Annotated in this window: 46 protein-coding genes, 1 tRNA gene and 1 pseudogene (1 of these 48 running past the window's edge); 27 read left to right on the top strand and 21 right to left on the bottom strand. The window is 62.9% G+C overall.

What is annotated here, in order from left to right:
- The 7 genes from ABID58_RS00240 to ABID58_RS00210 all read left to right on the top strand — a co-directional run.
- A protein-coding gene (locus ABID58_RS00240; protein WP_148755123.1) for a DUF1579 family protein crosses the window boundary here: on the top strand, positions 1-89 show its end. The gene continues 391 nt to the left of window position 1, outside the view; the window shows 89 of its 480 coding nt (coding positions 392-480); its start codon lies off the left edge, out of view; it ends in the stop codon at positions 87-89.
- A gap of 34 nt (positions 90-123) precedes the next feature.
- A complete protein-coding gene (gene sucD / locus ABID58_RS00235; RefSeq protein ID WP_148755124.1) occupies positions 124-1,008 on the top strand; it encodes a succinate--CoA ligase subunit alpha in 885 nt (294 codons plus the stop codon).
- 137 nt (positions 1,009-1,145) lie between these two features.
- Positions 1,146-4,115: a 2-oxoglutarate dehydrogenase E1 component gene (locus ABID58_RS00230; RefSeq protein ID WP_354031119.1), complete on the top strand. Its 2,970-nt coding sequence runs from the start codon at positions 1,146-1,148 to the stop codon at positions 4,113-4,115.
- A 199-nt stretch (positions 4,116-4,314) separates the two neighbouring features.
- Positions 4,315-5,553, top strand: coding sequence for a 2-oxoglutarate dehydrogenase complex dihydrolipoyllysine-residue succinyltransferase (odhB, locus tag ABID58_RS00225; protein WP_354031118.1), 1,239 nt, complete (start codon positions 4,315-4,317; stop codon positions 5,551-5,553).
- A gap of 55 nt (positions 5,554-5,608) precedes the next feature.
- Positions 5,609-6,370 carry an SDR family oxidoreductase gene (locus ABID58_RS00220; protein ID WP_148755127.1) on the top strand — a complete coding sequence of 254 codons (762 nt, stop codon included), beginning with the start codon at positions 5,609-5,611 and terminating at the stop codon, positions 6,368-6,370.
- A gap of 57 nt (positions 6,371-6,427) precedes the next feature.
- Positions 6,428-7,828, top strand: a complete 1,401-nt coding sequence (lpdA, locus tag ABID58_RS00215) for a dihydrolipoyl dehydrogenase (RefSeq protein ID WP_148755128.1) — start codon at positions 6,428-6,430, stop codon at positions 7,826-7,828.
- Positions 7,829-7,862: 34 nt separating this feature from the next.
- Complete coding sequence (locus tag ABID58_RS00210) at positions 7,863-8,393, top strand: hypothetical protein (protein ID WP_354031117.1); 531 nt, start codon at positions 7,863-7,865, stop codon at positions 8,391-8,393.
- 164 nt (positions 8,394-8,557) lie between these two features.
- Here the strand turns inward: ABID58_RS00210 and ABID58_RS00205 are convergent, their stop codons facing one another.
- Both ABID58_RS00205 and ABID58_RS00200 read right to left on the bottom strand, forming a co-directional pair.
- On the bottom strand, positions 8,558-9,151 hold the full coding sequence (locus tag ABID58_RS00205) for a DUF4337 domain-containing protein (RefSeq protein WP_148755130.1): 594 nt from the start codon (positions 9,149-9,151) through the stop codon (positions 8,558-8,560).
- 103 nt (positions 9,152-9,254) lie between these two features.
- Complete coding sequence (locus ABID58_RS00200) at positions 9,255-10,220, bottom strand: tyrosine recombinase XerC (protein WP_148755131.1); 966 nt, start codon at positions 10,218-10,220, stop codon at positions 9,255-9,257.
- Positions 10,221-10,343: 123 nt separating this feature from the next.
- Here ABID58_RS00200 and ABID58_RS00195 point away from each other — a divergent pair, with 123 nt between their 5' ends.
- Positions 10,344-12,554 (top strand): primosomal protein N', encoded by a 2,211-nt coding sequence (locus tag ABID58_RS00195; protein WP_354031116.1) that lies wholly within the window; start codon positions 10,344-10,346, stop codon positions 12,552-12,554.
- Positions 12,555-12,843: 289 nt separating this feature from the next.
- On the opposite strand, the gene ABID58_RS00190 is transcribed toward ABID58_RS00195, so the two are convergent.
- Positions 12,844-13,353: a septal ring lytic transglycosylase RlpA family protein gene (locus ABID58_RS00190; protein WP_148755133.1), complete on the bottom strand. Its 510-nt coding sequence runs from the start codon at positions 13,351-13,353 to the stop codon at positions 12,844-12,846.
- 658 nt (positions 13,354-14,011) lie between these two features.
- On the opposite strand from ABID58_RS00190, the gene ABID58_RS00185 reads away from it, so the two are divergent.
- The 6 genes from ABID58_RS00185 to ABID58_RS00160 all read left to right on the top strand — a co-directional run bounded on the left by ABID58_RS00185 (position 14,012) and on the right by ABID58_RS00160 (position 20,969).
- Positions 14,012-14,572, top strand: a complete 561-nt coding sequence (locus ABID58_RS00185) for a F0F1 ATP synthase subunit delta (RefSeq protein ID WP_354031115.1) — start codon at positions 14,012-14,014, stop codon at positions 14,570-14,572.
- Positions 14,572-16,101 carry a F0F1 ATP synthase subunit alpha gene (atpA, locus tag ABID58_RS00180; RefSeq protein ID WP_148755135.1) on the top strand — a complete coding sequence of 510 codons (1,530 nt, stop codon included), beginning with the start codon at positions 14,572-14,574 and terminating at the stop codon, positions 16,099-16,101. The genes ABID58_RS00185 and atpA overlap by 1 nt, the downstream gene beginning before the upstream one ends.
- Positions 16,102-16,277: 176 nt before the next feature.
- Complete coding sequence (locus ABID58_RS00175) at positions 16,278-17,153, top strand: F0F1 ATP synthase subunit gamma (protein ID WP_148755136.1); 876 nt, start codon at positions 16,278-16,280, stop codon at positions 17,151-17,153.
- Between the two features lie 52 nt (positions 17,154-17,205).
- Positions 17,206-18,648 carry a F0F1 ATP synthase subunit beta gene (atpD, locus tag ABID58_RS00170; protein WP_148755137.1) on the top strand — a complete coding sequence of 481 codons (1,443 nt, stop codon included), beginning with the start codon at positions 17,206-17,208 and terminating at the stop codon, positions 18,646-18,648.
- Positions 18,649-18,744: 96 nt separating this feature from the next.
- The gene (locus tag ABID58_RS00165) at positions 18,745-19,152 is read left to right on the top strand and encodes a F0F1 ATP synthase subunit epsilon (protein ID WP_354031114.1); all 408 of its coding nucleotides are present in this window, start codon (positions 18,745-18,747) and stop codon (positions 19,150-19,152) included.
- Between the two features lie 149 nt (positions 19,153-19,301).
- The gene (locus ABID58_RS00160) at positions 19,302-20,969 is read left to right on the top strand and encodes an adenylate/guanylate cyclase domain-containing protein (RefSeq protein WP_354031113.1); all 1,668 of its coding nucleotides are present in this window, start codon (positions 19,302-19,304) and stop codon (positions 20,967-20,969) included.
- Between the two features lie 13 nt (positions 20,970-20,982).
- Here ABID58_RS00160 and ABID58_RS00155 read toward each other — a convergent pair whose 3' ends face one another.
- The 10 genes from ABID58_RS00155 to proB form a co-directional block, all read right to left on the bottom strand.
- A complete protein-coding gene (locus ABID58_RS00155; protein WP_148755140.1) occupies positions 20,983-21,483 on the bottom strand; it encodes an RNA pyrophosphohydrolase in 501 nt (166 codons plus the stop codon).
- A gap of 63 nt (positions 21,484-21,546) precedes the next feature.
- Entirely contained in the window at positions 21,547-22,053 is a 507-nt protein-coding gene (locus ABID58_RS00150; RefSeq protein WP_354031653.1) for an RNA pyrophosphohydrolase, read from the bottom strand.
- A 64-nt stretch (positions 22,054-22,117) separates the two neighbouring features.
- A complete protein-coding gene (locus ABID58_RS00145; RefSeq protein WP_354031112.1) occupies positions 22,118-23,338 on the bottom strand; it encodes a divergent polysaccharide deacetylase family protein in 1,221 nt (406 codons plus the stop codon).
- A gap of 144 nt (positions 23,339-23,482) precedes the next feature.
- Positions 23,483-24,841, bottom strand: coding sequence for a S41 family peptidase (locus ABID58_RS00140; RefSeq protein ID WP_354031111.1), 1,359 nt, complete (start codon positions 24,839-24,841; stop codon positions 23,483-23,485).
- Entirely contained in the window at positions 24,838-26,193 is a 1,356-nt protein-coding gene (locus tag ABID58_RS00135; protein ID WP_354031110.1) for a murein hydrolase activator EnvC family protein, read from the bottom strand. The genes ABID58_RS00140 and ABID58_RS00135 overlap by 4 nt, the downstream gene beginning before the upstream one ends.
- A gap of 31 nt (positions 26,194-26,224) precedes the next feature.
- Positions 26,225-26,707, bottom strand: a complete 483-nt coding sequence (gene rlmH / locus ABID58_RS00130) for a 23S rRNA (pseudouridine(1915)-N(3))-methyltransferase RlmH (protein ID WP_354031109.1) — start codon at positions 26,705-26,707, stop codon at positions 26,225-26,227.
- Positions 26,708-26,811: 104 nt separating this feature from the next.
- The gene (gene rsfS, locus ABID58_RS00125) at positions 26,812-27,168 is read right to left on the bottom strand and encodes a ribosome silencing factor (protein ID WP_148755145.1); all 357 of its coding nucleotides are present in this window, start codon (positions 27,166-27,168) and stop codon (positions 26,812-26,814) included.
- A 213-nt stretch (positions 27,169-27,381) separates the two neighbouring features.
- Positions 27,382-28,026: a nicotinate-nucleotide adenylyltransferase gene (locus ABID58_RS00120; protein WP_148755146.1), complete on the bottom strand. Its 645-nt coding sequence runs from the start codon at positions 28,024-28,026 to the stop codon at positions 27,382-27,384.
- 23 nt (positions 28,027-28,049) lie between these two features.
- On the bottom strand, positions 28,050-29,345 hold the full coding sequence (locus tag ABID58_RS00115) for a glutamate-5-semialdehyde dehydrogenase (RefSeq protein ID WP_354031108.1): 1,296 nt from the start codon (positions 29,343-29,345) through the stop codon (positions 28,050-28,052).
- A 216-nt stretch (positions 29,346-29,561) separates the two neighbouring features.
- Positions 29,562-30,683, bottom strand: coding sequence for a glutamate 5-kinase (gene proB / locus ABID58_RS00110; protein WP_354031107.1), 1,122 nt, complete (start codon positions 30,681-30,683; stop codon positions 29,562-29,564).
- 199 nt (positions 30,684-30,882) lie between these two features.
- Between proB and ABID58_RS00105 the strand changes: the two genes are divergently transcribed.
- Positions 30,883-31,848: a Bug family tripartite tricarboxylate transporter substrate binding protein gene (locus tag ABID58_RS00105; protein WP_354031106.1), complete on the top strand. Its 966-nt coding sequence runs from the start codon at positions 30,883-30,885 to the stop codon at positions 31,846-31,848.
- Between the two features lie 136 nt (positions 31,849-31,984).
- On the opposite strand, the gene ABID58_RS00100 is transcribed toward ABID58_RS00105, so the two are convergent.
- Together ABID58_RS00100 and obgE are read right to left on the bottom strand one after the other, a co-directional pair.
- Positions 31,985-33,619: an alkaline phosphatase family protein gene (locus ABID58_RS00100; RefSeq protein ID WP_354031105.1), complete on the bottom strand. Its 1,635-nt coding sequence runs from the start codon at positions 33,617-33,619 to the stop codon at positions 31,985-31,987.
- A gap of 71 nt (positions 33,620-33,690) precedes the next feature.
- Positions 33,691-34,731 (bottom strand): GTPase ObgE, encoded by a 1,041-nt coding sequence (gene obgE / locus ABID58_RS00095; protein ID WP_148755150.1) that lies wholly within the window; start codon positions 34,729-34,731, stop codon positions 33,691-33,693.
- A gap of 244 nt (positions 34,732-34,975) precedes the next feature.
- Between obgE and ABID58_RS00090 the strand changes: the two genes are divergently transcribed.
- The gene (locus tag ABID58_RS00090) at positions 34,976-35,890 is read left to right on the top strand and encodes a DMT family transporter (RefSeq protein ID WP_354031104.1); all 915 of its coding nucleotides are present in this window, start codon (positions 34,976-34,978) and stop codon (positions 35,888-35,890) included.
- 177 nt (positions 35,891-36,067) lie between these two features.
- Here ABID58_RS00090 and ABID58_RS00085 read toward each other — a convergent pair whose 3' ends face one another.
- The 3 genes from ABID58_RS00085 to rplU form a co-directional block, all read right to left on the bottom strand.
- On the bottom strand, positions 36,068-36,661 hold the full coding sequence (locus ABID58_RS00085; protein ID WP_354031103.1) for a GNAT family N-acetyltransferase: 594 nt from the start codon (positions 36,659-36,661) through the stop codon (positions 36,068-36,070).
- Between the two features lie 159 nt (positions 36,662-36,820).
- On the bottom strand, positions 36,821-37,090 hold the full coding sequence (gene rpmA, locus ABID58_RS00080; protein ID WP_128962840.1) for a 50S ribosomal protein L27: 270 nt from the start codon (positions 37,088-37,090) through the stop codon (positions 36,821-36,823).
- 98 nt (positions 37,091-37,188) lie between these two features.
- The gene (gene rplU, locus ABID58_RS00075; protein WP_148755153.1) at positions 37,189-37,578 is read right to left on the bottom strand and encodes a 50S ribosomal protein L21; all 390 of its coding nucleotides are present in this window, start codon (positions 37,576-37,578) and stop codon (positions 37,189-37,191) included.
- A gap of 331 nt (positions 37,579-37,909) precedes the next feature.
- On the opposite strand from rplU, the gene ABID58_RS00070 reads away from it, so the two are divergent.
- Complete coding sequence (locus ABID58_RS00070; RefSeq protein WP_354031102.1) at positions 37,910-39,070, top strand: ROK family protein; 1,161 nt, start codon at positions 37,910-37,912, stop codon at positions 39,068-39,070.
- Positions 39,071-39,500: 430 nt separating this feature from the next.
- Here the strand turns inward: ABID58_RS00070 and ABID58_RS00065 are convergent, their stop codons facing one another.
- Positions 39,501-40,364: an alpha/beta fold hydrolase gene (locus ABID58_RS00065; RefSeq protein ID WP_354031101.1), complete on the bottom strand. Its 864-nt coding sequence runs from the start codon at positions 40,362-40,364 to the stop codon at positions 39,501-39,503.
- Between the two features lie 200 nt (positions 40,365-40,564).
- Between ABID58_RS00065 and ABID58_RS00060 the strand changes: the two genes are divergently transcribed.
- The 9 genes and pseudogenes from ABID58_RS00060 to rplC form a co-directional block, all read left to right on the top strand.
- Positions 40,565-40,654 (top strand) — tRNA-Ser (locus ABID58_RS00060).
- A 200-nt stretch (positions 40,655-40,854) separates the two neighbouring features.
- Positions 40,855-42,309 (top strand): tyrosine-type recombinase/integrase, encoded by a 1,455-nt coding sequence (locus tag ABID58_RS00055; RefSeq protein ID WP_354031100.1) that lies wholly within the window; start codon positions 40,855-40,857, stop codon positions 42,307-42,309.
- A 183-nt stretch (positions 42,310-42,492) separates the two neighbouring features.
- The gene (locus ABID58_RS00050; RefSeq protein WP_354031099.1) at positions 42,493-45,312 is read left to right on the top strand and encodes a S8 family serine peptidase; all 2,820 of its coding nucleotides are present in this window, start codon (positions 42,493-42,495) and stop codon (positions 45,310-45,312) included.
- A gap of 3 nt (positions 45,313-45,315) precedes the next feature.
- The gene (locus ABID58_RS00045; protein ID WP_354031098.1) at positions 45,316-47,337 is read left to right on the top strand and encodes a trypsin-like serine peptidase; all 2,022 of its coding nucleotides are present in this window, start codon (positions 45,316-45,318) and stop codon (positions 47,335-47,337) included.
- Positions 47,334-50,549, top strand: coding sequence for an ATP-binding protein (locus ABID58_RS00040; protein ID WP_354031097.1), 3,216 nt, complete (start codon positions 47,334-47,336; stop codon positions 50,547-50,549). Before ABID58_RS00045 ends, ABID58_RS00040 begins: the two co-directional genes overlap by 4 nt.
- Positions 50,546-51,496 carry a DNA/RNA non-specific endonuclease gene (locus tag ABID58_RS00035; protein WP_354031096.1) on the top strand — a complete coding sequence of 317 codons (951 nt, stop codon included), beginning with the start codon at positions 50,546-50,548 and terminating at the stop codon, positions 51,494-51,496. The genes ABID58_RS00040 and ABID58_RS00035 overlap by 4 nt, the downstream gene beginning before the upstream one ends.
- Positions 51,497-52,768, top strand: a complete 1,272-nt coding sequence (locus ABID58_RS00030; RefSeq protein WP_354031095.1) for a hypothetical protein — start codon at positions 51,497-51,499, stop codon at positions 52,766-52,768.
- A complete protein-coding gene (locus ABID58_RS00025) occupies positions 52,765-53,934 on the top strand; it encodes a hypothetical protein (RefSeq protein ID WP_354031094.1) in 1,170 nt (389 codons plus the stop codon). The genes ABID58_RS00030 and ABID58_RS00025 overlap by 4 nt, the downstream gene beginning before the upstream one ends.
- A pseudogene (gene rplC, locus ABID58_RS00020) lies at positions 53,927-54,640 on the top strand (50S ribosomal protein L3); the annotation flags it as partial. The gene ABID58_RS00025 and the pseudogene rplC, both read left to right, overlap by 8 nt.
- Before the next feature lie 906 nt (positions 54,641-55,546).
- Here the strand turns inward: rplC and ABID58_RS00015 are convergent.
- Together ABID58_RS00015 and ABID58_RS00010 are read right to left on the bottom strand one after the other, a co-directional pair.
- Positions 55,547-56,137, bottom strand: coding sequence for a hypothetical protein (locus tag ABID58_RS00015; RefSeq protein WP_354031093.1), 591 nt, complete (start codon positions 56,135-56,137; stop codon positions 55,547-55,549).
- Between the two features lie 15 nt (positions 56,138-56,152).
- Positions 56,153-57,187 (bottom strand): hypothetical protein, encoded by a 1,035-nt coding sequence (locus ABID58_RS00010; protein WP_354031092.1) that lies wholly within the window; start codon positions 57,185-57,187, stop codon positions 56,153-56,155.
- On the opposite strand from ABID58_RS00010, the gene tnpA reads away from it, so the two are divergent.
- A complete protein-coding gene (gene tnpA, locus ABID58_RS00005) occupies positions 57,171-57,593 on the top strand; it encodes an IS66-like element accessory protein TnpA (protein WP_354031091.1) in 423 nt (140 codons plus the stop codon). The two genes, ABID58_RS00010 and tnpA, sit on opposite strands and share 17 nt — an antisense overlap.
- Positions 57,594-57,671: the final 78 nt, after the last annotated feature.

Raw genomic sequence — 57,671 nt, 5'->3', positions numbered from 1 at the left:
ACAATTCCTACTCGTTGAAGATCCAGTTCTCGCCGGACGCGGAAGGCTGGGCTGACGTGCTCACCGGCGTCTACCGCCGCATCCACTGACCTCTCACTCGTTAGTTTCGCGAAAGCAGACCTCATGTCCATCCTGATCGACAAGAACACCAAGGTCATCTGCCAGGGCTTTACCGGCAAGAACGGTACCTTCCACTCGGAGGCCGCGATTGCCTATGGCACCAAGATGGTCGGCGGCACCTCTCCGGGCAAAGGCGGCGCGACCCATCTGGGCCTGCCGGTGTTCGACACCGTGCGCGAGGCGCGCGAGAAGACCGGCGCGGATGCATCGGTGATCTACGTGCCGCCGCCGGGTGCCGCGGACGCGATCTGCGAAGCCATCGACGCCGAGATCCCGCTGATCGTCTGCATCACCGAGGGCATCCCGGTCATTGACATGGTCCGGGTGAAGCGCTCGCTGGCCGGCTCCAAGTCGCGCCTGATCGGGCCGAACTGCCCGGGCGTCATGACCGCCGGCGAATGCAAGATCGGCATCATGCCGGCCAACATCTTCAAGACCGGCTCGGTCGGCATCGTCTCCCGCTCGGGTACGCTGACCTATGAAGCCGTGTTCCAGACCTCCCAGGAAGGCCTCGGCCAGACCACTGCGGTCGGCATTGGCGGCGACCCGGTCAAGGGCACCGAGTTCATCGACGTCCTGGAAATGCTGCTGGCCGACCCCAAGACCGAATCGATCATCATGATCGGCGAGATCGGCGGCTCCGCCGAGGAAGACGCCGCCCAGTTCCTCAAGGACGAGGCCAAGCGCGGCCGCAAGAAGCCGATGGTCGGTTTCATCGCCGGCGTGACCGCACCTCCCGGCCGCCGCATGGGCCATGCCGGCGCGATCATCTCCGGTGGCAAGGGCGATGCCGGCTCCAAGACCGACGCGATGAAATCCGCAGGGATTACAGTGTCGCCGTCTCCCGCGCGTCTTGGCCACACGCTTGCCGAAAAGTTGAAAGGCTAATTCACTCCTTCGTGCTTTTCCGGGCGAAGTTTCGCAGCAAATAGGATAAATGGTGCCTGTCGCGCTGAGCCCCTGCCGGGGAGCTCAGCGTGAGCGCCGTTTGTTATGCGCGAACCGAAATCGCCAGGAACTCAAGTATGTCTCGCCAAGACGCGAACGCAGCCTTTGCCCTCTCATCCTTTTTGCAGGGCACCAACGCCACCTACATCGACGAAATCTACGCCCGCTACGAGAAGGACCCGTCCTCGGTCGACGCCGAGTGGCAGGAGTTCTTCAAGAGCCTCAACGACCAGCCCGCTGTCGTCCGCAAGAACGCCGAAGGCCCGTCCTGGGAACGCGCCAACTGGCCGCTGACCCCGAAGGACGACCTGACCTCCGCGCTCGACGGCAACTGGGCCGAGGTCGAGAAGGCGATCGGCACCAAGATCGCCGCCAAGGCGCAAGCCAAGGGGGCTGACAAGGGCGCGGATGTCTCTTCCGCAGATGTGCTCCAGGCCACGCGCGACTCCGTCCGTGCGTTGATGCTGATCCGCTCCTACCGCATGCGCGGCCACTTCCACGCCAAGCTCGATCCGCTTGGCATCGAAGCTCCGCGCAACCGCGAAGAGCTCGATCCCCGCACCTACGGCTTCAGCGAGGCCGATTTCGACCGCAAGATCTTCCTCGATCACGTGCTCGGTCTCGAATACGCCAACTTGCGTGAGATCACCGCGATCTGCGAGCGCACCTATTGCCAGACGCTCGGCGTCGAGTTCATGCACATCAGCAATGCCGCGCAGAAGGCCTGGATCCAGGAGCGCATCGAGGGACCGGACAAGGAAATCTCCTTCACCCGCGAAGGCCGTCGCGCCATCCTGATGAAGCTGGTCGAAGCCGAAGGCTTCGAGAAATTCTGCGATACCAAGTTCACCGGCACCAAGCGCTTCGGCCTCGACGGCGCTGAATCGCTGATCCCCGCGCTCGAGCAGATCATCAAGCGCGGCGGCAATCTCGGCGTGAAGGAAGTCGTGGTCGGCATGCCGCATCGCGGCCGCCTCAACGTGCTGACGCAGGTGATGGGCAAGGCCCATCGCGCGCTGTTCCATGAATTCAAGGGCGGCTCGGCCAATCCCGACGCGGTCGAAGGCTCGGGCGACGTCAAGTACCACCTCGGCGCGTCCTCGGACCGCGAGTTCGACGGCAACCGCATCCATCTGTCGCTGACCGCCAACCCTTCGCATCTCGAGATCGTCGATCCCGTCGTGCTCGGAAAAGTTCGCGCCAAGCAGGACCAGCACGGCGATCCGCCGGACCAGCGCATCTCGGTGATGCCGCTGCTCATGCATGGCGACGCCGCGTTCGCCGGCCAGGGCGTGGTCGCGGAATGTTTTGGTCTGTCGGACCTGAAGGGCTACCGCACCGGCGGTTCCGTGCACTTCATCGTCAACAACCAGATCGGCTTCACCACCTATCCGCGCTATTCGCGCTCCTCGCCTTACCCGTCGGACGTGGCGAAGATGATCGACGCGCCGATCTTCCACGTGAACGGCGACGATCCGGAAGCCGTAGTGTTCGCGGCCAAGGTCGCGACCGAGTTCCGGCAGAAATTCCACAAGCCCGTCGTCATCGACATGTTCTGCTACCGCAGGCATGGCCACAACGAAGGCGACGAGCCGGCGTTTACCCAGCCGGTGATGTACAAGAAGATCGCGGCTCATCCGACGACGCTGGAGCTCTACGCCCGCCGCCTGATCGGCGAAGGCGTGATGACCGAGGGCGAGGTCGACAAGGCCAAGGCCGACTGGCGCGCGCGGCTCGATGCCGAGTTCGAGGCCGGCACCTCCTACAAGCCGAACAAGGCCGACTGGCTCGACGGCAAGTGGGCCGGGTTCAAGATCGCGGACCAGGAAGAGGATGCGCGGCGCGGCGTCACCGGCGTCGACGTCACCGCGCTGAAGGATATCGGCCGCAAGATCACCAAGGTGCCGGACGGTTTCCGCGTTCACCGCACCATCCAGCGGTTTCTCGAGAACCGCTCGAAGGCGATCGACACCGGCGCCGGCATCGACTGGGCAACCGGCGAGGCGTTGGCGTTCTGCACGCTGCTCAACGAGAATCACCACGTGCGCCTGTCAGGCCAGGATTCGGAGCGCGGCACTTTCTCGCAGCGCCACTCGGTCCTGATCGACCAGGAGGACGAGAGCCGTTACACGCCGTACAACCATCTCGGCCACGAGCAGGGCCATTACGAGGTCATCAACTCGCTGCTGTCGGAAGAAGCCGTGCTCGGCTTCGAATACGGTTATTCACTGGCCGAGCCGAACACGCTGACCCTGTGGGAAGCCCAGTTCGGCGATTTCGCCAACGGTGCGCAGGTCGTGTTCGACCAGTTCATCTCCTCGGGTGAACGCAAATGGCTGCGCATGTCCGGTCTCGTCTGCCTGTTGCCGCACGGCTATGAGGGCCAGGGGCCGGAGCACTCCTCGGCGCGTCTGGAGCGTTATCTGCAGATGTGCGCGGAAGACAACATGCAGGTAGTCTATCCGACCACGCCCGCGAACTACTTCCACGTGCTGCGCCGCCAGCTTCATCGCGAGATCCGCAAGCCGCTGATCGTGATGACGCCAAAGTCGCTGCTGCGCCACAAGCGCGCGGTGTCGCGTCTGGAGGAGCTCGCGAAGGGAACGACGTTCCACCGCATCCTTTATGATGACGCCCAGATGCAGCCGAGCGAGGCCAACAAGCTCGTTCCGGACGACAAGATCCGCCGGATCGTGCTGTGCTCGGGCAAGGTCTATTACGACCTCTACGAGGAGCGCGAGAAGCGCGGCATCGACGACATCTACCTGATGCGCGTCGAGCAGCTCTATCCGGTGCCGCTGAAGGCGCTGGTGGCGGAGCTGTCCCGCTTCAAGAAGGCCGAAGTGATCTGGTGCCAGGAAGAGCCGCGCAATATGGGCGCGTGGCACTTCATCGAGCCCTATCTGGAATGGGTGCTGAACCAGGTGAACGGCGTGAGCCGGCGTCCGCGGTATGTCGGCCGCGCCGCTTCCGCCGCGACCGCCACTGGTCTGATGTCCAAGCATCAGGCGCAGTTGAAGGCGTTCCTGGACGAAGCATTGAGCTAAGAAGTTTTCAAGACGTCGTCATGCCCCGCCCAGTGCGCAATCGCGCACAAGGGCGGGGCATCCAGTATTCCGCGGCGCTCGTTTTAATCACGAAAGTCTCGGCGTACTGGATTGCCCGCCCCCGTGCGCAAGCGCGCACAAGGCGGGCAATGACGTATGAAATTCACGACCGCATTGGCGATCCCTTAAGGAAAAGACCATGACTGAAATTCGTGTGCCGACGCTCGGCGAATCCGTCACCGAGGCCACCATCGGCCGCTGGTTCAAGAAGGCCGGCGATCCCGTCGCCGTCGACGAGCCCTTGGTGGAGCTCGAGACCGACAAGGTCACCATCGAGGTCCCGGCGCCCTCCGCCGGCACGCTGAGCGAGATCATCGCCGCTGACGGTACGACCGTTGCGGTCGGCGCGCTGCTCGGCCAGATCACCGAAGGTGCCGCCGGTGCAAAGCCGGCTGCTGCTCCCGCCAAGGCCGCCGCCGCTGCTCCGGCGCCTGCTGCTGCGGCTCCCGCTCCGGCTGCGAAGGCGCCGCCGGCCGATGCGCCGCTCGCCCCGTCCGTGCGAAAACTCTCCGCCGAGACCGGCGTCGATGCTTCGACCGTTCCGGGCTCGGGCAAGGATGGCCGCGTCACCAAGGGCGACATGCTCGCCGCGATCGAGCGTGCGGCGTCTGCGCCGACCCCGGTCAACCAGCCCGCCGCCGCCGTGCAGGTGCGCAGCGCCTCGCCGGCCGACGACGCCGCCCGCGAAGAGCGCGTCAAGATGACCCGCCTGCGCCAGACCATCGCGCGCCGCCTCAAGGACGTGCAGAACACCGCGGCCATGCTGACGACCTTCAACGAGGTCGACATGACCAACGTCATGGCGCTGCGGGCCCACTACAAGGATGCGTTCGAGAAGAAGCACGGCTCGAAGCTCGGCTTCATGGGCTTCTTCACCAAGGCCGTCGTGCAGGCGCTGAAGGACATCCCGGCCGTCAACGCCGAGATCGACGGCACCGACCTGATCTACAAGAACTACTACCACATCGGCGTCGCCGTCGGCACCGACAAGGGTCTGGTCGTGCCGGTCGTGCGCGATTGCGACAACAAGTCGATTGCCGACATCGAGAAGGGCATCGCCGATTTCGGTCGCCGCGCCCGTGACGGCCAGCTCAAGATCGACGAGATGCAGGGCGGCACCTTCACCATCACCAATGGCGGCATCTACGGCTCGCTGATGTCGACCCCGATCCTGAACGCGCCGCAGTCCGGCATTCTCGGCATGCACAAGATCCAGGATCGCCCGATGGTCGTCGGCGGCAAGGTCGAGGTCCGCCCGATGATGTATCTGGCGCTGTCCTACGATCACCGCGTCATCGACGGCAAGGAAGCCGTGACCTTCCTGGTTCGCGTCAAGGAGAGCCTGGAAGATCCGGCGCGCCTGGTGCTGGACCTCTGATCCCCGATGCTCTGCCAGCGCCGTCGCCGCTTTGCGCGACGGCGTGTGTCGAACCATGGAGGCGCGCGTGACCGATAAAATCGTTGTCATCACCGGCGGCAGCCGCGGCATCGGGCGGGCGACCGCGCTTGCGGCAGCCGCGCGCGGCTACCGCGTCGTGGTCGGCTATGCCAGCAACAGGAAGGCCGCCGACGAGGTCGTCGCCGCGATCATGGCCGGCAACGGCAAGGCCATCGCGGTGAAATGCGATGTCGGCGAGGAAAGCGATATCGTCGACCTGTTCAAGCAAGCCGACCAGTTCGGCACGCTTGCCGCACTTGTCAACAATGGCGGCATCGTCGGCAAGAGCGGCGTGCGCGTCGACGAGATGTCGGCCGAGCGCATCCAGCGCGTCATGGCGGTCAACGTTACCGGCTCCATCCTCTGTGCGCGCGAAGCGGTGAAGCGGATGTCGACCAGGCATGGCGGCAAGGGCGGCGTCATCGTCAATCTGTCATCGGTTGCTGCCAAGCTCGGCGCGCCGAACACTTACGTGGATTACGCCGCATCCAAGGGTGCGATCGATTCCTTCACCATCGGTCTCGGCTATGAGGTCGCCAGCGAAGGCATCCGCGTCGCCGGTATTCGCCCCGGCCTGATCGACACCGAAATCCACGCCTCCGGCGGCGAGCCGGACCGGCACCACCGCCTGGCCCATCTGGTGCCGATGAAGCGCGTCGGCACCGCCGATGAAATCGCCAATGCCATCGTCTGGCTGATGTCGGACGATGCCTCCTACGTCACCTCAGCCATTCTCGATGTGTCCGGCGGACGCTAACGCGCCGCGCGGACGTTGACACATCCTCATCACGCTAAACTTACGGGACTTTCTCTCATGGCTACCTACGATCTCGTCGTCATCGGCACCGGACCGGGCGGTTATGTCTGCGCGGTGCGCGCCAGCCAGCTCGGCATGAAGGTCGCCGTGGTCGAAAAGGACGCAACGCTCGGCGGCACCTGCCTCAATGTCGGCTGCATGCCGTCGAAGGCGCTGCTGCACGCCTCCGAGATGTTCGAGGAAGCCGGGCACTCCTTTGCCAAGATGGGCGTGTCCGTCTCCACGCCGAAGCTCGAGCTGCCGGCGATGATGAACTTCAAGCAGCAGGGCATCGACGGCAACGTCAAGGGCGTCGAGTTCTTGATGAAGAAGAACAAGGTCGACGTGCTCAAGGGCACCGGCAAGATTTTGGGCACCGGCAAGGTCGAAGTCTCCGCCGACGGCAAGTCGCAGGTGATCGAGACCAGGAACATCGTGATTGCCACCGGTTCGGACATCGCGCGCCTCAAGGGCATCGAGATCGACGAGAAGCGCATCGTGTCGTCGACCGGCGCGTTGTCGCTGGACAAGGTCCCGGGCAAGCTTCTCATCGTCGGCGCCGGTGTGATCGGGCTCGAGCTCGGCTCGGTCTGGAAGCGGCTCGGTGCCGAGGTCGTTGTCGTTGAATTTCTGGACCGCATCCTGCCCGGCATGGACGGCGAGATCGCCAAGCAATTCCAGCGCATCCTCGAGAAGCAGGGCTTTGCGTTCAAGCTCGGTGCCAAGGTCACCGCGGTCGATACCTCAGGCAAGACGCTGAAGGCGACCATCGAGCCGGCGGCCGGCGGCGCCGCCGAGACGCTCGAAGCCGACGTCGTGCTCGTCTGCATCGGCCGCGTGCCCTACACCGACGGGCTCGGCCTGAAGGAAGCCGGCGTCGCGCTCGATCCCCGTGGCCGCGTGCAGATCGATCCGCATTTCGCCACCAGCCTGAAGGGGGTCTATGCCATCGGCGACGTCGTCGCCGGCCCGATGCTCGCGCACAAGGCCGAGGATGAAGGCGTGGCGGTTGCGGAGATCATTGCGGGCCAGGCCGGTCACGTGAACTACGACGTTATTCCAGGCGTCGTGTATACCACCCCGGAAGTGTCCTGCGTCGGCAAGACCGAGGAAGAGCTGAAGCAGGCCGGCGTGGCTTATACGGTCGGGAAGTTTCCCTTTACCGCCAACGGCCGCTCCAAGGTCAATCAGACCACTGACGGTTTTGTGAAGATCCTCGCGGATGCGAAGACCGATCGCGTGCTCGGCGTGCACATCATCGGCATCGAGGCCGGCGAAATGATCCATGAAGCCTGCGTTCTCATGGAGTTCGGCGGCAGTGCGGAGGATCTCGCGCGTACCTGCCATGCGCATCCGACCCGCTCGGAAGCCATCAAGGAAGCCGCGCTTGCAGTCGGCAAGCGGGCCATCCATATGTAGGTTCGGTTCCAGAGCCGAATCGGGCGGGAAACACATGCTGCGCCGCCTTCTTCAACCGGTCTGGATCCTGCTGGCGATCATCTTTTTGATCGAAGCCTGGCTGTGGGACCATTGCGAGCCGATCGTTGCGCGGGTTGTCGCGCTGATCCCGCTCGCCCGGTTCAAGGACTGGCTTTCGGAGCGCGTCGACGCGCTCTCCCCGGCGATGACGTTGATCGTCTTCGTCGTCCCGATCATCCCGCTGTTTCCGCTCAAGCTGGTCGGCCTGTGGCTGCTCACGCATGAATACTGGACCAGCGCGCTCTTCACGATCCTGTTCGCCAAGATGCTCGGCGTCGGCGTCACCGCCTTCGTGTTCGACGTCACGCGCGACAAGCTTCTGGAGATGCACTGGTTCGAGCGGCTCTACGAGCTGGTGCTGAAGCTGCGCGCCAAGGCCGCCGAGATCGTCGATCCGGTCAAGCGGCGCATCAAGGAGCTCGTCAGAGGCAACGGCGAAGGCTGGTCCTCGCGCACGCTCCGCCTGATCCAGCGCTTCCGCAAGAGCGTGCACGAAGCGCGGTAGCCGTTCGCCACACACTCACTGTCGTTGCCCGCCTTGTGCGCACTTGCGCACTGGGGCGGGCGATCCAGTATTCCAGAGACAGCGAGATTAGAACCGAGGAGCTGCGGCGTACTGGATGCTCCGGCCAAGCCGGGGCATGACAGCGGTGTGCGTGGCAGCGCCCCTCACCCGTGCAGATGCAACAAATGCGGCGACCATGCGCCGAGCACGGTCATGCCAAGTCCGGCGAGCGTCAGCAGGCCGGCGATCCAGGCGAGCGGCAGCATGCCGGTGATGATGGTGGCCGACGCCAGCACGATGCCGATCTGGAATGCGGCCGACGCCAGCTCGAAGTGATGGTACTTCGCGGTCGCCTCGTCGCGCACGTGCTCGGCTTCCTTGGCCTTCTCGGCGAGCTGCTCGGTGCCTTCGCCGGTCTCGGGCTCGGAGCGGTAGCGCGCCGCGGTCTTCTGCCAATCGTCGATCTGCTTCTGCACCGCGGCCTTCATGGCGTCGTCGGTGGCGGCGCCCAGTGTCAGCTTGCCCTGGTCGGCGGCGGTCTGGACGACGGTGCGGCGGATGCTCTTGGCCTGGAAGAACGCCCAGAGGTTGGAGGCCTCGACGTTCTTGCTGATCGACTCGGTCTGGGCGCCTTTGCCGAGCGTCTCGGAGATCGCCAGGAACAGCGCCAGCACCGCGATCAACAGGGCGATCTTCTTGTTCTCGCCGGATGCGTGCTCGGCATGCTCGGCGTGCTCCATGCTTTCGTGTGCGCTCATAAATCCCTCCTGCCTCGGTTCCGCAACGATTGACCGAACCGCGCGGCCTGCGCAAGAGGCATGCTCGCCAACAGAGCCTGCTATGACAGCTTCATGTCAGGTGTCAGCGCCTTGGATGCGCGCTCGCATAGACTTCCAGCAGCCGCTCGGAATCGATGCCGGTGTAGATCTGCGTGGTCGAGAGCGAGGAATGGCCGAGCAATTCCTGGATCGCGCGCAGATCGCCGCCGCGCGAGAGCAGATGCGTGGCGAATGAGTGCCGCAGCGCGTGCGGCGTAGCGCTGTCGGGTAGTCCAAGCGCGCCGCGCAGCCGCTCCATCGCGAGCTGGATGATCCGCGGGCTCAGCGGACCGCCGCGGGCGCCGACGAAGATCGGCCCGTCCTGTGGCAGCGCATACGGGCACATCGCAACATATTCCTGCACCAGCGCGAGCACGTTTTGCAGCACCGGCACCATGCGGGTCTTGTTGCCCTTGCCTGTAACGATCAGCACGTCGCCTTCGCCTGCCTTCGGCACCTCGCGGCGCTTCAGGCCCAGCGCTTCGGAGATGCGCAGGCCCGAGCCATACAGCAGTGCCATCACGGCCGCGTCGCGCACCAGAATCCAGGTCTCGCGATCCTCGCCGGCGCGCTCGTCGGCGTCAGCCAGGCGCTTTGCCGACGCCATCGGCAGCGGCTTCGGCAAGGTCTTGGCGACCTTCGGCGCGCGGATCGCGGAGAGTGCTCCGACCTTGCCCTTGCCTTCGCGCTCCAGGAAGCGGCCGAAGGAGCGCAGGCCCGCGAGCGCGCGCATCAGGGAACGGCCGGCAATATCGTCGGCGCGCCGCATCGCCATGAAGGCGCGGATATCGGTGGCTTCCAGCGACGCAAACCGCGCCAGCGTCACGCGTTCACCCCAATGGCTGCACAGGAAATCCAGGCATTGCCGCAAGTCGCGGCCATAGGCCTCCAGCGTCTTCGGCGACAGCCGCCGTTCGGCGCCGAGATGCGCCAGCCAGCGTGCCATCTCCTGCGCGATGTCAGGATCGGCGCTGGCGAGCTCGATTGGAGGGGCGGCCGCTTTGCTCATGCGCTCTGGACGTAATGATTCCGCACAGTATATCGCATCACACCCGTTTACTGTTCGCTAAGGCGACGCCACGGCGCTAGCCTCAACTCCCCCAGGTTCCGATTCTCCGTCCAAAAATCATTCATGGATCATTCGTCGCGCAGCCAGACCGCCCCCGCCACCGCGACCCGCATGGTCGACGTGCTGGTGCCGGTCGCGCTCGACCAGACCTATTCCTACAAGGTGCCGCGCGGCATGGAGCTGAAGGCCGGCGATCTCGTCGGCGTGCCGCTCGGGCCTCGCGAGGTGCTCGCCGTGGTCTGGGCGGAAAACGCCAATCCCGATCCGCGCCTCCACAACCGCCTCAAGGAGGTCAACGAGAAGCTCGATCTTCCCCCGCTCAAGGGTGATCTGCGCGCGGTCGTCGACTGGGTCGCCAATTACACGCTGAGCCCGCGTGGCATGGTGCTGCGCATGTGCCTGCGGATGGGCGAGCATCTCGGGCCCGAGCGCGTGCGTGCCGGCGTGCGTCTGGCCGGCGATCCCCCGCGGCGGCTGACGCCGGCACGTCAGCGCGTGATCGAGGTGCTGTCGGACCGGCTGCTGCACGCCAAATCCGAGGCCGCGAAGGAAGCCGGCGTGTCGGCCGGCGTGATCGACGGCCTCGTCGACGAGGGCACGCTCACGGTCGAGCCGATGCCGCCCCCGCCTCCGCCGCCAGCGCCCGATCCGGATTTCGGCCGGCCGGATTTTTCGCCGCTGCAGCGGGCCGGCGTGGATGCGATGCGCGCGCTCGCGGCCAACGGCACCTTCCACGTCGCACTGCTCGACGGCGTCACCGGCTCGGGCAAGACCGAGGTCTACTTCGAAGCCGTTGCGGAATCGATCCGCCGCGGCAAGCAGACGCTGATCCTGATGCCGGAGATCGCGCTCACCGGCCAGTTTCTCGATCGTTTCGCGCAACGTTTTGGCGTGCGCCCGATCGAGTGGCACTCCGAGCTCACGCCGCGCACCCGCGCGCGCAATTGGGCCGCGATTTCGGAAGGGACCGCGCCGGTCGTGGTCGGCGCGCGCTCGGCGCTGTTTCTGCCTTACGCCAATCTCGGCCTCATCGTCGTCGATGAAGAGCACGACCAGGCCTACAAGCAGGACGAGGGCGTGCATTATCACGCCCGCGACATGGCGGTGGTGCGCGCACATATCGCCAAGATCCCGATCGTGCTGGCCTCTGCCACGCCGTCGGTCGAGTCCGAGGTCAATGCGCGCAAGAACCGCTATCAACGCATCGCGCTGCCGTCGCGCTTCGGCGGCCAGCACATGCCGCATATCGAGGCGATCGACATGCGCCGCGAGCCGCCCGCGCGCGGCCGCTTCATCTCGCCGCGGCTGGCCGGGGAGATCAGAACCGCGATCGAGAAGCGCGAGCAGGCGCTGCTGTTCCTCAATCGCCGCGGTTATGCGCCGCTAACGCTCTGCCGCGCCTGCGGCCATCGCTTCGCCTGCACCATCTGCGATGCCTGGCTGGTCGATCACCGCTTTCGCCAGCGTCTCGTTTGTCATCACTGCGGCTTCTCGATGCCGCGTCCGCAGACCTGCCCGCATTGCGCGGCGGAGGAATCGCTGGTCGCGGTCGGGCCCGGCGTCGAGCGCCTGCAGGAGGAGGCGGCCGCGCTGTTTCCGGAGGCGCGCACGATGGTGCTGTCGAGCGATCTCATCACCTCGATCGAGACGATGCGTTCGGAGCTTGCCGAGATCGCGGAGGGCCGCGTCGACATCATCATCGGCACGCAGCTCGTCGCCAAGGGCCACAATTTTCCGCGGCTCAACCTGGTCGGCGTGGTCGATGCGGATCTCGGCCTTTCCAATGGCGATCCGCGTGCGGCGGAGCGGACCTGGCAATTGCTCAACCAGGTGATCGGCCGTGCCGGGCGTGAGCAGGGCCGCGGCGTCGGCTATCTCCAGACCCATCAGCCGGATCACCCCGTGATGAAGGCGCTGATCGCCTGCGACCGCGAGGCCTTCTACGACAGCGAGATCGATCTGCGCGAGAAGACGCTCTATCCGCCGTTCGGCCGGCTCGCGAGCCTGATCATCTCGGCCGGCGACCGTCCGAGCGCAGAAGGCCTGGGCCGCAAGCTCGTTGCGCTCGCGCCGCGCGACGAGCGCGTGGTGGTGCTGGGCCCGGCCGAAGCCCCGCTTGCCGTGATCAAGGGCCGCTACCGCTTCCGCATCCTGGTGAAATCGGCGCGCGGTTTTGATCTCTCCGACTATCTGCGGAACTGGCTCGCGGTGTGCCCGAAGCCGAAGGGCAATCAAAAACTCGAGGTCGACGTCGATCCGCAGAGCTTTTTGTAAGAGATCGCTCTCTCCTCTCGTGCCCCGGACGCGGCGCAGCGTCTCTTCGACGGTGCGCTGCAGAGCCGGGGGCCATGTCGCAAGGGAACTCGCGGCTTCTGGGTCCCGGCTCTGCGCCGCAACGCCAAGCGGCGTTGCAGCTTGTCCGGGACACGTGCGTCATGACAGCAAACAAAAAGCCCGCGGTCCCCCAAGACCACGGGCTTGTCTCACGCGCGCATCAAACTGCTCATGTCCATGCGGACGATGATGAAAACTGCGCGTGCGAGGTGAGGCGCTCAGCGCGCCGTTAGGAGACGACTTCCGCGGTGACGCGGCCGACGCCGGCACCGGTGAGGCCGATGGCGCGGGCAGCGCCGGTGGAGAGGTCGAGCACGCGGCCGCGCACGAACGGGCCACGGTCATTGATGGTGACGATGACGCTCGAGCCGCCATGGGTGACGCGCAGCTTGGTGCCGAACGGCAGCGAACGGTGCGCTGCGGTCATGGCGTTCTGGTTGAAGCGCTGGCCCGAGGCGGTGCGGCTGCCGGACTCGTTGCCGTAAAAGGACGCCATGCCCGAGAAGCTGCGGCCCGTGCCCGACGACGGCGTCATCGACGCACTGGCGTTGCGCCAATCGGAGGTCGCGTTGGTATCGTCCTGGGCGTGGTGGCGGTGTTGATGGTGAGAGTAGCTGTGGTGATGCCTGGATTTGGCGGAAGCTTCGGTGGCAGTTCCCCCGACGAGGAGAGTTGCGGCGGCGAAAGCGATCGCCGTAGGCGGCCGGGTCAGAGCGCCCAGCGTCTTCAAAGACAGCATTTAGTGGTCCCTACGCTAGTATTGCCACATATGTGGCCAGTGGAGCCCCCATCAGTTTGTGAGCGGGTTGGCGTTTCGATTCCTAATGAGGCATGAATTGGGCAGTAGTTCTGTTATGTGTCGTGATGAAATATCTTGTGACCCGCGCGGATATTCCCGGGGATGTTCCGTAATCTTTCGCTTTAACAATTTGTTAACCCAAGTATTACTTCAGAATACTGTAGATGGAAGTCGTCGGCTTCAACATTTAGAATTCGATAAGTATTCGACGGACGAGCGCGGCGCGGATCTGGTCACGCCTCAGCGAGCCGTGTTCATGGCCGCTATGCGCTGAGGGCAGGAACGAATGGGCCACTTGCCGACGTAACGGTCGTGGCAATTCCGTGGCATGGCAGGTTCACGGCAGGTTGCTGGCGGCCGGCGATCGATGACCGCAGCGTGCGACGAACTGGCGGGAAACTGCCGGGCCTTTAAGTTGCCGTCATGTTGCACGTGCGCGCCTGCTATGTTAGCAAAGCCGCGATTTTAACGGACCCGGCACGTCCCGTGTCGGCCGAGAATCAAAGTCCCGCTTGAATTCCAAGGGCTTGGATCGCTAGGCGCCGCTTCGTGGCGACGGTTTTTCCCTTGCGAATTTGACAGCTAAAAGAGCGCGTCTGTGGCTGCAGAAGATACGTCCGTTTCAGGTGTGTCGGGCCGTTATGCAACGGCCTTGTTTGAACTGGCCCGCGACCAGAAGGTGGTCGACGAGGTCAAGGCCGATCTCGAGCGGTTCGAGGGTCTGCTGAATGAAAGCGCCGATCTCAAGCGCCTCGTCCGCAGCCCTGTGTTCGCGGCCGATGCCCAGTCCAGGGCCCTTTCGGCCGTCCTGGACAAGGTAGGCATCGCCGGCATCTCCGCCAATTTCCTGAAAGTGCTGACCGCCAACCGCCGCCTGTTCGTGGTGGCTGACGTCATTCGCGCCTATCGCGCCCTTCTCGCCAAGTTCAAGGGCGAGGCGACCGCGGATGTCACCGTGGCGGAGGCGCTCTCGGACAAGAATCTCGACGCCCTCAAGGTCGCCCTGAAGTCGGTGACCGGCAAGGACGTCGCGCTCAACGTGAAGATCGATCCCTCGATCATCGGTGGCCTCGTCGTGAAGCTTGGCAGCCGCATGATCGATAGCTCGCTTCGCACCAAACTCAATTCGATCAAGCACGCGATGAAAGAGGCAGGCTGATGGACATCCGCGCCGCGGAAATTTCCGCGATCCTCAAGGACCAGATCAAGAATTTCGGCCAGGAAGCTGAAGTCTCCGAAGTCGGACAGGTGCTGTCCGTCGGCGACGGTATCGCTCGCGTCTACGGTCTGGACAACGTCCAGGCCGGTGAAATGGTCGAGTTCGAGAACGGCACCCGCGGCATGGCGCTGAACCTCGAGACCGACAATGTCGGCGTCGTTATTTTCGGTGCCGACCGCGAGATCAAGGAAGGCCAGACCGTCAAGCGTACCCGCGCCATCGTGGACGCGCCGGTCGGCAAGGGCCTGCTCGGCCGCGTTGTCGACGGCCTCGGCAATCCGATCGACGGCAAGGGCCCGATCCAGGCCGACAAGCGCATGCGCGTCGACGTCAAGGCGCCGGGCATCATTCCCCGCAAGTCGGTGAACGAGCCGATGGCGACCGGCCTCAAGGCGATCGATGCCCTGATCCCGATCGGCCGCGGCCAGCGCGAGCTGATCATCGGTGACCGTCAGACCGGCAAGACCGCGATCGCGCTCGACACCATCCTGAACCAGAAGCCGCTCAACGCGCAGCCCGACGAGAACATCAAGCTGTACTGCGTCTACGTCGCGATCGGTCAGAAGCGTTCCACCGTTGCCCAGTTCGTGAAGGTGCTGGAAGAGCAGGGCGCGCTCGAATACTCGATCATCGTCGCCGCCACCGCGTCGGATCCGGCGCCGATGCAGTACATCGCGCCATTCACCGGCTGCACCATGGGCGAGTACTTCCGCGACAACGGCATGCACGCCGTCATCATCTATGACGATCTGTCCAAGCAGGCCGTCGCTTACCGCCAGATGTCGCTGCTGCTGCGCCGCCCGCCGGGCCGCGAAGCTTATCCCGGCGACGTGTTCTATCTGCACTCCCGCCTGCTCGAGCGCGCGGCGAAGCTGAACAAGGACCAGGGCTCCGGCTCGCTGACGGCATTGCCGGTCATCGAAACCCAGGCCAACGACGTGTCGGCCTACATTCCGACCAACGTCATCTCGATCACCGACGGTCAGATCTTCCTGGAAACCGACCTGTTCTTCCAGGGCATCCGTCCCGCGGTGAACGTCGGTCTGTCGGTGTCGCGCGTCGGTTCTTCGGCGCAGACCAAGGCCACCAAGAAGGTCGCCGGCAAGATCAAGGGCGAGCTCGCGCAGTACCGCGAAATGGCGGCGTTCGCGCAGTTCGGCTCCGACCTCGATGCCTCGACCCAGCGCCTGCTCAATCGTGGCTCGCGCCTGACCGAACTCCTGAAGCAGCCGCAGTTCTCGCCGCTGAAGATGGAGGAGCAGGTCTGCGTGATCTGGGCCGGCACCAACGGCTATCTCGATCCGCTTCCGGTCAACAAGGTGCGCGCGTTCGAGGACGGTCTGCTGTCGCTGCTGCGCGGCAAGAACACCGAGATCCTCAATTCGATCCGCGACACCCGCGACCTCACCGACGACACCGCTGCCAAGCTGAAGTCGGTGGTCGAGGGCTACGCGAAGTCTTTCGCATAAGAACACCGTCACGGCCGGGCTAAAGCGCGAAGCGCGTCTTCGCAATTGATGTCCCGGCCATCCACGCCTAGCCGTGTGGAAGATGAGACGTGGATGCCCGGGACGAGCCCGGGCATGATGACTGGGATAGGCTCGTGGCTTGGCTGTAAGGGCCGAACCGCCGGGGTGAACGAAGAATGGCGTCACTTAAAGACATGCGCGTCCGCATCGCCTCCACCAAGGCGACGCAAAAGATCACCAAGGCCATGCAGATGGTCGCGGCGTCCAGGTTGCGCCGCGCCCAGCAAGCGGCCGAGGCGGCGAGGCCCTATGCCGACAAGATGAGCGCCGTGATCTCCAACATCGCCGGCGCCGCTGCAGGCTCGCCCGGTGCGCCGGCGCTGCTCGCCGGCACCGGCCGTGACCAGGTTCACCTGCTGCTGGTCTGCACCGGCGAGCGCGGCCTGTCCGGCGCCTTCAACTCCTCGATCGTGCGCCTCGCCCGCGAGCGCGCCCAGGCGCTGATTGCCCAGGGCAAGGAAGTCAAATTCTTCTGCGTCGGCCGCAAGGGCTACGAGCAGCTCCGCCGCCTCTACGACAAGCAGATCGTCGAGCACCTCGACCTGCGCGGCGTTCGTCAGCTCGGCTTCATCAACGCCGAGGACATCGCCAGGAAGGTGCTGGCCCGTTTCGACGCCGGCGAGTTCGACGTCTGCACGCTGTTCTACGCGCAGTTCAAGTCGGTGATTGCCCAGATCCCGACCGCGCAGCAGATCATTCCGCTGGTGGTCGAGGAAAAAGCGGCGAACGCGCCGACCACATCCTATGAATACGAGCCGGAGGAGGACGAGCTCCTCTCCGGCCTGTTGCCGCGCAACATCGCGGTGCAGATCTTCCGCGCGCTCCTGGAAAACAACGCCTCGTTCTACGGCGCGCAGATGAGCTCGATGGACAACGCCACCCGCAACGCGGGTGAAATGATTCGCAAGCAAACCCAGATCTACAACCGAACCCGTCAAGCCCAGATCACCAAGGAGCTGATCGAGATCATCTCCGGCGCCGAGGCGGTCTGACGCACGAACCAAACGACGGTCGTTCAAGTACAGAATTTCGAAGGAGAGCTTCATGGCTACAGCAGCTAACCAGGTCGGTCGCGTCACCCAGGTCATGGGCGCCGTCGTCGACGTTCAGTTCGAAGGCCACCTGCCGGCCATTCTCAATTCGCTGGAAACCAAGAACGGCAACATCCGCCTCGTGCTGGAAGTTGCTCAGCATCTCGGTGAGTCCACCGTGCGTACGATCGCGATGGACGTGACCGAAGGTCTGGTGCGCGGCCAGGCAGTGACCGACACCGGCCAGCCGATCGCGGTTCCGGTGGGCGACGGCACCCTCGGCCGCATCATGAACGTCATCGGCGAGCCGATCGACGAAGCCGGTCCGATCAAGTTCGAGGGCAAGCGCGCCATCCATCAGGAAGCGCCGAGCTACACCGACCAGTCGACCGAAGCTGAAATTCTCGTCACCGGCATCAAGGTCGTCGACTTGCTCGCGCCCTACGCCAAGGGCGGCAAGATCGGCCTGTTCGGCGGCGCCGGCGTCGGCAAGACCGTGCTGATTCAGGAGCTGATCAACAACGTCGCGAAGGCGCACGGCGGTTATTCCGTGTTCGCCGGCGTCGGCGAGCGTACCCGCGAGGGCAACGACCTCTATCACGAATTCATCGAGTCCAAGGTCAACGCCGATCCGCACAATCCGGATCCAAGCGTGAAATCGAAGTGCGCGCTGGTGTTCGGCCAGATGAACGAGCCGCCCGGCGCCCGCGCCCGCGTCGGCCTCACCGGTCTGACCGTCGCCGAGCACTTCCGCGACCAGGGCCAGGACGTGCTGTTCTTCGTCGACAACATCTTCCGCTTCACGCAGGCCGGCTCGGAAGTGTCGGCGCTGCTCGGCCGCATCCCGTCGGCGGTGGGTTATCAGCCGACGCTCGCCACCGACATGGGCGCGCTGCAGGAGCGCATCACCACCACGCAGAAGGGCTCGATCACCTCGGTGCAGGCCATTTACGTTCCGGCCGACGACTTGACCGATCCGGCGCCCGCGACCTCGTTCGCGCATTTGGACGCCACCACGGTGTTGAACCGCGCGATCTCGGAAAAGGGCATTTATCCGGCGGTGGATCCGCTCGACTCGACCTCGCGCATGCTCTCGCCGCTCGTCGTCGGGCAGGAGCACTACGACACCGCGCGTCAGGTCCAGCAAGTGCTGCAGCGCTACAAGTCGCTCCAGGACATCATCGCCATTCTCGGCATGGACGAGCTTTCGGAAGAGGACAAGCTGACGGTGGCCCGCGCCCGCAAGATCGAGCGCTTCCTGTCGCAGCCATTCCACGTCGCCGAAATCTTCACCGGCTCGCCAGGCAAGTTCGTCGACCTCGCGGACACCATCAAGGGCTTCCGCGGCCTCTGCGAAGGCAAATATGACCACCTGCCGGAAGCCGCCTTCTACATGGTCGGCACCATCGAAGAGGCGATCGAGAAGGGTAAGAAGCTGGCGGCCGAGGCCGCCTAAGCTGGCGAATAGCGAATAGGGAGTGGCGAGTAGAATCTATTCGCCATTCGCTACTCGCCACTCGCCTGGTCGCTACTCACCATTCGCAGGTAACCCATGGCCACCTTCCACTTCGATCTCGTCTCTCCGGAAAAGCTCGCATTCTCGGGCGAGGTCGATCAGGTCGACATTCCCGGCGCCGAGGGTGATTTCGGCGTGCTGGCGGGTCATGCGCCGGTCGTGGCTGCGATCCGCCCCGGCATCCTCACCATCACCACCGGCGGCCGGCACGAGAAGATCATCGTGCTCGGCGGCCTCGCCGAAGTCTCCGAGAAGGGCCTGACCGTGCTCGCCGACGTCGCGACGTCGCTGGCCGAGCTCGACCGCGCCAAGTTCGCCGAGACCATCTCGGACATGGAAGAGGGCCTCAAGGAGCACGAAGGCACCGAGCTCGATCAGGCCATCGAGCGGCTCGATCACTACAAGAGCATCCAGCAGCAGCTCAGCTCCACGGCTATGCACTAAGCCCCGGCGCACTGCGTCGGGGCTCAAGCCTAGAATTCCTGAAAAAGTTCAGCGCTCGTCACAGCCGTGGCGGGCGCTGAAACTTTGTTGCACCGCGCCGCCGATAGCGGCATTCTGCCGCCGCGGATGAGGTTCCAGGGCTGGTGCAGATGAAGCGCAAGATCGCGGCGATTTTCGCGGCCGATATTGCCGGCTACTCAAGGCTGGTTGCGGAAGACGAGGAGGAGACGCTGCGGCGCCTGGCCTCCTACCGCGAAGTCATCGACGATTTTATCGCAAAGGCAAACGGCCGCATCTTCAACACCGCCGGCGATGCCGTGCTCGCGGAGTTTCCGAGCGCGGTCGATGCGGTGCGCTGCGCGATCGACATTCAGGAAAGCTTGCGAACCCGCAACATGGCCTATCCGCCGAGCCGGCAGATGTCGTTCCGCATCGGCATCACCATCGGCGACGTGGTCGAGCGCGACGGCGATCTTCTCGGCGATGGCGTCAACATCGCAGCCCGGCTCGAGGGGCTGGCGGAGGTCGGCGGCATCTGCGTCTCCCGTGCCGTGCATGAGCAGGTCGCCAACAAGCTGTCGGTGCAGTTCGCCGATATCGGCGCCCAGGAAGTGAAGAACATCCCGACGCCCGTGCACGCCTATATGATCGCGATGCGGCGCGAGGACGGGACCTATGCGACGCCGCAGCTGAAGAAGGTCGCCAAGGCGCAGCCCGCGCCGAACTGGATGTGGCCGCTGGTGGTTGGCGTGGTCTCCGTCGTCGCCATCGGCGTCGGCGGCTTCCTCTATTTCACCAAGCTCGAGACCACCCAGCTGTCATCGACTGCGGCTGCGCCTTCGCCGAGCCCGGCCGCTGCGCTATCCCCAAGCCCGACGCCCACGATGGCGACGAAGGCGCCGATGCCCTCGCCTATGCCGACGTCAACACCGACACAAACGGCTGCTCTGACGCCGCCGCCGGCACCGACGCCCTCGCCGCCGGCCGCATCGGGCGGCAAGATCGTCGTGGACGCGGTGCCGTACATCGGCGAGCGCCAGCGCGCCTATCTCAGCAACGAATATTCCGCGGCCGGCGATTACAAGGCCTTCGCCCTGAACATCGGCGGCTTCAACGGCTCCGCGCTCAACCAGCCGAACGAGGAGACCGCGCGCAATGCGGCGCTCGACCAGTGCCAGAAGCGCGCGGACGCGGCGCAATCGCCGCGGCGCTGCGAGCTCTATGCGGTCGGCAACAAGGTCGTCTACAGCCATGGCAGCCCGCCGATGCCGCCGCAGCCCTGGGTGCGGCACGACACCATGACCGAGCGCCCGTTCGTCTCGAAAGACTTTCCGATGCTGCGTGATCAGGCCAGGACCCGGGTCGAGAACATCTACGCTCCGGCGGCAAAATCGCGCTCGGTCGCGCTCGGCCCGGCCGGGCAATATTTCATGGTGCTGGGAGCGGCATCGGTCGACGAGACGACGCGGCGTTCGCTGGAGTCCTGCGGCGCGATTGCGGGCTCGGCCTGCATGATCGTGGCGGTCGACGACAATTTCGTTGTGCCGATCCCGACTTTGCTCAAGCCCAACGGCTTCTTCCACGCCCCGACCAATCCCTCGATCGTGGCCGATGCGCGCGACGAGGTCGTGCGCAAGCTTGGCGATGGCATGGGCTGGAACGCGGTCGCCGTCGGCACCGCCGGCCGTCCCGGCCTCGGCCTGAAGGCCGCCGACGAGCAGACCGCCGTCAACGGCGCGCTGGCCGACTGCGTCAAGCACGACAGCGACTGCCACGTCATCGCGATCGGCCCGTTTACGGTCGGGCCGACCAACTAGTGCGAACGCGATTTCAGCTTGCGAAGGGCGAGAACTGCTGCGCTACCGCGCGGTAGACCTCGCGGCGGAACGGCACCACGACGTCGGCGACGCGGTCGAGCCGCTCCCAGCGCCATGCGTCGAACTCCGCGGGCTGGCCGTTGCGTGGCGTCAGCGGATCGATCTCGTCATCCTTGCCGGTGAAGCGCAGCGCGAACCACTTCTGGCGCTGACCGCGAAATTTTGCCAGCCGATGCGTCTGCGGTCCGTCGTAGGGCGGGAATTCGTAGGTGAGCCAGTCGGTCTCGCCGAGATAGTCGGCGCTGACGACGCTGGTCTCCTCCCAGAGCTCGCGCATGGCGGCATCGCGCAAGACCTCGCCCTCGTCGACGCCGCCTTGCGGCATCTGCCAGTCGAGCCCCGGCAAAATGATCTCGGGGCCGTCGCCCTTGAAGCGGTGCCCGATCAGCACACGGCCGTCGGCGTGGAACAGCGCGATCCCGACATTGGGACGGTAGGGTTTTTCGTTCGTCACGCGTGGATCTCTCGTTGTCAGCCCAGCCGGTGCCTTAGCACCAAAGCCGGATGACAATTCGATTTAGTCATCCGCCAGTGCGGAAAATTCCTTCACCACGCGCTCGTAGACCGGGCGCTTGAACGGGATGATCAGCCCGGTCAGGTTCTTCATCGGCTCCCAGCGCCAGCTGACGAATTCGGCCTTGTGGCCGCCGCCGCCGGGCTTCTCGACGTTGATCTCGCTGTCCTTGCCGGTGAAGCGCACCGCAAACCATTTCTGGCGCTGACCGCGGTAGCGTCCCTTCCAGGCGCGCCCTGCCACCGTGCGCGGGATGTCGTAAATCAGCCAGTCCGGAACCTCGCCGAGCCGCTCGATCGAGTGCACGCTGGTCTCTTCATAGAGCTCGCGTTTCGCGGCATCCCAGGTGTCCTCGCCGGGATCGACGCCGCCCTGCGGCATCTGCCAGACATGGCCGTCGTCGACCTGCTCGAGACCGCCGGCACGACGACCGATGAACACCAGGCCCTTCGCATTGATCAGCATCACCCCGACGCAGGTTCGGTAGGGCAGATCCTCATAACGCGCCATGCCGCCAAACCCCTCGCGTACTGCCGGCAGGGCCATCGGGCCCGTGCCGTACCAATTGTTTGATTTAGCTGGATTTTGATTTCAGCATCGCGGTTGTCAATGGCACCAAAAGGATACCTCGGTCGCTCAATGTCTTGATCCAGGCGCCGACCCGCTCGATCGAGACGGGCAGCGCCGAGGCGGTGCCGACGGCAACGCCGCGTTCCCGTGCGGTCGCTTCCAGCTTGTTCAGGGCGCGGTCGATCTCGGTCGGGGTCGGCACCGCGTCGAGCGCGATGTCGCCCTTGCCGAACGGCACGGCGAGGCTTCCTGCGGCCTGCGGCGCGATGCTGCGGGGCGAGGAACCGTCGTCGAAGAAGCCGAGCCCGCGTTTGGAGGCCTCGCGGATGATCGGCTGCATCGCCGCATCGGTCGCCACGAAGCGGGCGCCCATGAAATTGGTGATGCCGGCATAGCCCTGCATCCGGCTGAGGTGCCAGTACAGGCGGTCGGTGTTCTGGTCGGCGGTCAGCGAGGTCAAGAGCGTTTGCGGCCCCGGATCGTTGTCCGGGAAGTCATAGGGCTCCATCGGGATCTGGAGGAAGATCTCGTGGCGCTGGGCGCGGGCGCGCTCGGCGAGCTTGCCGGGGTCGGCGCCGTAGGGCGTGAAGGCCAGCGTCACGGCGCCCGGCAGCTTCATGATCGCATCGGTGGTCTTGGCGGCGCCGACGCCGAGGCCGCCGATCACGATCGCCACCACCGGCATTTTCGCGGCCTTGGCGCGGTCGGCCTCGGCGGCGTAGACATTGAACGGCTTGAGATCGCCTGAGACCGCGGGGATCATGCCGTAGCGGGATTTCTCCAGCAGTTTGGGGTCGATCCCGGCCATGACGGCCGGCACTGCTGCGGCTGCCTCGCCCTTGTCGGCGGCGTCGCCGGCGCCGATCACCACGTCGTGGCGCGCGCCGGTGGAGCCGTCGATCATGGTGACGGTCTTCTGCTCGCCGGAGGCAGCCTCTTTCGGCGCCTCCTTAGTCGCGTGCTTGCTCTCTTGAGCGTGCTCCTCGCCGTGGCCGGCGGCGGGCTTCTCGTCTGTGGCTTTGGGATCGCGAATCGCGAGCCGCGTCATCGGTTCGCCGCCGAGCGGGTCCTTGTTGAAGATGGCGAAGCCGGCAAAGGCGACCAGGAACAGGCCGAGCATCATGGCCAGCGCCTGCAGGACCGTGAACGGCAGCCGCAGCCGCCGTTTTCGGCGCGGCTTGTCCTGTCCGAGCGGGGCGCTCAGATCATCGGCCGTTTCAGTCATGCGAGATCCCGAATCACTCCACCGACGATACCACGCCGAGGTCAAGCGGCGGCAGGCCGGGATAGGCCGGGGACGTCAGGAGTTCCACGCAAAAAGGGCGGCTCCTAAGAGCCGCCCTTTTCCGTAGATTGCTGAGCTTGCGACTTAGTTCGCCGCTTTGGGCTTATCGGCTGCCGCCTTGTCGGTGGTGCCGGGCGTCGGCGCCGCGGAGGCGCTGTTCTTGATGCCGTGGAGCAGATCGTCGGCGAGCTTGAGCGCCTTGTCGTCCTTGGCATCCGGCGGGACGTAGGACTGCGAGCCGGTCTTCTCGTCGCCGTCGTTCTTGAGATGGCCGCGCAGCGAAGCCTCGCCCTTGGTGTCGGTGCGCGACTTCAGCTCGTCCGGCACGTCCTGGAGCACTTCGATGTCGGGCACGATGCCCTTGGCCTGGATCGACTTGCCCGACGGCGTGTAGTAGCGCGCGGTGGTGAGGCGCAGCGCGCCGTTGCCCGAGCCGAGCGGGATGATGGTCTGCACCGAGCCCTTGCCGAACGAGCGCGTGCCGACGATGGTCGCACGCTTGTGGTCCTGCAGCGCGCCGGCGACGATCTCGGACGCCGAGGCTGAGCCGCCGTTGACGAGCACGATGACCGGCTTGCCCTTGGTGAGGTCGCCCGCGTGCGCGGTGCGGCGCTGGGTCTCCTCGGCGTTGCGGCCGCGGGTCGACACGATCTCGCCCTTCTCCAGGAACGAGTCGGAGACGGTGACGGCCTCCTCGAGCAGGCCGCCCGGATTGTTGCGGAGGTCGATGACGTAGCCCTTGAGCTTGTCGCCGATCTGGGTCGAGAGGTTGGCGACCTCCCTCTTCAGGCCTTCGGTGGTCTGCTCGTTGAAGGTGGTGATGCGGATATAGGCGATGTCGTCAGCCTCGACGCGCGCGCGCACCGAACGGACGCGGATGTTGTCGCGCACCAGCGTGACGTCGATCGGATTGTCCTGGCCCTTGCGGATGATCTTGAGCTTGATCTTGGTGTTGACGGGGCCGCGCATCTTCTCGACCGCCTGGTTCAGGGTCAGGCCCTGCACCGCTTCATCGTCGAGATTGGTGATGATGTCGTTGGCCATGACACCGGCGCGCGAGGCGGGCGTGTCGTCGATCGGCGAGACCACCTTGATAAGGCCGTCCTCCATGGTGACCTCGATGCCGAGGCCGCCGAACTCGCCGCGGGTCTGCACCTGCATGTCGCGGAAGCTCTTGGCGTCCATGTAGCTCGAATGCGGATCGAGGCCGGTGAGCATGCCGCTGATCGCTGATTCGATCAGCTTGGTGTCGTCGGGCTTCTCGACATAGTCGGAGCGCACGCGCTCGAAGACGTCGCCGAACAGATTGAGCTGGCGATAGGTGTCGGCGGTCGCGGCTCGCGCGCTGGAGCCCATGAACACCGCGCGCGGCTGGGTCACGAACAGCGTCAGCGCCGCACCGGTCGCAGCGCTGAGGAGGATAACTGAAGTCTTGCGCATCATCCGCGAACCTTCTCGCCTTCATTTGCGGCCCACCATGGGCCTGGATCGATTGGAGTGCCGTCTTTGCGGAACTCGACATACAGCACAGGTTGACTCGCGTTCGTGGCGAGAATGGAGGCGACTTGAGATGTCGACCCCATGGTCGCGACCGGCTCCCCCGTGAGCACAAATTGTCCGATGTTGACCGAAATGCGCTCCATCCCGGCGATCAGGACATGATACCCGCCCCCGGCATTGAGGATCAAGAGTTGTCCATAGCTGCGGAACGGGCCAGCATACACCACCCAGCCGTCGCACGGCGTCGTGACCTGCGAACCGGGCTTGGTTGCCAGCGAAATGCCCTTCTGGAGCCCACCGAGCCCGTCGGAACCGCCAAAGTCCCTGATCTTGTTACCGTTAACCGGCAACGGCAGGAGTCCCTTGGCTGAGGCGAACAGGATGGCCGGGCTGGTCCGGGAGCGGTCCTTGAACGCGGCCGGGCCGGGTTTGGCGTTGGCGGCCGCGTTTGCCGCTTCCTTGGCCTCGGCCTGCTTTGCGGCCTCGGCCGCCTTCTCGGCCGCCTTGGCTGCGCTTTGCAGGTCCTGCTCCATCTTGGCGATCAGCCCCTGCAGATCGCCGACCTGCTTTGACAGCGTGATGGCGCGCGAATTCTCGGCGTCGAGGTCCTTTTCGCGCGAGGACTGCTGGCGCTGCCGTTCGTCGACCAGGGCGGCGAGCCGGGTCTGGTCGCTGCGGATCCTGTCGCGGTCGGAGGCGAGCTGGTCGCGTTCGCTAGCGATGCTCTTGCGCAAGGTCACGAGCTCGCCGAGCTCGCCTGCGATCTTCTCGGCGCGGCCGCGCAATTCCGGCACGACGGCGCCGAGCAGCATCGCGGTGCGCAGCGATTGCAGCGCATCTTCGGGCCGCACCAGCAGCGCGGGCGGGGTGCGCCGTCCGGCGCGCTGCAGGGCCGCCAGCACCTCGACGATGTCGGCGCGGCGTGAATCGAGCGAGGTGCGGGCCTGCTGCTCGCGGCCGTTCAGCGTCTTCAGCCGCGCCTCGGCCTCGTCGATCTTGGTCTCGACGGTTCGGACATTGGCGGCAGTGTCGATCAATTGCTGATTGAGCTGGGTGCGGTCCTGGCCGAGCGAGGTGATCTCGGCCTTCAGCTTGGCCTGCGCCTCCTCCGCACTCTTCTTGCTTGCGCGCGCGGCTTCCAGCTCCTGCTCGCGCTGCTTGATGGCGTCGGGCGAGATGGCCGCGGTCTGTGGCGCCGATGCCGCCGTCTGAGCTTGCGCGAGGCTTTCTTCAGCGAAGAGGCTTGCGCCGGCGCAGCTCGCAATCAGCAGCAAATTGAGGATCGGCGCTCGCATCTTGTCGGCAAGGTGCTCGTTGTGGCGCGAATCACGCGCGATGATAGGGATGGCCGGCCAGAATGGTGGCGGCCCGATACAGCTGTTCCAGAAGCATGACGCGGACCATCTGATGCGGCCAGGTCGCAGAGCCGAACGCGATCGCGAGCTTGGCCTTACGGCGCAATTCGGGCGAAAGTCCGTCCGCCCCTCCGATCACGAAGATAGTATGACCGGCGCCCTCGTCGCGCCAGCGCCCGAGATGCCGTGCGAATACGGTGGAATCGAGGTTTTGTCCGCGCTCGTCCAGCGCCACCAGGATCGACTTTTCGGGAATATGCGCGGCGATCGCCGCGGCCTCCTCAGCCATTCGCGTCGCGGTGTCGCGTGCGCGGCTCTCAGGAATTTCGTGGATGGTGAGCTCGCGAAATCCGAGCTTGCGGCCGGCCTCGTCGAACCGCTCGAAATAGCGGTCGGCAAGCTCCCGTTCGGGGCCCTGCTTCAGCCGGCCCACCGCAATGACAGCAACACGCATGAGGTTTCAGAGTCGTGTTTTCGGACCGCGCGCAATCCGCGCGCGCACGACGCTAGCATGCGCGTCAGCCGATTCGAAATCGGCCAGTCGCCTCTAAGATCGCGTCAGATCGCTTTCGCCGCCCCTGGGCCCTGCGTGTACAATCTCTCGAGATTGTAGAACTCACGGACCTCGGGTCTGAACACGTGCACGATCACATCGCCGGAATCGATCAGCACCCAGTCGCAATTGGGCAAGCCCTCGACGTGGATGTTCTTGATGCCGGTTTCCTTGAGGCTCTTTGCGACGTTCTCCGCGATCGCGCCAACGTGCCGGTTCACGCGGCCGGTGGTGACGATCATGTAGTCGGAGTATGCCGATTTGCCGCGAAGGTCGATGGTGACCGTCTCTTCCGCCTTCATGTCGTCGAGGCGGGAGAGGATCAGGTTCAGCGTCTTGTCGGCGTCGGGTTGCGCCTTCAAGGCTGCAGCTTTTGTCGATGTTTTACGCGTCGGTTTCGTAGCCTTGGGTAAAACAGACTTCGTTGAAGCTGACTTGGACAATACAGACGTGGCCAGGGACCATTCCTTTCACTGTATCGCGAGGGCCGAATCCGCCCCTCACGGGTTACACTACATCATGTGGGGTTAAGGGTTTCAATATGCCAGAGAGCCCTCAATCCCGCACACTCTGTCTCACTTCGTACCTTTCCAGCTCCCGTCCGGGTTCCGTAAGCCCGTCGAGGAGAGGTTGAGCTTCAATCCGGTCAGGAAGACCCAGGCCGGCGCCGGCTGGTCCGCAAGTAATGCTGCCTTAGTCTCGGGCAGGCGATAGCGCGCGAGCGCCTGGGCCGCGGGCGAGGCAAGGGCACGAAAACTCTGCGGCGGGCGATCGATGACCGCCATCGGCACCTGATCGGCGATGCGCCGCCAGTGCTGCCAACGATGGAATTGAGCGAGGTTATCGGCGCCCATAATCCAGACAAAGCGCAAGCCACTGAGACGGCGGCGCAAGGTGTTGATCGTGTCGATAGTATAGCGGGTGCGAATGACGGATTCGAGACAGCTGACCTCGATCCTGGAATCGTTGGCGACATCGCGCGCCGCCTGCATGCGCGCGCCGAGCTCATGCAGATTGCCGTTCTCCTTCAGCGGATTCCCCGGCGTCACCAGCCACCACACGCGGTCGAGCTGAAGGCGCTTCAGCGCGAACTGGCTGATCGCGCGGTGGGCCTGGTGCGGCGGATTGAACGAGCCGCCGAGCAGGCCGATGCGCATGCCTTCGGTGTAGGGCGGTATGGCCTGCGCGAAGAAACGTGGCGCGACGAAATTGTTATTCAATGCCCCACGCCTCGCGCCATGCCTTACGGCCGCGTCTGCCCTGTGCCGTGAACGCGATACTTGAAGCTGGTCAACTGCTCGGCACCAACAGGACCACGGGCATGGAAGCGGCCGGTGGCGATGCCGATCTCGGCACCGAAGCCGAACTCACCGCCATCGGCGAACTGCGTCGAGGCGTTGTGCAGCACGATTGCGGAATCGACCTCGCTGAGGAATTTCTTCGCAGCCAAATCATTCTCGCTCACGATCGCATCGGTGTGATGCGAGCCGTGATCCTGGATGTGCGCGATTGCGCCGTCGACGCCGTCGACCACCTTTGCTGCGATGATCGCGTCAAGATATTCGGTGTCCCAATCGTCTTCACTGGCAGGTTTTACGCGCGCGTCGGTCTTCTGCACGGCGTCGTCGCCGCGCACCTCGCAGCCGGCCTCGAGCAGCATCTCGACCAGCGGCTTCAGGCTCTTCGCAGCCGCTGCGCGATCGACCAGCAGCGTTTCGGCGGCGCCGCAGACGCCGGTGCGGCGCATCTTGGCATTGAGGACGATCGACTTCGCCATGGTGAGATCGGCGCTGCCATCGATGTAAACGTGATTGACGCCTTCAAGATGCGCGAACACCGGCACGCGCGCTTCCTGCTCGACGCGCGCGACGAGGCTCTTGCCGCCGCGCGGCACGATCACGTCGACGGAGCCGTTGAGGCCCGACAGCATCATGCCGACCGCCGCGCGGTCGCGCGTCGGCACCAGCGTGATCGCAGCTTCAGGCAGGCCCGCTTTACGCAGGCCCTGCACCAGGCATTCATGGATGGCACGGCAGGAGCGGAAACTGTCGGAGCCGCCACGCAGGATCACGGCATTGCCGGACTTGAGGCACAGGACGCCGGCGTCCGCGGCAACGTTCGGCCGGCTCTCGAAAATCACGCCGACGACACCGAGCGGCACGCGCACGCGCTCGATGGTCATGCCGTTCGGCCGCTGCCAGCTCTCGGTGACGATGCCGACGGGATCGGCGATCCCGCGCACGACCGCGATGCCTTCGGCCATGCCTTCGACACGCGCCGGCGTCAGCGTCAGGCGGTCGATGAAGGAGGAGGTGGCGTTGCCGGAGGCGCGCGCCTCGGCGACGTCCTCGGCATTGGCGGCGAGAATCGCTGCAGCATTGCTGCGGATCGCCCGCTCCATGGCCTCCAGCGCCCGGTTCTTCTGCTCCGGCGGCGCCAGCGCCAGCACGCGCGCGGCGGCGCGGGCTTTGGCTGCGAGATCGGACATCAGCGCCTGAAGATCGGCATTGCCGTCAACGGCTTTGAGGGGGGCGGCCATCGGGAATTCAACCTTCTGCTAAGGCAGTGTCCTAGCACGGAAATCCCGCTTTTGCGAAGGGTCGGGCGGGTATGGCAGGGCTTCGGTCGGTGGGTTCGGGCTCGGCCACTGGCCCAGCCCGACGTCATGGCCGGGCCTGACGCGGCCATCCACGTCTTTGCTGGCCCCGAAAGAACGTGGATGCCCGGGACAAGCCCGGGCATGACGGCAAGGCCCTTATCCCCCCACCACCAGATCGTCGCGGTGGATCATCTCTGACCGCCCGCTGCTGCCGAGGATGGTCATCACGTCCGGCGAGGAGCGGCCCTTGATCCGCTCGGCGACCTCGGCGTCATAGGCGATCAGGCCGCGGCCGACCTCGCTGGCGTCGGGGCCGCGGACAATCACGGCGTCGCCGCGGGCGAACTGGCCCTCGACCTTGATCACGCCGGCCGGCAGCAGGCTTGCGCCGGCGCGCAGCGCCGTCACCGCACCGGCGTCGATGGTCAGCGTGCCCTTCGGCTCCAGCGTGCCCGCGATCCAGCGTTTTCGCGAGGTGATGGGATTGGCAGGCGTCAGGAACCAGGTGCAGCGGCCGCCATTGGCGATCGACTGCAGCGGATGCTCGATCTTGCCGGACGCAATCAGCATGTGCGTGCCGCCGGTGGTGGCGATCTTGGCCGCCTCGACCTTGGTGCGCATGCCGCCGCGCGACAGCTCGGACTCGGCGTCTCCGGCCACCGCCTCGATCTCGGAGGAGATGCTGTCGACGACAGGAATGAGCTTGGCGTTGGGATTGTTCTTCGGCGGGGCGTCGTAGAGCCCGTCGATGTCGGACAGCAGCACCAGCAGATCGGCGCTCGCCATGGTGGCGACGCGCGCGGCGAGGCGGTCATTGTCGCCGTAGCGGATCTCGTTGGTCGCGACAGTGTCGTTCTCGTTGATCACTGGGATCGCGCGCCACTCCAGAAGCTTGCCGATGGTGGAGCGGGCGTTGAGATAACGGCGGCGCTCCTCGGTGTCCTGCAGCGTCACCAGAATCTGTCCGGCGCCGATGCCATGCGCGCCAAGCACCTCCGACCAGATTCGCGCCAGCGCGATCTGGCCGACGGCGGCGGCAGCCTGGCTCTCCTCCAGCTTCAGCGGCCCGCGCGGCAGTTTGAGCCGGCTGCGGCCGAGTGCGATCGAGCCCGAGGACACCACGAGGACGTCGCGCCCTTCCTGGTGCAGCTTGGCCATGTCGTCGGCGAGTGCGGCGAGCCACGATGCCCGCACCTCGCCCCGGTCGGAATCGACCAGCAGTGCGGAGCCGACCTTGACGACGATGCGGCGGAATTGACTGAGCTCGGGGCTGGCCATGTCTGTAGGTGCTGGCGCGTGTGACGAATTGCTCTGGAAACGGCGGCGCGGAGAACGGCGCCGGTTAAGGCCTGCTTTTGCAGCAGGACGATGGCCGGCGCAAGGCGGGCGGGATCGTAAACGGCGAAGGTCGGCCTTGTCTTGCCGGCCAGCCCGGTTCTAATGCCGCCAACCAATAGCGGGCTGGACGAGGAAACCAATGGATCGCCGCAAATTCATGGCCGGATGTCTCGGGTTGCCGCTGCTGTCGCAGGTGGTTGGGGCAAAAGCGCAGGCCGGGCTGAGCAAGGTCATCTTCCCGTTCGCGGCGGGGGCGGGCGGCGACACGCTGTGTCGGCTGATCGCGCAGGAGATGGCGCCGGTGCTGCAACGGACCATCGTGGTCGAGAACCGTACCGGCGGTGACGGTCTGATCGGTATCAAGGCGGTGAAAGGTGCAAGCCCCGACGGCAGCATGGTGCTGGTGACGACGGGGCCGACCATGTACCTGCTGCCGATGGTGGAGACGGCACCGAGCTTCGATACGGCGAAGGATTTCATGCCGGTCTCCCTGCTTGCGCGGTTCGAGTTCGCCGTCGTGATCGGTCCGGGGATCGATGCCTCGGATTTCAAGGGATTCGTCGCGTGGCTGAAGGCACATCCCGACAAGACGTCGTTCGGGGTGCCGAGCAACGGCACCATTCCGCATTTCATGGGCTCCAAGCTCGAGAAGGATCTCGGCATTCCGCTGACGCGCGTGCCGTATCGTGGCAGCGCGCCGATCCTCAACGACATCATCGGCGGCCACATTTCGTTTGGGATCACCACGCTGGCGGATGCGCTGCCGCAGCATCGCGCCAAGGGCGTGACCATCATTGCGGTCTCGAGCGCGGAGCGGTCGCCGTTCGCGCCCGAGGTTCCGACGCTGAAGGCGAGCGGCATCGATCTCGTTGCGGATGCCTGGTACGGCATGTGGCTCCCCGCCGGCAGTCCGCCGGAGTTTGCGAGCAAGCTCGGCGCGGCCGCAAGCGCCGCGCTCGCCAAGCCCGAGGTGAGGGAGAAACTGACGGCGATCGGCCTGATCCCGGTCGGCAGCACCGCGGATGGACTGACCCGGGAGCTCGCAGCGAACACGGCGTTCTGGCAGCCGATCGTGAAGGCGACGGGGTACAAGATCGAGAATTAGGCTCGGCTCGTGCCAAACACTCCGTCGTCATGCCCGGGCTTGTCCCGGGCATCCACGTCTTGCGTCAGGCTCGGCTACGCGTGGATGGCCGGGTCAAGCCCGGCCATGACGAGTTGAGAGAGCTTTGCTCCCTCACTTATAACTTCGCGCGCTGTGCGATGCCGTCCTTGATCGACGCAAGCTCGGCCTCATCCCAGACGCCGATCAGAATCCCGCCCTTCATCTGGAGCTGGCTGTCGGCATAGTTCGCGATCTTCTCGCGCGGCGTGGTGATGTGGTCGTTGGGATGCAGCGCCCAGTCGAACAGCTCGGCCTGTAACCGCGCGATGACGCCGGCACACTCCGGATCGTCGCCGCGATCCAAGAACTCGTCCGGATCGGTTTCGAGGTCGTACAGCATCGGGCGGAAGCCGGAGGCGTGGATGTATTTCCAGCGGCCGTCGAACACCATGAACAGCCGGCAGCGCTCGATCGGCTGGTTCAGCTTCAGCCGCACATCCTGCATGGCGTAGTCATATTCGGAGAACGCCACCTTGCGCCAGTCGGACGGCGTCGGGCCGCGCAGCAGCGGCAGCAGCGAACGTCCTTCGAGGATGTGTCCCGGCACCTTGCCGCCGAAATAATCGACGAAAGTCGGCGCGAGATCGATGCCCTCCACCAGCGCATCGCAGCGTGTGCCGCGCGTGGCGTCGGCCTCCTTCGATGGGTCGATGATGATCAGCGGGATCTTTGCCGACTGCTCGTGGAACAGATCCTTCTCGCCCATCCAGTGATCGCCGAGATAGTCGCCGTGATCGGAGGTGAACACGATCATGGTTGTTTCCGTGAGGCCGCGTTCCTCCAGGAACTTCATCAGCACGCCCATCTGGTCGTCGATCTGGGTAATCAGGCCCATATAGGTCGGGATCACCTTCTCGCGGGCATCGTCGCGCGCCATGTTGCGGGAGTAGCGCATGTCCATGTAGGCGCCGAACACCGGATGCGGATTTTGCCGCTCGCGCTCGGAGCGGATCGCGGGGATCATGTCATCAGCCGAATACATGCTCGCGTAAGGCTCTGGCGCGATGTAGGGCCAGTGCGGCTTGATGTAGGACAGATGCAGGCACCACGGCCGGCCGTCGGTCTCGGCCTCGCCGATGAAGTCCATCGCGCGGCGCGTCATGTAGGGCGTCTCGGAATGCTCGTCCGGCACGCGCGCGGCCTTGTCGGCGTGCACCAGCAGCCAGCCGTTCTGCAACGAGCCGTCTTCCGCTGCGCCTGAATTGGCCCAATGCTCCCACGGGTTGGTGGCTTCAAAACCTTGGCTGCGCAGATACTCGTCGTATTTCGGCCTTGGCCGGCCCGTCGGGTGCAGGCCGTCGTCACGCTCATAAGGCTCGAAGCCGCACTCGGCGACGTGCACGCCGATCATCGATTCCGGCGGGATGCCGAGCGCCTTCATGCCTTCGAGGTCGGGTGCCATGTGAGTCTTGCCGACCAGCACGTTGCGCACGCCGATTTTCTTGAGGTGATCGCCGAGCGTGGGCTCACCGACGCGCAGCGGCCAGCCGTTCCAGTGCGAGCCGTGCGAGCGCATGTAGCGGCCGGTGTAGAACGACATTCGCGACGGGCCGCAGATCGGCGACTGCACATAGGCTTTGCTGAACAACACGCCACGCTTGGCCAAGGCGTCGATGTTCGGCGTTTTCAGCGCGGGGTGGCCGGTGCAGCCGAGATAATCATAGCGAAGCTGGTCGCACATGATCCAGAGAACGTTTTTTGCGCGCGGCATGCGTCAGCCCCGGTCGTTTCTTGATTGTTCGATGCTGCGCTATCGCGCTAGCGAAGACAAGCGGGCGGCCCTTACGCCGACCACGGCTCCGCTTCGGCCGCGCTCTTCGCCTTGGCCGACACCGGGGCCTCGCCGATCACATCGACGAGTGCGCGGAGCGCTTCCTTGACACCGTCGCCGGTGATCCCTGAGAGCAGCAGCGGCGTCTTCTTGGCGGCGCGCTTCAGCCGTTCCTTCTGCTTCTTCAGCTCGTCCGGCTCGACCGCGTCGATCTTGTTCAGCGCGACGATCTCGATCTTGTCGGTGAGCAGCCCGCCATAGGCGTCGAGCTCCTTGCGCACCGTCTTGTAGGCCTTGCCGGCATGCTCGCAGGTGGCGTCGATCAGATGCAGCAGCACGCGGCAGCGCTCGACGTGGCCGAGGAAGCGGTCGCCGAGGCCGGTGCCTTCGTGCGCGCCTTCGATCAGGCCGGGAATGTCGGCGAGCACGAATTCGCGGCCGTCGGCGTTCACGACGCCAAGCTGCGGATGCAGCGTGGTGAAGGGATAGTCGGCGATCTTCGGCTTGGCTGCGCTGACCTTGGAGAGGAAGGTCGACTTGCCGGCATTGGGCATGCCGACCAGACCGGCATCGGCGATCAGCTTCAGCCGCAGCCAGATCCAGCGCTCTTCGCCGGGCTGGCCGGGATTGGCGTTGCGCGGCGCGCGGTTGGTCGAGGACTTGAAATGCGCGTTGCCGAAGCCGCCATTGCCGCCCTCGGCGAGCACGAATTTCTCGCCGAGATTGGTGAAGTCGTGGATCAGCGTCTCGCGATCTTCGTCGAAGATCTGCGTGCCCATGGGAACCCTGAGCACGATCGCCTTGCCGTTGGCGCCGTGGCGGTCAGAGCCTGCGCCGTTCTCGCCCTTCTGGGCCTTGAAATGCTGCTGGTAGCGGTAATCGATCAGCGTGTTGAGGCCGTCGGCGACTTCGAGGATGACACTGCCGCCGCGGCCGCCATTGCCGCCCGACGGGCCGCCGAATTCGATGAACTTCTCGCGGCGGAACGCCACGCAGCCGTTGCCGCCGTCACCGGAGCGGATATAGACCTTTGCTTCGTCGAGGAATTTCATGGGCCATAGGTAGGCCAGCCGGTCCCGCGCGGCAACCCGGAGTTACCCGCAAATCGGCCGAATTTCGGCGATTTTCGCCCCGTGCTTAACCAACCGGCCGGCGGCGGATCAGGGAGCGCGACAATCTGTTCAATTTGAGGTGGCGGGCTTGTCCCCGTCGCCCACGTCATTAAAACAGCCCCAAGCGACACCACTTGCCGATTCCCGATGCTCTCTCCCCCGAGTTCTCGAAGCAAACTCGTCAATGCCCTTCTTCAAGAATCTCTCCGCCTATGACGACCGCTCGGCGCGCCTCGCAGGCATCGCCCTCATGGTGCTGTCGATCTTCATGTTCTCGTTCGGCGACGCCATGGGCAAGTTCCTGGTCGGGACGTATTCGGTGGGGCAGCTGCTGTTCCTGCGCGCCTGCGCGGCGCTGCTGCTGCTGTCGCCGCTGATCTGGCGGCAGCGTCATCAGTTCCTGCAGCTGGAGCGGCCGCGCCTGCAGCTGTTTCGCGTGGTGCTGTCGACGCTGGAGGTCGCGGCGTTCTTCCTCGCCACCGTCTATCTGCCGCTCGCCGACGTCATCACCTATTATCTTGCCGGCCCCATCTTCGTCACCGCGATGTCGGCGATCTTTCTGGGCGAGAAGGTCGGCTGGCGGCGCTGGACCGCGATCCTGATCGGCTTTTGCGGCGTGCTGATTGCGCTGCGGCCGTCGGCGCAGACCGTGAGCCTGCCCGCGCTGATCGCGCTCGGCGGCAGCCTGTCGTTTGCAACCCTGATGCTGATCACCCGCAGCCTGCGCAAGACGCCCGACATCGTGATGGCGTCCTCGCAGTTCATCGGGACATTTTCGCTGGGCGCGGTGCTGTCGGCCTTCCACTGGGTGCCGCCGACGCCGGGCAGCCTCGTGTTCTTCGCGCTGGCCGGATGCATATCGGTCACCGCACTGTTCTGCGTCAACCGCTCGCTGAAGCTCGCGCCGGCGAGCGTGGTGGTGCCCTACCAATATTCGATGATCGTCTGGGCGGTGATCTTCGGCTTCGTCGTGTTCGGCGACGTCCCGTCAGTCGCCACCATCGTCGGCGCCGCGATCATCATCGGCGCTGGCTTCTACATCTATCTGCGTGAGCGCGATCTCGGCCGCGCCGGCGGAGATGTTACTCCGCCGGCGTAAACCACGATGTCGTCCCGGACAAGCGAAGCGCAGATCCGGGACCCATACCCACAGGAAGCAGTTTTGCGATGACTCGGAGTGGGAGCGTCGCCTTACACTCCTTCCTGGGATTATGGGTCCCGGGCTCGCGACTTCGTCGCGCCCCGGGACGACAGGGAGAGTGACGCAGCGCCCCGCCTACCTCATCCGCCGCGCGCTGCTCCAGCTCTTCAGCGACGACCACACCCCGCGCGAGAGGCGGAAGCAGTCGACCGGCGTCGACGAGCCCAGCGCCAGGAAGCGGTGCAATTGCACGCCGCTCCACTGGAAGCCGCACTTCTCCAGCACGTTGCGCGAGGCCGGGTTGGTGACGCGCGCACCCGAATAGAGCTGATCGTCCTCGAACTCCTCGAAGAAGAAGTCGATGGCGCCGCGCGCGGCCTCGGTGGCAAAGCCCCGGCCCCAATGCTCGACGCCGAGCCAGTAGCCGAGCTCGGCATTGTCGGGCGTGGAGCGGTCGATACCGACCATGCCGACCGGCGTGGTGTCGTATTCGATCAGGAACACGGTCTCGCTGCCGAGCGCGGCGGTGGCGCGGACGAATGCGACGGCGTCGTCCTGCGAATAGGGATGCGGAAGGCGGCGGGTGTTTTCCGCAACGCGGCGGTCGTTGGCGAGGCGGGCGATGGTCCTGACGTCGGCGAGTGTCGGCCGCCGCAAGGTCAGCCGTTCGGTGGCGACGACACCAGGTCTCGCCTCCCGCAAGGTCACGCTCGAGAAATCCTGCAACATGTCCGGCTCCGTCAAAGTCACTAAGTGAAAAGTGAGCTCGTCAAACGAAAAGGGGGAGGCCGGTTTCCCTGCCTCCCCCCGGAGCCTTCGATCTCTATGATCTCTGGAGCTCCGCCGGTTCGGTCAAGGACCCGGCGGACTCCAAATGAGATCCACCGTCTATTCAGCAGCCTCTGCGAGCGGGAGTACCGCTACGAAGGTGCGGCCGTTGGCTTTGGCCTGGAATTCAACGCGACCCTCGATCTTGGCGAACAGGGTGTGGTCCGTGCCCATGCCGACATTAAGGCCTGGATGCCAGGTGGTGCCGCGCTGACGCGCGATGATGTTGCCGGGAATCACGTGCTCCCCGCCGAACACCTTGACGCCGAGGCGCTTACCCTTGGAATCGCGACCGTTGCGCGATGAACCGCCTGCTTTTTTGTGAGCCATGGCTCGTCTCCGAAATCCTGCGTATGTCTAGGTCAATTCCTTGACGGAATCATTTCAAAATCTCTCACGCATCAATTCGTGAATTGGCGTGATCGATTTTATGCGGCGTCGGCTTCCTTGTCGGCTTCCTTCGCCACCTTTTCCCGCTTCGGACGCGGGCCCTTGGTGGGCTTGGCGCCGTCCGTCAGGATCTCGGAGATGCGGAGAACCGTGATCTCGTCGCGGTAGCCACGCTTGCGGCGCGAATTCTTGCGGCGGCGCTTCTTGAACGCGATGACCTTCGGCCCGCGCTTGTGGTCGAGCACCTCGACGGCCACCGTCGCACCGGCCACCGTGGGCAGACCCAGCACCGGCGTGTCGCCGCCGACCATAAGAACTTCGCTCAGCTGCACGATCGTGCCGACTTCGCCTTCGATCTTGCCTACTTCCAGGACATCATCCGGAACGACGCGGTACTGCCGGCCGCCGGTTTTGATGACTGCGAACATCGTTGTTTTCCTTCGTGTTCAATCCCGGCCTCGCGACATCTTGTCGGGGCCGGCTTTTTGTCAGTCGCTATGGGTTTATGCGCGTTTTGTGCGGGCGGGAGTTATCCCTTTGAAAACCCGCGCAAAAACAGGCGGCGCGAGAAACGCCCCGCGCCGGTTGTGGGACTTATAGCCGCCATCCCAGGAGAGTCAAGGAAAAGCAGGCGAAAAGGCCCAGGATTGGAAGGATTTGGTGCCAATCCATCGCCCGTCCGAATCTGCCGCCGGCCCTGCAACCAACGGGTTCCCGCGCCGTTGTCTCCGCGAATTCGGACACGGGCAAGGGCTTTCCATGGCAACGGACGAATTGGTCGCGACCACGGGCATCGCGCAGCACGGCGCGGTCCGGCTGCCGTCGGTCGACATCGACAGCCTCAACGTCGAACTGAAGGACGAGGACGGCTTCCTCGGCGACCGCGCCAGCAAGGGCGCGTTCCGGGAGATGCTCGACCGCTGGCGCAAGCCGCTGCGCAAATCCGGCGAAGATCCCTTCGGCGACGAGCCCTCGGACCAGATCAGCAAGAAGACCCTGGATGCGATCCTGGTCGGCGACGACACCGAGGCGTCTGCGATCGTGCACAGCGCGATCGAGGAATTCGCCCAGGAGCTCGCCTATGTCACGCGGCGCTTCCTCAAGACCAAGGCCTGGGCCAGGACCGAGCGCATCGTGGTCGGCGGCGGTTTTCGCGACTCCCGGCTCGGCGAGCTCGCGATCGCGCGCACGGAAATCATCCTGAAATCCGAGGATTTCAAGATCGACGTGATGCCGATCCGCGCCCATCCCGATGAGGCCGGCATGATCGGCGCGCTGCATCTGGCGCCATCCTGGATTCTCGAGGCGCATGACAGCATCCTCGCGGTCGATATCGGCGGCACCAACATCCGCTGCGGTCTGGTGGAGACCGGCTGGAAGAAGGCCAGGGACCTGTCGAAGGCCAAGGTCGTGAAGTCCGAGCTGTGGCGTCATGCCGACGACGAGCCGACGCGCGAAGGCGCGGTGAAGCGGCTCGCGAAAATGCTGAAGGGGCTGATCACCGAGGCCGAGGCAGACGGCTTCAAGCTCGCGCCCTTCATCGGCATCGCCTGTCCCGGCGTGATCAACCCGGACGGCTCGATCGAGAAGGGCGCGCAGAACCTGCCGGGCAATTGGGAGAGCAGCAAGTTCAACCTGCCGGCGAGCTTGATCGAAGCCATTCCGCAGATCGGCGAGCACGACACCGCGATCCTGATGCACAATGACGGCGTGGTTCAGGGTCTCTCGGAGGTGCCGTTCATGCAGGACGTCGATCGCTGGGGTGTGCTCACCATCGGTACCGGCCTTGGCAATGCGCGCTTTACCAACCGCCACAAGGATGGCGGCAACGGCAAGGACAAGGACCGGGATACTACCGAGAACGGCAAGAAAAAGGCCAAGCAAAACAACAAGAACGGCCAGAAGGCCGACAAGGAGTAACCTTGACTGGTTAGGTTAAGGGACGGATTGCGTTGCGGCGGAGCCGCTGCACGCTAGGGTCGAATCGTCGCCTCACGCAGGCCTGCGAAGCCGCCCTTCCTGGCCAGCATTTCGATGAGCGGCACGGGACCGCCAGTGTTTACCGCGTCTGGCGGTCCCACCCGTTCTCTTTGAGCATGATCGGATCGGACCGGACTCGCGCCCGAACGATTTCCCAGTGGCCATCCTTCGAGACGCCCGCCGTTGGCGGGCCCTCAGGATGAGGACCAGGTGTGAGGTAGCAGTTTCAACGGGCACCGATGCCGCTTAGCCTCATCCTGAGGAGACCGCGAAGCGGTCGTCTCGAAGGACGAGGCGCGCACTCAGCTCGTACAAAATGCCGTATGCGATCGCCCGTTCGACCAGCCCCCGCTCCAGCTGCCCCCGCCCTTCAGCTCCACCCGATCCGCCGAAAAAACCCCGCGATTTCCGCTGCCGCGCGATCCGGGTCCTCGCGATGCGGAAAGTGTCCGACGCCCGGAAACATCGCCAGATCGAGCTCGGCAAACGTCTCTCCCAGCCGGTCGGTCCATTCATAGGGAAACAGCGGATCGTGCTCGGCCCAGCGCACGCAGGTCGGCACGTCGATCGGCGGCAGCTGCGGCGCTTCGCCCTTCATCATCGCGATGCGGCCGGCATGCGACGCCCGATAATGCGCAAAGCCGCCGGCGAGATTGCCCGCCTTGAAGAAATTGTCGCCGAAGCTGTCGAGCACGTCGTCGAACGCGTCCTTGCGATGGGCCCAATTTTTGAGGAAGTGCGCGATATAGAGCCGGCAGCTCTCCCGGCTCGCGCCGACGAGCCGCGGTGCCATCTCCATCTGGTGGAAAGATTGATACCAGATCTGGTTGAGCCTATCGGGCGCCGCCATCCGCGGCCCGATGCCGGGATAGACGAAATCGAACAGGAACAGCCCGGCCAGCCGCTCCGGCGCCTGGCGGCCGAGCTGCTGCATCACCGCGCCGCCGACATCATGGCCGACCACGCCAAATCGCGCGATGCCGAGCCCGTCCATCACGGCCAGCATGTCGGCCGCATGGCCGTCCGGCCCAAAAACCCCGTCAGGCTTGTCGCTGTCGCCAAAGCCGCGCAGATCGGGCGCGATCAGCGTGAAACGGTCCGAAAGCCTTGAGATCACCGGCTCCCAGGTCAGCCAGAATTCCGGCCAACCATGCAGCAAAAGCAGCGGTTTGCCCGTCCCGGCGCGCACCAGATGGAAGTTGGCGCCATTGGCGGAGATCGTCAGGTGCTCCATGGCAGTTCCTCCCGGGACAAGAGCGTTTTCAAGCGAAGTGGGCCCCGGTGCGCGTCGAGAAAACGCGTCAAACAAGAATTGAGCTGGTGCGGGGCTGAAAGAGGCAGCGGATTTTCCCCTTTCGCGCCTTGTCTGGCCAGCCATCCTCGCCTATTAACGCCCCCAACCACAGGGGCCCTGCTCCTACTATGGCGCCTTCAGGAGAGGTGGCAGAGTGGTTGAATGCACCGCACTCGAAATGCGGCATAGGTGCAAGCCTATCGGGGGTTCGAATCCCTCCCTCTCCGCCAAGCATCTCCCTAAGTGCCTGATTAATTGAATCCTTCGGGAAAATAAGGGCTTTCGTTACCGGCCGTTGGTACAAAAGGTTGGTACAACGCATGGTCCTCAAAATGGCGAGCCCCTGGCCGCATCCCGACTCTGGCATTTTCTGGTTTCGCATGGCCGTGCCGCTCAAATTGCGGCCGCTCGTCAACAAGCGCGAAGAGAAGTGCTGCAGACCCGCGATCCGGAGGAGGCCAAGATCCGCCATGCGCTCAAGGCCGCCGAAGTGCGGCGGCGCTGGAGCGGATTGAAGGAAGGACCGAGGTCGCTGAGCCAGAAGGATGCGATCGCGCTGGCCGGCAAGTTCTACCGCGAGATGGTGGCGCGCCACGAGGAGAACCCGGGGCCGGCGCGGCGCTGGGAGCGGCAATGGCGCCAGGGCGAGATGGAGGTGAGGCGCGCGCCGCGGCCGTGGCCGACCCGTCGAACTCTGGTTGGCCGCTTCCTCACGCGCGAAGGATTGGTGCTCGACAAGGACAGCTTTGACCGTGTCGCGCTCGCCATCGCCAAAGCCAGCACCCAGGCTGAGGAGCATCTGCTGCGCAACGCCAATGACGACTATTCGCCCGATCCCCAGGCGGCGCGGTTTCCCGAATGGCAAAGCGCTGCCAAACCTCAGGTCACCTCGATCATCGCGGCGTTCAAGGCCTACGCCAAGGAAGCCGAACTCGGCACGCGGACCGTGAAGAAATGGGGACCGATCATTGATCGCCTCGTCGTCCATGTCGGCCGCGACGATCTGTCGGCTGTGACGCGGACCAAGATGATCGACTGGAAGAACGAGTTGCTGGCGCAAGGACTGAGTTCGCGCAGTGTCCGGGACGGCTATATCGCCGCAGCGAAAGCGACGCTCGAATACGCGCTCGGGCAGGACTGGATCAAGACCAATCCGGCGGCCAGCATCAAGGTGCGGGTCAAGAAGAAGGCGCGAACGCGCGAGAAGGGATTTACCCTCGCCGAAGCCACCACCATTCTGAAGGCAACCCTTGCCAAGCCGCCGGCCAAGATGACCCGGGAGACGGCAGCCGCGCGCCGATGGATTCCGTGGATCTGCGCTTACACCGGCGCGCGCGTCAACGAGATCACCTCGCTGCTTCCCGACGATGTCCGCACCCTGGCCGGTATCAAGGTGTTTCGTATCAGGGCGGAGAATACCAAGACTGATGAATACCGGATCGTGCCAATCCACGATCACCTGATCGAGCAGGGGCTTTGGGACTATGTGAAGTCGCACGGCAGCCGGCCTCTGTTCTATGACCCTGCGCGCAGCCGGGGCGGCACAGACGCCAATCCGCATTGGCAAAAGGTCGGCGAGCGGTTGGCCGAATGGATTCGCAAACTGGGCATTCCGAAGGGCGTGCAACCCAACCACGGTTGGCGACATCGTTTCTCCAGCGCCGCCATGGACGCCGGAATGGACGAGCGTATCCAGAACATCATCCAGGGCCATGCTCCGGCCAACGAGGCGCGCGCTTACGGCGATCTCTGGCCCCAGACGGCACGGCGCGAGATCCAGAAGTTGCCGCGCTACGAGGTCGGGCTGCCAAAAGAGCTCAGCAGAAAAAGCGTGTCCGGAACTCGTAGCTTCACGCCGAACAGAGTGAGCAAACTCGGCCGCTGAGCCGTCGACCGGCGTTGGTCGCATATGCTCAGACTTCGCGACCGTACATGCGTTCAATGACTGCGCAATCAGCCTAGACAAAGCGAACAAGAGGGTGTTCAATTCATAGTTGCTTAATTTTCTAGTGCACGGCATTTTGCCGGGCCCTCGCGCGGCCCGACGCATCTTTTTGCGGGGATCGGTATGGGAAACTCGAATCTGGGTGGTTCGGGGTTCGAACTCGAACTGTTGCGTCTCATCGCCGGGGCCGCGGAGGGCACCGTAGCGGGAATGCCGCCGGGTATTGTTCGCTTCACGCTTGAACTGCCACCCGGTGCTAATCCCGACGACCTGAAAACCAAGCTTGTCACATTGTTGGGCGCCGAATCGTTTACGCTTGAACCGCTTGCTGCGAAGGCGCCCGAGTTCGTTGTTCTCCAGTTTCCGGGCGTCCGCAGAACCATCGCGCCGCCTCGGCTGTTCGCTGTTGCGTCTTATCTGGTCGACGAACTCGGCCTTGTTTCTTGCGTACCAGACATCGGATCGACGGTGTACGCCGAGCCAGACGCTCGGTTGTTGCACGACGATGTTCCGGAATCCGTCATTACAAATGCGTTCTGCTGGTCCGACGCTGCCGTGCCAACGGATACGCGTTGGGCCTTGAACAAGATCGGAGCCGTCGAGGCATGGTCGCTGCCAAATGGTCGCGGCGAGGGCGTGATTGTCGCGCAGCCAGACACGGGCGTCGCGCAACACGCTGAACTGGAAGCGGGTTCGCTTGCTTTGGATAAGGCTGCAAACATTCTAGAAGGCGGAAACGATCCGACCGATCCGCTGCGTGAGGGCACGGCAAATCCGGGACACGGCACTGCGACATCGAGCACGGTAGTAAGCCGAGCGCAGGGATCCATGACGGGTTCTGCGCCGCTGGCCCAATTAGTACCGATCCGCTGCATCGAGGATGTCAAAATATTCGACGGCGCGCCCGTTGCGCGGGCAATCCTTCATGCCGTCTCGATCAAAGCCGACGTGATTTCGATGAGCCTCGGCGGCATCTATAGTCCGTCGATTGCCGCGGCGGTAAGGCAGGCTGTGGCGGCCGACTGCATCGTGTTGGCGGCATCGGGCAACTGCGTGGGCTTTGTGGTCTATCCCGCGTCGGACCGTAACGTGATTTCGCTAGGAGGGACCGATATTGGCGATAAGCCCTGGAAGGGCACCAGTCGGGGTTCGCGCGTCGATATCTCTGCTCCCGCCGAGAATGTCTTCGTCGCGCGACGAACGCCTGGCGACGACGGCAAGGGAATTGTTGCAGGTGGACAGGGTACGTCATTTGCGACGGCGTTGACCGCGGGCGTTGCAGCAACCTGGATATCGCATTTCACTCGCGACAACATTCGTGCGGAAGCCAAAAAGCGCTCTATCAGTGTTCAAGAGCTTTTCCGCGCAGCGCTTAAGGCCACCGTGCGAACCCCGGATGGGTGGCAAAGGCGTCTCAATGGTGCCGGCATAATTGATGCGCACGCATTGCTCCGGCTCCCCCTGTCAGACATCCAGCTTTCGTCTGGCGCCATAGAGGGCGTTGCTCCGGCCGGTCTTGATGAGGGCGATCGCGATATCGAGGAAATCTTCAAACTTGCCGAAACTCGCCAAAATTATCAGGGGTTCGACTGGGCGCGATTTGGCGCAGAGGCGTCATTCCTTGCTGCCGATGAGCGCCGCAGAACAGACCCCAAGAAAGCGGGATTAGTTGAATCCCGCATTCGTCCCAAGCCTTCCCCTGTGGTTGCGGCCTCTGCGCCGCCTGTCCTGAGTCGCGTGCTTCTGCGCGCCCGCTCCGGGCCGGAACTGATTCGTCCCATCGAACTCCCGTTGCCAGTTGCTCGGAACCGACTGAAATTGCTCGGCAAGCGACGCGGCAAAAACGAATTCTCTGTCTCAGCTGCGAAAGCATATCTGACCAAAGACGGGCGGGTCGAGATCATGCAGCACGCTGAGAGCGTGCTCGCTTCGATTAATGCCAAGCTGGGAGTATCGCCGGAAAGTGCGGCCGCGCGGCGCAATCTTATCGACAACGCCGACAGGATCTTGTGGGACCTCGCCAATAACAACGGCTCCGGTATCCGAGGTAGCGCTGATATCGCCAATCTCGAGGCCCTAGTGATGATGAAGGGGCGCCCCGCGATCAAGATCACCGACGGTGTCTTCGATCAGAATTCGCTGAAAGGCAGTGACTGGGAGGGCGACTTTGCCATTGAACCCGATCAATTGAAGGAGATGGCGGGCGCGGTCGGCCGGATTGACATCGATGGCGATCATGTCGGCACCGGCTTTGTCGTGGGGGACGGCTTGATCATGACCAACCGCCATGTCGCCGAGGCCGTCGCGGATCAGGTCGGGAATAAGTGGATTCTCCAAGACGACGTCACGATCAACTTCGACGATCGCGGCGAAGGCGATGAGAAGCGTTTCGAGATTAAATCGCTCATCTACGCGGGCGCGGATCCGATTTCGGATGCCGTCAACTTCGCGCACCTCGATCTCGCAATTTTTGAGGTTGAAACGTCAAATGCAGCAAAGACAAAGTTTCCGTCTCGGATGTCTCTGTCGAAGAGCACGAAGAAGCCGAAGACGAAGGACGTGATCGTTGTAGGTTATCCTGCCCGGCCCGACATGGCTGCCATCGAGGATCCGACTACGCATGAGGCCAGTATGGCGATTGCCAAGCGGCTTAGCGAGATCTTCGGCCTCGATTACGGGCGCAAATATCTGGCGCCGGGTCGCATCGACATGACGGTCGGTACCGTGCCGAGCGATACGGCGGCGTGGGTCTTCACGCACGATTGCACGACGCTCGCCGGTAATTCCGGGTCGATGGTGTCAAGTTTCGACGCCGACTTCCCGGTCACGGGGCTGCACTTCGCAGGGCGGACGCTCACCGCAAACTTCGCCCACGCCTTATCAGCCGTGCGCGCCTCGGAGAAAATGCCGCCCGATTTGGTTGAGCGACTGAACTGGGTTTAGCGAATGACGAAGTCATCTGAGATTTCCGTCAAACCGGCCGCACTCGCGGCGAGAGTCAAGGCAACGCGAGCCGTTTTCAAGCAATGTTACGACCAGGTTGCTGAACACAGCGGCGCATTGCTCTTTTATCCCTTGGCCCAGCGCCGCCAAAAAGGCCGGCCGTTACCCGCAGGTCCTCAACAGGACGCCGCTGACTACGAGGCTGCGTTTGAAGAGGCGCAGAAGCGCGGCTTTCTCGGAATGCTCATTGAGACGAGCGGCGACCAACTTTTGTACGCGCCGGAAAAGCGCAAGAACAAGGAGATTCCGGCCAAGACAATTATTGCAGCACTTGCGGCGCGGGATCTAACCAGTCGCAGAATGATCGAGGCCACCTACCAGAAGGTGATGTCCGATAAGAAATTTCAGAAGCCCGATCAGGTGATGTGTGGGCTCATGCGAGCTCAGCGGAATACTTGCAAGATCCGCGTGGGCGATGATGAGGCGGGGACCGGCTTCCTGATTGGGCCGAGGCTGGTCCTAACCTGCTGGCACGTCGTCCAGTCCTTGTTACATCAGGTTCCTGGAGATCCGAGGCTCGATCACCCTGGCAAGGAGAACGACGGATCACGTAGCAAATTGCGGGTCGAGTTCGATTTCCTCTCGCGTGCGGCGACAAACGGCGAGGATGCATCGTGTGGCGTCACCGACAATTGGCTCGTCGCCGGAAGTCGTGCGGCGGCGCCAGAGCACGAGATAGATGAAGACGAACATAGGCGGCTCGCCTGGCCGACCGAGCAACAGGATCTGGATCAATATCTAGATTTCGCTGTTATCGAACTTGATGCCTATGCGGGCCTGGATCGGCTCTACTACGACATCACTTCGAAAGAGGTCGAAAAGCCGATTGGCAGCGTCGTTGTTCTTCAGCATCCGGGCAATTTTCCGATGCGAATGACGGTGGGTACCTACGACGTCTCCGAGCTAGCAAAGGCGGATTTCGCGGCTGTTGCCGGCAGTTCATGCCGCGTTCTTCACGACGCCAGCACAATCTCCGGCTCATCCGGAGGACTTTGTCTCAATTACGAGATGGAGCCCGTGGCCATACACCAGGCGGGTCTCGAAATAATCGTGACTAACGGGGAGACTGCGCGCGAAAGCAAAATTAACGTTGCAATCCCTCTCTCGGTCATCGTCGCTCGCGCGGGCGACGCTATCAGGGCTCGCATAGGTGATTTCAAGTCGAGTCGCTGCCACTTATCGAACGGCAGAGCGCTCATAGGGCGTGTCAAGCTGCAAGAAGCCGTAGCATCCGCTCGTGCCGGAGTCAGCAAGATACTCGTCGTCCAGATTGGATATGACTTTCAGAACAAGCCGCCTTCACAAATCGGAAAAACATTCTCGACCGAAATTTTGATGGATTCTCTCAACTTTGCGGTCGATCGGGTCGCGCGCGTGGGCGCCGAGAATGTTAAAGAAAGTGCGTACCATACCGCAGCCTCGTTGCTTGAGGCTATTTCTCCTGGCCTTTCAGCAAAACTTCCAACAGAGAAGCAGCTTGGCGAAGACAGTCAATCAACGGATCTCAATGATAGGATCAAGAAACTTGCCGCCAAAGTCGGTGATATCCTCGACCAGATGGCGAGCCGTCAAAAACTGTGGGTTGTGATCGATGAGTTGGATAAGCATCCCCTGACGGAAGGCTCAACGCGTTCGTTTTTCGATGCGCTTTATCCGGAAATTGCGGCACGGCAAAACCTGCGATTGGTTCTTATTGGGCTCTCCGACCCGGATATGCCCGCCCTTCAGAAGGTCGGGCCCAAAAAGGTTGACGAACTGAAGGACCATCTCGGCAAACTGGACATCAAGAACTGGGTCGCCAAAAGGCTGGAGGGAATCCCAGTCTCAGATGACGCTTTGACGAGTTTCGCCAACATCGCTGTGGCGATTGCCGAGCGTGACGAGAAGCCCGCGCGTAGTGTCACGGTCGGCCGCGTTATCAACGAATTCTTCGAGCCGTCGTTTCCTCGGAGGACTACCGTATGAGTTCTCGAGATGAACCTTCCCAGGCACAAGAGCGTATCGATCTCGCCAGGGCACGAGCGGCGATCATTGGCGCATTTGATCCGTTTGATATTCTGGATAGCGACCTGGACGAGAAGACGGAAGAGAGTGTTCTGAATGCGCTTGCCAATGATATCGATGAAGTGATCGTTGGGGCCAAGACGCTATGGCGCCTATCGGCGCATGCAAGGCACCGAGAACTGCCTCGCGCAATAGCGAGGGGTGACTTTCGTCAATTGCTGAAGAACGCCAAGCCGCTTCCAGGCGATCGTTTCGCGCAGCATCTGATCAGGCTGCTCAAGGATCAACCTTCAGCGAGTTACGAGAAGATCGATCCTCCTGAATTGCTTGAGATCGCTGTCGCGCAGGATTTCGTCAACCACGCCACTGGAAAGCAAAGTCCGGCTGGGCGCGATGACCCAAGATGGGTACTCGGTCGCATAGATGAGAAGAAGCGCCTCGATCATGTGGCACCAAAATTGGTAGGTCGAAGGGCGGAGCTTGCCGCTCTGCGAAAGTACGCGCTGGCGGGCGAGATTGTTACGCCGCTCACCAAGCTCAAGGAGCCGGTGACGGATCCCGGCAAGCTGCCCTGGTTGAGACCAGTACTTGTCACAGGCATCGGAGGCAGCGGGAAGTCGGCCCTCATCGCGGAGACCGTCAAGTCTCTCCGTAAGGATGATTGGAGCGGTCCGATCACGGTTCTCCTAGATTTCGACGAGCCCAATCTTTCGCTGGGTCTTGAGCGGGAGTGGACCGCCGAACTTACGCGTCAGATCGGTCGGGCGCGCGCCGAACTTGACGCTCAGATGGATACACTGCGTCGCGAAATGGCTCGGGAAGCCCGCGGCCCAGACGGCGAAATTAAAGCTGTCGGGAATGCAATGCTCGGTCTGACGAAGATAATATCCGAGAGAAGGAAACCTTATCATCTCGTCATCGTCGTCGATACCTTTGAAGAGGTTCTGGTTCAGTGTGATATGCGGCGACCAGAGGGTGTCACCGTTGGCGAGCATGACGAAATGCTCGAACTCACCCCGTTCGGGCTGCTCCTCAGTTGGATCGATTCGATAAAGTCGCTGGCTGGGCCAAATGGTCAGCCGCCGTTCGCGAGCGTCCGGGCAATTGTGGCTGGCCGGGCGGCGCCATTTCCGAACGAAAAGGATCGGCTCGCCGCGTGGTTCGGAGCCAACATCGAGATCGGGGGGTTCTCTCCGAGTGAGGCCGCCGAATTCCTTCAGAACCGCCGCGACGATGCCAGGATCTTGTCTAATCGGCGGATCAGAAAAATATCGGAGATTGATGACGTCGAGTGGTTTCCGCTCCTTCTTTTGATCCTGATCCTCTACGTACGCGGTCGCTCGGGTGAAGAGATTGATGATTTGATCGCGGACTTTGGAGGGCCGGAATTCTATGGGTCAAAGTCGGCGATCTCCGTGCTTTATTCCCGCTTCATCGATCGCATTAAAGATCACAAGATTGCCGTCGACGGCGGCGGCGAAAGAGAGGTGAAGGCAAACGAGATACGGAGTTTGGCGCATCCGGGGCTGGCCCTGCGCAGTGTTACGCCGGCGCTTATCCGAGAAGTATTAGCTGAGCCTTGTGGCCTGGGGCGTATCAGCCAAGAACAGGCGAAGGATTTGTTCTTGGCGTTGGCGAGGGAGGTGTGGCTCGTCGAGTATGTCGGGCCGGAAGAAGTGGCACACGTCAAGAACCTTCGCAGGATTATGCTGCCCATGCTTCGCGGAGACGAGACCCGAGAGGGCGAGGGGGATGGCCGCCCCCTGAGGGAAATCGTCGCAGAAGTTCATGCGCGCGCTGCTGATTGGTTTTCAAGGCAGGACCCCAACAACCCTAAAAATCGGCACAACGAAGCTTACTACCGCGCGTTTCTGGGACAAACGGAGATGCTTGAGAACGACGATGCACTCCGCCTGGCTGTTGGACGTCTTGCTGGTGAAGATGCGCATGCTATGCCGATTGTGGCCGCTTCCCTCTTGGTCCAGGGTAATCTCACGGAAGATCAAGCGGCTGCTCTACCTGAACCCGAGCGTAGGAAGGTCAGGAGCGACGTAAGAGCAAGGAAGGCAAAGTCAGGCGTCGTTCACGCTTCACGAGTTCCCGTAGCCAGGGAACAGGACGATGATGAGGAGCAAATCGCCAGTTCGACGTCGTCCACGCGCAAATCCTTGTGGAGCGTACTACAGGATCGTGATCTCGAGTCGCGCGTGGGAGATTTGTTCAATCAAGCCGACTTTTTCGGAATCCAGCGCCTCGCGCGTACAAAGCTTCTGAATATCGAGGGGATCGATGAACTTGATCCTTCGCCCCCCGGATGGCTCACAGGGCATTGGATATGGAAGTGGGCTCTGGCGAACCTTGGCGTTGACCGTTCTGACGACGTCATCGCAAGTTGGATGTTGGACGAACTGAGGGAATTGCGTCGCTTCGGCGGATTGATTCTGGCTGCGGTGGCGACCGTCGCGACCGGCGGGCAGACATGGGCAAGTCGAGGACGCGTACGCAGGCTGGACGTCGTGCGGGAGCGACTAGAGCCAGACGTCATGCGTTTAATGGCACTCGGCCTGACGATAGTGCCAAAGACGGTCGATCTTCCTGCGGCTTACAGTCAGATTTTACGCAAAGATAGCAGCGAGCGTGACGGTCGCCCTCCGGTGCCGGTCAATCCCGCAATCGCACGCGAACTTGAGGGCCTCCGCCGAAGCAAGCAAGTCAATTATCTGCAGTTTGAAAAGGTGGTCAGCAGACGCGAAGCCGCGCGGGTTGTGCTCTCTGGCGACGATCGCGAGATGCGTTGGCTTGTGCGGGGACGCACGAACGAACTGTATGCGCCTGCTCGCGCAGCGTTGATTGACGCAGCAAGATACGAGCCTGACAATTTCCAATCGGCTCTGGAATATATGCAGTCTCGCGCCACAATCTGGCCTGTCGAACTTGAGCCGGCGCGTTTGATCATTGAATTGCAAAAAGCCAGACAAGCCGATTTCCTTCTGCAACGGCTCATTGAAGTTTTGGACGTCGCCGGATTGCTGGGAAAGATGCTTGAGGCGCTGGACTCAAGTTCGGCGCTAGAACGCGTCCATAATGTCGCGCGACTGTTCGATCTCTACGACGAACTGCTGTTGAATGGAGTTGTCGGCGCCGTGCCGGGCGGAAGGAGGAAGCAGAAATGAAAGTGGACTTGGCCACAAGACCATTGCTCGCCGATCTCGAATATCTCTTGCCCAGTGGCTCACTTCCCGAGGGGGCTGGATCGCTAGAGGCAGTCCGGCGACCCAGGCGTTCGCCGCCTGAGCGGTTTGCGGGTCGCAAAGGCTTTAGCAGCGATTTCCTGGGGTTCGACGTGCCGCTTCCCGTTCCACTTGGCCATCGCAAGAGCGATGTCCTAAAGATCGACAGCGCTGAGGGTAATCAACTCGATTACCAGCATTTCTCCGTGGTCATGTCGGCGTCCAGACGTATGCCGATGTTTGCTGGCGTCAACATCGATGGCGCCAATCAAGTCAAGGTGGTTCGACAGCCGCCTGACAAGTGGTTCCTCGACGGGAGAATCCCTGACGAAGCGCAGATTGGCGAGGATCTTTACGTCGACAATATTCTGGACCGTGGCCATCTCGTGAGGAGGGAGGATCCAAACTGGGGGGACGAGGAGATCGCGGGAATAGCGAACGATGACACGTTTCACTTCACGAACTGCACACCGCAGACCGCGCATTTCAACCAGCAGACCTGGCTCAGCCTTGAAAACTACATCCTCAAAAACGCACGCGTTCAAGAAGCCAAGGTTAATGTGTTTAGCGGACCAATTTTTCGCGACCGCGATCGTACATACAGAGAAGTCAAAATCCCGACCGCATTCTGGAAGGTAATCTCGTTCGTGTCCGATAGTGGTCGACCGTCTTCGACCGCATACACCATCGATCAGATTCAGGAATTGAAGGATCTCGAGGCGGTCTTCGGTGCATTCAAGACCTACCAACGCAGTGTCCGCGCTATCGAGCAACTCACCAGTCTCTCGTTTGGAAATCTCGCTGATTACGACGGTTTCTCGAATGAAGAGGCGAAAAGCCGGACCTCGATATCGAGCGAAGTGCGGGTGCCGGGGGATGTGAGGGTATAGATGCTGAAATCCACCCCAATAAGTTGTGGAGATCGTCATCAAGCGCCTTCGATCGCGCCGGCAACGGTGCCACGATTCGCCGGCGAATTCGCTTCGGAGCCCTGCGCGGTGCAGTTGGATCTGCCGATTGACCTTGGTTATCGTCGTTCGGTCCCGCATGTCTGGCTTATGGCCTGTGAGGCCAGGCAGGCGGGGCTAATCGCTGAGCGGATGCGCTCGCGTCAACACGCTTTTGTTGATGGAAGTGACGGGCGGACAGCCATCGGACCGGCTGACCTCATCTTGTTGAGCGACCCCACCATTTCAGGCTTTCGAGCATTTGGCCCTGTCGGAGTCGACCCCGCGCACGCGATGCGGTCATTGTCTCATGCGTTAGCGGAGGAGCGCGGAGCAATCCTCCGTGAACCGTCACGGGACGTGATCGGCATTTTCCTCGGCGAAAGCGGAATAATCTCCGGTACTCCGGCGTTGTCGAGCACGCGTCTTCATCGGCTTATTGCGTCTCTCCGGCACAGCGCCACGAAAGGCCTTCCAGAGGTCCGGGAAGAGCGAAGCAGGGCAGCGCTTGCAGAGGTAGCAAACGACGCTGATCCGCTCCTGCTGGCGCTTCTCGAACTTGAGCGAATAGACGCGCTCGGAAGCGAAAACAACAGCGCCTACGACCATTGGGCCAAGAGCTTCGCGGGATTGCGGCGGATGGCGCAGCGGCCGCGGCATGACCGTGTGACCAATACGGACCAACCGGATCTCTTCGGTCTCTCTTCGCAGCCCAACAAGGCACACTCATCCTATCGAGCTGGCTATCGTGTATTCCCGATTATCGCGCAGCGCCTCACGATGGCCGACCTTGAGTTTCCCCGCTCGCAGCCGCATTCCGTTGTCCGCGAAGAATTGGATCTTCCATCGATTCCGTCTGCGCAAGTCTGCGAATGGATCAGGGGAGCGCCATCGCGAAGAGTCAAACCCTTCGTCAGCCTACGCGCAATGCAGCCTTCTCGTTATGAGTTCGAACTGTCGACCGGCCTCGACGCTGAGATTGCAGTCAGCCTCGGCGTCGGAGGTAAGGCAGGGCTTAAGGAAGGTCGCTACGAACTGAGGGTGTTCAGTTCAAGCTGTCGGATAACGCCAACTCGGCTGGATCGCTCGATCGGCGAGGAAGCACTATTCCATATTGAAACGCCGCGAGCTGGGGCGGGCATCGTCGATATCGAGTTTGCCATGGCCTATTCGTCGCCAATTGTCATTCGCAGTCATCTGTCAAGAGTCCCATGACCAAGAACATCAATCAGTTCGTGCGTTCGGGCGGATGGCCCGTCTGTATCCGCACCAGGGTCTATCGAAAAAACGTCAAGGTGATCGTGGACGTTTGGAAGAAGCCGAGCAAGACCTTCGATTCGCCTCAACGGCTGGACGTCATCACCCAACTAGCTAAGGAGGTCGTCGACCTCGCGATGGCCCCGCACTTCGAAGAGAGGGGTTTCAGTCAACTGAATCCGGCGCAGCGCGACGCACTTCTTACGCCAATAGCCGAGAAGGGATACGAGTTATTCTCGGCCTTGGTGCCGTCTTCTCGACATGATGAATTCAAGAAGCTCCTTAACTTGCCGGAGAACGGCGCTCCTGACGGCGCAGTCAGTATCCGCAATTCGCCACTCCGTTTGCCTTGGGAATTCGTCTATCTGGATCCGGTCGGTCAGCCAGTGAACCCGATCGGATTTTTGGGACAGAAACATCTTCTGGCGCGGATATCGCCGGGAGCGAAGCCCTCATTTGGTGCCGGCGACTTCGTGCCGAAAGCCACAGCGACGCTTCCAATTTGGAAAATGGAGCTTGGCGCGATTTACGACGACCAGAAATACACGCCTGCGCGACCACTTGCGCGCACCTGGTTCATGTCGCGAAGCAATCCCAACCCGGATGTCCTTGATCCGCTCTCCTTGCCGAGCGGGCCGCTCGATCTTTCTGCCTTCTTATTTCGGATCAAAGACGCCTTTTTGTTTTGTTGTGGCTGGTTTCGCGCTCCATCGATTCCGCATGAAATCGATATGAGAATACGCAGTGCGTACGACCAGACTTTTCAGAACTCCGTTGCCTTGAGACTTCGCGGGCAGGATCACGTGCTCGTCATGTTCGACGTCGATAACTCAGCTTATTGTGAGGCGGTGTCACCGGCGTCCCTTGCAGAACGGATGCATCACAACGGAGCGACAGCCGTTGTTGCGTCTATGGGTAAGGTTGATCCGATCGTCTCGGAGCAAATTTCCGAACAACTGTTCCTGCGTCTTACCCAGGGCGCAAGCGTTGCGGCAGCACTGTTGTTCGCGCGTCGCAGAATTCTCCAACTGCAACAGAATCCGACGGCGCTCTTTTGGACTGCGTTCGGAGATGTCTGGGATCATCTGGATCCTGATGTCGAACTCGAGGTGTCACATGGCTGAGGCCGCACTTCGGGAAGCCGGCCCTGCTCACCGCCAGGATGAGCGTCGGACGGGTGTGATTGCACGCAAGATGGGCATGACCAGGATATTCGACGAGCAGGGAAATATGGTCCCGGTTACCATTCTTTGCCTGTCCGGCTGCCGCGTCGTTGGTCACATGACGAAAGAAAGGAACGGATACACCGCTCTGCAACTGGGCGCCGGCGACATCAAGGTTGCCAATCTGACTAGGGCCGAGCGGGGAATTTTCGCTGCCGCCAAAGTCTTGCCAGCCCGCGAAGTGGTCGAATTTCGCGTGCCAAACGAGCACCTGCTTCCTATCGGCTCTGTCATCACAGCGGATCACTTCGTCGTGGGGCAGTGCGTGGATGTGCGGGGCACCACGGTTGGCAAAGGCTTTGCGGGCGGAATGAAACGGCATGGTTTTGGGGGGCTGCGGGCCACCCATGGCGTGTCGATTTCTCACCGCTCCATCGGTTCAACGGGGGGACGTCAAGATCCCGGAAAAACCTTCAAAAACAAGAAGATGCCGGGGCAAATGGGAAACGAAAAAGCAACCATACAGAATTTGGAAGTCGTAGGAACGGATGTGGCGCATGAGGTTATCTATGTTCGAGGCGCCGTTCCGGGCCGCGACGGGTGGGTCAATGTCCGGGATGCGGTCAAAAAGCCGCGTCCGAAGGCAGCCCCTCTACCGGGCGCCTTCCTGACACCCGACGTTAATACCGAATCAGTTGAATCTCTGCCACAGCGCGGAAAGCCGGTGGCCCTAACCGAGAACCTCGGTAAGATGGATCCTGCCGGCGAGTTGGAGCGTGGACTTATGCAGGCGTTCGTTGACCTCGAGGAGGCAGATTCCGCTGGCAGGCTGGCGGCGATCGGAATCATGCTAGCGAAAGCTTTTGCCGCCCGCCGCGCGAAAGCTCCTGATCGCTCTGTGCGCAAGCGTGTCCGGGCAATGCAGAAGGCGTTTGTCGACGCGCTGTTCGACGACGAGAAATCCGTGAGATGGGCGGCCGCGTATGCGATTGCTGCGCTTGAAGACCCCAAGCATCAACTCGAGGGGGACAAAATCCCTCCAAGCGATCAAGTCGGAGAGAAGCGAGAGAGGTATATTCGCGACGTGCTCGAGCACTATTTTCAAGCGAGTGAAGTCGAGTTGCTAACGAGCCTTTCGCTCGACGTCGTCGATCAAACCACCGATGAAACACGTCTCAAACTTGTGGCCCGCGTGTCGCGCGAACTACCTGTGACGCTCGCCGGCCGCGCGGCATTGACCGGCACCAAAGAGTCACTGAAGAGCGGTTCGAAGTTGACGGTGACCGTCACCGATACCAGTGGCACCGTCAATGCGATCATCGAGAATACGGCCGGCGATGCCGACACCACCGTTCGAGCCGAAACGCAGGTGTCCGTGCCGACCGGGAACGATGAGGAGATTTTTGTCGACTTTGACATCGATGGTCGGGCTCTCAACACGTTGAGCGTGCCGGTTCGTTTGATCCTGGAGCGTGAAGGTCACAGCACCAAATCAAAGACCGTTCGATAACTTCGTCTCTCTCTCTCTCTCTCTCTGTCGAAGGTCGCTTCTCGCACCGCGAATCTTGGGGCATCAGACACCCTCCAGGCCCCATCCCCCGGCAGCGTCCTTTGCCGCAAATTGTTTCAGGCCAGACGTCGTGGGATAAGTTTGGAGTCGTTCCAGCACCTGCCGGACAGCCTCTTCGGTCCAGGCCGATCCATCGGCACGGGTGCGGTCCTTCAAGGCTGCCGCCAAATCAGCAGCGGTGGGCCACAGCGGCCGAGCGCTGCTCAACTTCCAGACCACGGCTATCTCGTCACTTGCAAGAACGGCGCCTGATCTAATCGCGTTCCGAATGATCGAGAACACGGCGACTGCGATGCCAACCACGGCTGCAGCCATTTTGGTATGATCAAGGAAGAAACTCGCCCCCGCGGCGGCTGTCGTTGCCCTAACCAACTCTTCAAAGGCTTTCAGGTCATCGTCCCGGATGATCCATCTTTCAACGATGATGGAGAACCCGCCACCAGGGGCCGGGGATGTCGGTTGTTTGAAGCGCGCAGCAAGGTCGTGTGCGAATGCAGAGGCAATGTCGTCGGGGATCAAGTCCTGCGGCATTCCTCTGAGAAGATAGTCTGCGCAAGAGCTTTCATTGGTGAATTCCAACTGGCCGACGGACATGGCGTATTGCTCCCTTCAATATTCTGGCCACAGCGCGGTCACCAGGCCGACGATACGTGCCGCGTAGGCGTAAAAATTTTCATCGAGTTGGTCCGGCAATATCCGGGTGCCCTTGCCTTGCGTGACGATTTCATCCTCGATGCGCATCGCATAACCGGAAGCTATCGGATTGAGAATGCGGCACATTCGTGTTTCCCGGCCGCCACCCCGGCAATGGACCAGATGCAAGACCAGATCAAACGGCTGCTGGACTCCCGGAGCGGCCCCTACTCCAAGGGCGCCGGTTGCATTGAAAGACAGTGGGACCGCGATGAACGCCATGTGATCCCACGCCCTTTCGACAACCCGAATAAGTTCGACATAGCTGCCGGCGAGGTAGAACAACAACTGGTTCCAACCATCAGAGCCTTCAGACGAGGGCCCGCCAGCGTCCCCGACGAGTTTGGCAAAATGCCTCAAATGCTCAGCCATATCCTTTGGTGTCTCAACACCCACCAGGATTGTCGAAATGGTCCTGACTTCTCGACCGCCCCGTATCCTGTCTCGTCGTTCTCTGAGCAAAAATTCCAAATCGCTGGTCGGAAAAGCCGCGCCTCCAAGCGTTCCCTTCGATCCGTCGTCGTAGGATTCCAATGCGGCTATCCATTGCCTGTCGCCGAATGCCCCGGAAAACGTCGCGGACGAGATCAGCAGGTATTCTGGGCCATTCCCGATTAGCCGCTCAAACTCATTGCTGGACAGTTGCCCGGCTTCGACCGGACGCACCATCTGGCGGTTTCCAAGCCGTGTCTCTGTGATGCGAATCGCCTCAAGGTCGGGATCCGGCTCGGGAGGGTCCAAACCTTCCAAAGCATTGACCATCTCCACGACTTTCACTGCGGCTTGATGCCAGTCCCCGAAAGTGAGCGTGGTGTCGATGCCGAAGTCTTGGCCAGCGGCCCAGCTACGAATGACGTAAGCGCGAAGCCGATACCCTTGCTTCGAAGTTAGAACGAATGTGCGAAGAAGCCTCCGGCTTGGAACGGAGGTTTGGATGGGATTGGACAGCAAAAAGGACGTCCATTTGGACGGCTCATCGGGAGGGCGGGTGAGCCGGCTGGAGGTGCTTGATGGACCGTCGGGGCGCCGGGTGCGTTCGGAGGCTGAGAGAGCCCGGATCGTCGCCGAGAGTCTGCTACCCGGTGCCCAGGTGTCCGAGGTGGCGCGCAAGCACGGAGCGACGCGCTGGCAGATTTACGATTGGCGACGACGCTTTCGACAGCGAGGCATGTTGGCGCCGTGCGAGGCGTCGCAGTCGACATTCGCGCCGCTGGTCGTGGAAAGCGTGTTGGAAGAGCCTCAGGTTCCGGCGATCAAGCTTGAGATCGCGATTGGCGATGTCGTGCTGCGGACGGACCCCGCCATAGATGGCGAGCAGCTGTGCCGGGTGATCCGCGCGATGCGAGCGTCACGATGATCGCGGCCGGTGCCGATCTGAAGATTTACATCGCGACGCGGCCCATCGACTTCCGCTGTGGCCACGATGGGCTTGCGG

It is taken from the genome of Bradyrhizobium sp. S3.2.6, assembly GCF_040546885.1.
In the GTDB taxonomy this organism is placed as follows: Bacteria; Pseudomonadota; Alphaproteobacteria; order Rhizobiales; family Xanthobacteraceae; genus Bradyrhizobium; species Bradyrhizobium cytisi.
The sequence above is the reverse complement of the archived record's forward strand: the minus strand, read 5'-3'. Positions and strand labels throughout refer to the sequence as shown.

Excerpts from the sequence above, each read along its gene's own strand:
- sucD (WP_148755124.1), top strand. The coding sequence starts at position 124 with ATGTCCATCCTGATCGACAAGAACACCAAGGTCATCTGCCAGGGCTTT.
- ABID58_RS00230 (WP_354031119.1), top strand. The coding sequence starts at position 1,146 with ATGTCTCGCCAAGACGCGAACGCAGCCTTTGCCCTCTCATCCTTTTTG.
- odhB (WP_354031118.1), top strand. The coding sequence starts at position 4,315 with ATGACTGAAATTCGTGTGCCGACGCTCGGCGAATCCGTCACCGAGGCC.
- ABID58_RS00220 (WP_148755127.1), top strand. The coding sequence starts at position 5,609 with ATGGAGGCGCGCGTGACCGATAAAATCGTTGTCATCACCGGCGGCAGC.
- lpdA (WP_148755128.1), top strand. The coding sequence starts at position 6,428 with ATGGCTACCTACGATCTCGTCGTCATCGGCACCGGACCGGGCGGTTAT.
- ABID58_RS00210 (WP_354031117.1), top strand. The coding sequence starts at position 7,863 with ATGCTGCGCCGCCTTCTTCAACCGGTCTGGATCCTGCTGGCGATCATC.
- ABID58_RS00205 (WP_148755130.1), bottom strand. The coding sequence starts at position 9,151 with ATGAGCGCACACGAAAGCATGGAGCACGCCGAGCATGCCGAGCACGCA.
- ABID58_RS00200 (WP_148755131.1), bottom strand. The coding sequence starts at position 10,220 with ATGAGCAAAGCGGCCGCCCCTCCAATCGAGCTCGCCAGCGCCGATCCT.
- ABID58_RS00195 (WP_354031116.1), top strand. The coding sequence starts at position 10,344 with ATGGATCATTCGTCGCGCAGCCAGACCGCCCCCGCCACCGCGACCCGC.
- ABID58_RS00190 (WP_148755133.1), bottom strand. The coding sequence starts at position 13,353 with ATGCTGTCTTTGAAGACGCTGGGCGCTCTGACCCGGCCGCCTACGGCG.
- atpA (WP_148755135.1), top strand. The coding sequence starts at position 14,572 with ATGGACATCCGCGCCGCGGAAATTTCCGCGATCCTCAAGGACCAGATC.
- ABID58_RS00175 (WP_148755136.1), top strand. The coding sequence starts at position 16,278 with ATGGCGTCACTTAAAGACATGCGCGTCCGCATCGCCTCCACCAAGGCG.
- atpD (WP_148755137.1), top strand. The coding sequence starts at position 17,206 with ATGGCTACAGCAGCTAACCAGGTCGGTCGCGTCACCCAGGTCATGGGC.
- ABID58_RS00165 (WP_354031114.1), top strand. The coding sequence starts at position 18,745 with ATGGCCACCTTCCACTTCGATCTCGTCTCTCCGGAAAAGCTCGCATTC.
- ABID58_RS00160 (WP_354031113.1), top strand. The coding sequence starts at position 19,302 with ATGAAGCGCAAGATCGCGGCGATTTTCGCGGCCGATATTGCCGGCTAC.
- ABID58_RS00150 (WP_354031653.1), bottom strand. The coding sequence starts at position 22,053 with ATGGCGCGTTATGAGGATCTGCCCTACCGAACCTGCGTCGGGGTGATG.
- ABID58_RS00145 (WP_354031112.1), bottom strand. The coding sequence starts at position 23,338 with ATGACTGAAACGGCCGATGATCTGAGCGCCCCGCTCGGACAGGACAAG.
- ABID58_RS00140 (WP_354031111.1), bottom strand. The coding sequence starts at position 24,841 with ATGATGCGCAAGACTTCAGTTATCCTCCTCAGCGCTGCGACCGGTGCG.
- ABID58_RS00135 (WP_354031110.1), bottom strand. The coding sequence starts at position 26,193 with ATGCGAGCGCCGATCCTCAATTTGCTGCTGATTGCGAGCTGCGCCGGC.
- rlmH (WP_354031109.1), bottom strand. The coding sequence starts at position 26,707 with ATGCGTGTTGCTGTCATTGCGGTGGGCCGGCTGAAGCAGGGCCCCGAA.
- ABID58_RS00115 (WP_354031108.1), bottom strand. The coding sequence starts at position 29,345 with ATGGCCGCCCCCCTCAAAGCCGTTGACGGCAATGCCGATCTTCAGGCG.
- proB (WP_354031107.1), bottom strand. The coding sequence starts at position 30,683 with ATGGCCAGCCCCGAGCTCAGTCAATTCCGCCGCATCGTCGTCAAGGTC.
- ABID58_RS00105 (WP_354031106.1), top strand. The coding sequence starts at position 30,883 with ATGGATCGCCGCAAATTCATGGCCGGATGTCTCGGGTTGCCGCTGCTG.
- ABID58_RS00100 (WP_354031105.1), bottom strand. The coding sequence starts at position 33,619 with ATGCCGCGCGCAAAAAACGTTCTCTGGATCATGTGCGACCAGCTTCGC.
- obgE (WP_148755150.1), bottom strand. The coding sequence starts at position 34,731 with ATGAAATTCCTCGACGAAGCAAAGGTCTATATCCGCTCCGGTGACGGC.
- ABID58_RS00090 (WP_354031104.1), top strand. The coding sequence starts at position 34,976 with ATGCCCTTCTTCAAGAATCTCTCCGCCTATGACGACCGCTCGGCGCGC.
- ABID58_RS00085 (WP_354031103.1), bottom strand. The coding sequence starts at position 36,661 with ATGTTGCAGGATTTCTCGAGCGTGACCTTGCGGGAGGCGAGACCTGGT.
- rpmA (WP_128962840.1), bottom strand. The coding sequence starts at position 37,090 with ATGGCTCACAAAAAAGCAGGCGGTTCATCGCGCAACGGTCGCGATTCC.
- rplU (WP_148755153.1), bottom strand. The coding sequence starts at position 37,578 with ATGTTCGCAGTCATCAAAACCGGCGGCCGGCAGTACCGCGTCGTTCCG.
- ABID58_RS00070 (WP_354031102.1), top strand. The coding sequence starts at position 37,910 with ATGGCAACGGACGAATTGGTCGCGACCACGGGCATCGCGCAGCACGGC.
- ABID58_RS00065 (WP_354031101.1), bottom strand. The coding sequence starts at position 40,364 with ATGGAGCACCTGACGATCTCCGCCAATGGCGCCAACTTCCATCTGGTG.
- ABID58_RS00050 (WP_354031099.1), top strand. The coding sequence starts at position 42,493 with ATGGGAAACTCGAATCTGGGTGGTTCGGGGTTCGAACTCGAACTGTTG.
- ABID58_RS00045 (WP_354031098.1), top strand. The coding sequence starts at position 45,316 with ATGACGAAGTCATCTGAGATTTCCGTCAAACCGGCCGCACTCGCGGCG.
- ABID58_RS00040 (WP_354031097.1), top strand. The coding sequence starts at position 47,334 with ATGAGTTCTCGAGATGAACCTTCCCAGGCACAAGAGCGTATCGATCTC.
- ABID58_RS00035 (WP_354031096.1), top strand. The coding sequence starts at position 50,546 with ATGAAAGTGGACTTGGCCACAAGACCATTGCTCGCCGATCTCGAATAT.
- ABID58_RS00030 (WP_354031095.1), top strand. The coding sequence starts at position 51,497 with ATGCTGAAATCCACCCCAATAAGTTGTGGAGATCGTCATCAAGCGCCT.
- ABID58_RS00025 (WP_354031094.1), top strand. The coding sequence starts at position 52,765 with ATGACCAAGAACATCAATCAGTTCGTGCGTTCGGGCGGATGGCCCGTC.
- ABID58_RS00015 (WP_354031093.1), bottom strand. The coding sequence starts at position 56,137 with ATGTCCGTCGGCCAGTTGGAATTCACCAATGAAAGCTCTTGCGCAGAC.
- tnpA (WP_354031091.1), top strand. The coding sequence starts at position 57,171 with ATGGGATTGGACAGCAAAAAGGACGTCCATTTGGACGGCTCATCGGGA.